Source organism: Marmoricola sp. RAF53, from assembly GCF_052114005.1.
Classification (GTDB): Bacteria; Actinomycetota; Actinomycetes; order Propionibacteriales; family Nocardioidaceae; genus Marmoricola.
Map to the genome: position 1 here is coordinate 165,180 of NZ_JBFRDX010000005.1, position 53,202 is coordinate 218,381.

General features: G+C 70.5%; 67 protein-coding genes (2 of these 67 running past the window's edge). 19 read left to right on the plus strand and 48 right to left on the minus strand.

Features of this window, described 5'->3' with window-relative positions:
- Positions 1 to 402 carry the 3' portion of a DUF559 domain-containing protein gene (locus AB4Y76_RS06235; RefSeq protein WP_441923240.1) on the plus strand. 501 nt of this gene lie to the left of the window's left edge, so only the last 402 of its 903 coding nucleotides appear in the window; its start codon lies off the left edge, out of view; the stop codon is at positions 400 to 402.
- 36 nt (positions 403 to 438) lie between these two features.
- On the opposite strand, the gene AB4Y76_RS06240 is transcribed toward AB4Y76_RS06235, so the two are convergent.
- Together AB4Y76_RS06240 and glmS are read right to left on the minus strand one after the other, a co-directional pair.
- Entirely contained in the window at positions 439 to 780 is a 342-nt protein-coding gene (locus AB4Y76_RS06240; RefSeq protein ID WP_441923242.1) for a holo-ACP synthase, read from the minus strand.
- 16 nt (positions 781 to 796) lie between these two features.
- Complete coding sequence (gene glmS / locus AB4Y76_RS06245; protein ID WP_441923244.1) at positions 797 to 2,641, minus strand: glutamine--fructose-6-phosphate transaminase (isomerizing); 1,845 nt, start codon at positions 2,639 to 2,641, stop codon at positions 797 to 799.
- 104 nt (positions 2,642 to 2,745) lie between these two features.
- Between glmS and coaA the strand changes: the two genes are divergently transcribed.
- Both coaA and AB4Y76_RS06255 read left to right on the plus strand, forming a co-directional pair.
- Positions 2,746 to 3,702, plus strand: a complete 957-nt coding sequence (gene coaA, locus AB4Y76_RS06250; protein WP_441923246.1) for a type I pantothenate kinase — start codon at positions 2,746 to 2,748, stop codon at positions 3,700 to 3,702.
- Positions 3,703 to 3,713: 11 nt separating this feature from the next.
- Positions 3,714 to 4,337 (plus strand): class I SAM-dependent methyltransferase, encoded by a 624-nt coding sequence (locus AB4Y76_RS06255; protein ID WP_441923248.1) that lies wholly within the window; start codon positions 3,714 to 3,716, stop codon positions 4,335 to 4,337.
- Here the strand turns inward: AB4Y76_RS06255 and AB4Y76_RS06260 are convergent.
- Positions 4,321 to 5,124, minus strand: a complete 804-nt coding sequence (locus AB4Y76_RS06260; protein WP_441923250.1) for an enoyl-CoA hydratase — start codon at positions 5,122 to 5,124, stop codon at positions 4,321 to 4,323. The genes AB4Y76_RS06255 and AB4Y76_RS06260 overlap by 17 nt on opposite strands.
- Before the next feature lie 58 nt (positions 5,125 to 5,182).
- Between AB4Y76_RS06260 and AB4Y76_RS06265 the strand changes: the two genes are divergently transcribed.
- The 5 genes from AB4Y76_RS06265 (at position 5,183) to AB4Y76_RS06285 (ending at position 9,668) form a co-directional block, all read left to right on the plus strand.
- Positions 5,183 to 5,878, plus strand: a complete 696-nt coding sequence (locus tag AB4Y76_RS06265) for a L,D-transpeptidase family protein (protein ID WP_441923251.1) — start codon at positions 5,183 to 5,185, stop codon at positions 5,876 to 5,878.
- Positions 5,879 to 5,959: 81 nt separating this feature from the next.
- On the plus strand, positions 5,960 to 8,089 hold the full coding sequence (locus AB4Y76_RS06270) for an MMPL family transporter (protein WP_441923253.1): 2,130 nt from the start codon (positions 5,960 to 5,962) through the stop codon (positions 8,087 to 8,089).
- A gap of 114 nt (positions 8,090 to 8,203) precedes the next feature.
- The gene (locus AB4Y76_RS06275) at positions 8,204 to 8,602 is read left to right on the plus strand and encodes a hypothetical protein (RefSeq protein WP_441923255.1); all 399 of its coding nucleotides are present in this window, start codon (positions 8,204 to 8,206) and stop codon (positions 8,600 to 8,602) included.
- Positions 8,603 to 8,637: 35 nt separating this feature from the next.
- Positions 8,638 to 9,255, plus strand: a complete 618-nt coding sequence (locus AB4Y76_RS06280; RefSeq protein ID WP_441923257.1) for a DUF6461 domain-containing protein — start codon at positions 8,638 to 8,640, stop codon at positions 9,253 to 9,255.
- Positions 9,252 to 9,668: a hypothetical protein gene (locus tag AB4Y76_RS06285; RefSeq protein ID WP_441923259.1), complete on the plus strand. Its 417-nt coding sequence runs from the start codon at positions 9,252 to 9,254 to the stop codon at positions 9,666 to 9,668. The genes AB4Y76_RS06280 and AB4Y76_RS06285 overlap by 4 nt, the downstream gene beginning before the upstream one ends.
- Positions 9,669 to 9,694: 26 nt before the next feature.
- Here AB4Y76_RS06285 and AB4Y76_RS06290 read toward each other — a convergent pair whose 3' ends face one another.
- The 4 genes from AB4Y76_RS06290 to rplM are packed head-to-tail and all read right to left on the minus strand — an operon-like array spanning position 9,695 to position 12,454.
- Positions 9,695 to 10,105 carry a hypothetical protein gene (locus AB4Y76_RS06290; RefSeq protein WP_441923261.1) on the minus strand — a complete coding sequence of 137 codons (411 nt, stop codon included), beginning with the start codon at positions 10,103 to 10,105 and terminating at the stop codon, positions 9,695 to 9,697.
- Between the two features lie 10 nt (positions 10,106 to 10,115).
- Complete coding sequence (gene glmM / locus AB4Y76_RS06295) at positions 10,116 to 11,462, minus strand: phosphoglucosamine mutase (protein WP_441923263.1); 1,347 nt, start codon at positions 11,460 to 11,462, stop codon at positions 10,116 to 10,118.
- A gap of 17 nt (positions 11,463 to 11,479) precedes the next feature.
- Entirely contained in the window at positions 11,480 to 11,989 is a 510-nt protein-coding gene (rpsI, locus tag AB4Y76_RS06300; protein ID WP_441923265.1) for a 30S ribosomal protein S9, read from the minus strand.
- Positions 11,990 to 12,010: 21 nt separating this feature from the next.
- A complete protein-coding gene (rplM, locus tag AB4Y76_RS06305; protein ID WP_441923267.1) occupies positions 12,011 to 12,454 on the minus strand; it encodes a 50S ribosomal protein L13 in 444 nt (147 codons plus the stop codon).
- A gap of 291 nt (positions 12,455 to 12,745) precedes the next feature.
- On the opposite strand from rplM, the gene AB4Y76_RS06310 reads away from it, so the two are divergent.
- Positions 12,746 to 14,056, plus strand: coding sequence for a citrate synthase (locus AB4Y76_RS06310; RefSeq protein ID WP_441923269.1), 1,311 nt, complete (start codon positions 12,746 to 12,748; stop codon positions 14,054 to 14,056).
- A 118-nt stretch (positions 14,057 to 14,174) separates the two neighbouring features.
- Positions 14,175 to 14,438: a hypothetical protein gene (locus tag AB4Y76_RS06315; protein WP_441923271.1), complete on the plus strand. Its 264-nt coding sequence runs from the start codon at positions 14,175 to 14,177 to the stop codon at positions 14,436 to 14,438.
- A 25-nt stretch (positions 14,439 to 14,463) separates the two neighbouring features.
- On the opposite strand, the gene AB4Y76_RS06320 is transcribed toward AB4Y76_RS06315, so the two are convergent.
- From AB4Y76_RS06320 to AB4Y76_RS06345, 6 genes are read right to left on the minus strand one after another with little or no spacing between them, the layout of a single operon-like run.
- Complete coding sequence (locus AB4Y76_RS06320; RefSeq protein WP_441923273.1) at positions 14,464 to 16,038, minus strand: long-chain-fatty-acid--CoA ligase; 1,575 nt, start codon at positions 16,036 to 16,038, stop codon at positions 14,464 to 14,466.
- A gap of 28 nt (positions 16,039 to 16,066) precedes the next feature.
- Positions 16,067 to 17,074 (minus strand): NAD-dependent epimerase/dehydratase family protein, encoded by a 1,008-nt coding sequence (locus AB4Y76_RS06325; RefSeq protein WP_441923275.1) that lies wholly within the window; start codon positions 17,072 to 17,074, stop codon positions 16,067 to 16,069.
- Between the two features lies 1 nt (position 17,075).
- Entirely contained in the window at positions 17,076 to 18,305 is a 1,230-nt protein-coding gene (locus tag AB4Y76_RS06330) for an MFS transporter (RefSeq protein ID WP_441923277.1), read from the minus strand.
- Complete coding sequence (locus AB4Y76_RS06335) at positions 18,302 to 20,014, minus strand: ABC-F family ATP-binding cassette domain-containing protein (protein WP_441923279.1); 1,713 nt, start codon at positions 20,012 to 20,014, stop codon at positions 18,302 to 18,304. The genes AB4Y76_RS06330 and AB4Y76_RS06335 overlap by 4 nt, the downstream gene beginning before the upstream one ends.
- Before the next feature lie 40 nt (positions 20,015 to 20,054).
- A complete protein-coding gene (locus tag AB4Y76_RS06340) occupies positions 20,055 to 21,365 on the minus strand; it encodes a lipopolysaccharide biosynthesis protein (RefSeq protein ID WP_441923281.1) in 1,311 nt (436 codons plus the stop codon).
- Positions 21,366 to 21,393: 28 nt separating this feature from the next.
- Positions 21,394 to 21,636 carry a phosphopantetheine-binding protein gene (locus AB4Y76_RS06345; RefSeq protein WP_441923283.1) on the minus strand — a complete coding sequence of 81 codons (243 nt, stop codon included), beginning with the start codon at positions 21,634 to 21,636 and terminating at the stop codon, positions 21,394 to 21,396.
- A 93-nt stretch (positions 21,637 to 21,729) separates the two neighbouring features.
- On the opposite strand from AB4Y76_RS06345, the gene AB4Y76_RS06350 reads away from it, so the two are divergent.
- Positions 21,730 to 22,407 carry a CatB-related O-acetyltransferase gene (locus AB4Y76_RS06350; RefSeq protein WP_441923285.1) on the plus strand — a complete coding sequence of 226 codons (678 nt, stop codon included), beginning with the start codon at positions 21,730 to 21,732 and terminating at the stop codon, positions 22,405 to 22,407.
- Positions 22,408 to 22,420: 13 nt separating this feature from the next.
- Here the strand turns inward: AB4Y76_RS06350 and ppdK are convergent, their stop codons facing one another.
- On the minus strand, positions 22,421 to 25,087 hold the full coding sequence (ppdK, locus tag AB4Y76_RS06355) for a pyruvate, phosphate dikinase (RefSeq protein ID WP_441923287.1): 2,667 nt from the start codon (positions 25,085 to 25,087) through the stop codon (positions 22,421 to 22,423).
- Positions 25,088 to 25,231: 144 nt separating this feature from the next.
- Between ppdK and AB4Y76_RS06360 the strand changes: the two genes are divergently transcribed.
- Together AB4Y76_RS06360 and AB4Y76_RS06365 are read left to right on the plus strand one after the other, a co-directional pair.
- Entirely contained in the window at positions 25,232 to 25,510 is a 279-nt protein-coding gene (locus tag AB4Y76_RS06360) for a hypothetical protein (RefSeq protein WP_441923289.1), read from the plus strand.
- Positions 25,507 to 26,436 carry an FAD:protein FMN transferase gene (locus AB4Y76_RS06365; protein WP_441923291.1) on the plus strand — a complete coding sequence of 310 codons (930 nt, stop codon included), beginning with the start codon at positions 25,507 to 25,509 and terminating at the stop codon, positions 26,434 to 26,436. The genes AB4Y76_RS06360 and AB4Y76_RS06365 overlap by 4 nt, the downstream gene beginning before the upstream one ends.
- Positions 26,437 to 26,445: 9 nt before the next feature.
- On the opposite strand, the gene AB4Y76_RS06370 is transcribed toward AB4Y76_RS06365, so the two are convergent.
- A complete protein-coding gene (locus tag AB4Y76_RS06370) occupies positions 26,446 to 27,051 on the minus strand; it encodes a class I SAM-dependent methyltransferase (RefSeq protein WP_441923293.1) in 606 nt (201 codons plus the stop codon).
- Between the two features lie 129 nt (positions 27,052 to 27,180).
- Here AB4Y76_RS06370 and AB4Y76_RS06375 point away from each other — a divergent pair, with 129 nt between their 5' ends.
- A complete protein-coding gene (locus AB4Y76_RS06375) occupies positions 27,181 to 28,854 on the plus strand; it encodes an FAD-dependent oxidoreductase (protein WP_441923295.1) in 1,674 nt (557 codons plus the stop codon).
- Positions 28,855 to 28,858: 4 nt separating this feature from the next.
- Here the strand turns inward: AB4Y76_RS06375 and mgrA are convergent, their stop codons facing one another.
- From mgrA to rpsJ, 33 genes are all read right to left on the minus strand, one after another.
- Positions 28,859 to 29,884, minus strand: coding sequence for an L-glyceraldehyde 3-phosphate reductase (gene mgrA / locus AB4Y76_RS06380; RefSeq protein ID WP_441923297.1), 1,026 nt, complete (start codon positions 29,882 to 29,884; stop codon positions 28,859 to 28,861).
- Positions 29,885 to 29,922: 38 nt separating this feature from the next.
- The gene (truA, locus tag AB4Y76_RS06385) at positions 29,923 to 30,753 is read right to left on the minus strand and encodes a tRNA pseudouridine(38-40) synthase TruA (RefSeq protein WP_441923299.1); all 831 of its coding nucleotides are present in this window, start codon (positions 30,751 to 30,753) and stop codon (positions 29,923 to 29,925) included.
- Positions 30,754 to 30,889: 136 nt separating this feature from the next.
- On the minus strand, positions 30,890 to 31,459 hold the full coding sequence (gene rplQ / locus AB4Y76_RS06390) for a 50S ribosomal protein L17 (RefSeq protein WP_441923301.1): 570 nt from the start codon (positions 31,457 to 31,459) through the stop codon (positions 30,890 to 30,892).
- Between the two features lie 101 nt (positions 31,460 to 31,560).
- On the minus strand, positions 31,561 to 32,574 hold the full coding sequence (locus AB4Y76_RS06395; RefSeq protein ID WP_441923303.1) for a DNA-directed RNA polymerase subunit alpha: 1,014 nt from the start codon (positions 32,572 to 32,574) through the stop codon (positions 31,561 to 31,563).
- Between the two features lie 62 nt (positions 32,575 to 32,636).
- Positions 32,637 to 33,245, minus strand: a complete 609-nt coding sequence (rpsD, locus tag AB4Y76_RS06400; RefSeq protein WP_441923305.1) for a 30S ribosomal protein S4 — start codon at positions 33,243 to 33,245, stop codon at positions 32,637 to 32,639.
- A gap of 27 nt (positions 33,246 to 33,272) precedes the next feature.
- Positions 33,273 to 33,680, minus strand: a complete 408-nt coding sequence (gene rpsK / locus AB4Y76_RS06405) for a 30S ribosomal protein S11 (protein ID WP_056862096.1) — start codon at positions 33,678 to 33,680, stop codon at positions 33,273 to 33,275.
- Between the two features lie 70 nt (positions 33,681 to 33,750).
- Complete coding sequence (gene rpsM, locus AB4Y76_RS06410) at positions 33,751 to 34,125, minus strand: 30S ribosomal protein S13 (RefSeq protein ID WP_056599771.1); 375 nt, start codon at positions 34,123 to 34,125, stop codon at positions 33,751 to 33,753.
- Between the two features lie 199 nt (positions 34,126 to 34,324).
- A complete protein-coding gene (rpmJ, locus tag AB4Y76_RS06415; RefSeq protein ID WP_004008316.1) occupies positions 34,325 to 34,438 on the minus strand; it encodes a 50S ribosomal protein L36 in 114 nt (37 codons plus the stop codon).
- Between the two features lie 30 nt (positions 34,439 to 34,468).
- Positions 34,469 to 34,690, minus strand: a complete 222-nt coding sequence (infA, locus tag AB4Y76_RS06420) for a translation initiation factor IF-1 (protein ID WP_027860491.1) — start codon at positions 34,688 to 34,690, stop codon at positions 34,469 to 34,471.
- A gap of 298 nt (positions 34,691 to 34,988) precedes the next feature.
- A complete protein-coding gene (gene map / locus AB4Y76_RS06425) occupies positions 34,989 to 35,807 on the minus strand; it encodes a type I methionyl aminopeptidase (protein WP_441923490.1) in 819 nt (272 codons plus the stop codon).
- Between the two features lie 14 nt (positions 35,808 to 35,821).
- A complete protein-coding gene (locus tag AB4Y76_RS06430) occupies positions 35,822 to 36,397 on the minus strand; it encodes an adenylate kinase (protein WP_441923311.1) in 576 nt (191 codons plus the stop codon).
- A complete protein-coding gene (gene secY / locus AB4Y76_RS06435) occupies positions 36,394 to 37,689 on the minus strand; it encodes a preprotein translocase subunit SecY (protein WP_441923313.1) in 1,296 nt (431 codons plus the stop codon). Before secY ends, AB4Y76_RS06430 begins: the two co-directional genes overlap by 4 nt.
- A gap of 244 nt (positions 37,690 to 37,933) precedes the next feature.
- The gene (gene rplO, locus AB4Y76_RS06440; RefSeq protein WP_441923315.1) at positions 37,934 to 38,377 is read right to left on the minus strand and encodes a 50S ribosomal protein L15; all 444 of its coding nucleotides are present in this window, start codon (positions 38,375 to 38,377) and stop codon (positions 37,934 to 37,936) included.
- Position 38,378: 1 nt separating this feature from the next.
- Positions 38,379 to 38,561 (minus strand): 50S ribosomal protein L30, encoded by a 183-nt coding sequence (gene rpmD / locus AB4Y76_RS06445; RefSeq protein ID WP_441923317.1) that lies wholly within the window; start codon positions 38,559 to 38,561, stop codon positions 38,379 to 38,381.
- A complete protein-coding gene (rpsE, locus tag AB4Y76_RS06450) occupies positions 38,561 to 39,181 on the minus strand; it encodes a 30S ribosomal protein S5 (RefSeq protein WP_441923318.1) in 621 nt (206 codons plus the stop codon). Before rpsE ends, rpmD begins: the two co-directional genes overlap by 1 nt.
- Before the next feature lie 28 nt (positions 39,182 to 39,209).
- Positions 39,210 to 39,593, minus strand: a complete 384-nt coding sequence (gene rplR, locus AB4Y76_RS06455) for a 50S ribosomal protein L18 (protein WP_441923320.1) — start codon at positions 39,591 to 39,593, stop codon at positions 39,210 to 39,212.
- Between the two features lie 2 nt (positions 39,594 to 39,595).
- Entirely contained in the window at positions 39,596 to 40,138 is a 543-nt protein-coding gene (rplF, locus tag AB4Y76_RS06460; protein WP_441923322.1) for a 50S ribosomal protein L6, read from the minus strand.
- 26 nt (positions 40,139 to 40,164) lie between these two features.
- Entirely contained in the window at positions 40,165 to 40,584 is a 420-nt protein-coding gene (gene rpsH / locus AB4Y76_RS06465) for a 30S ribosomal protein S8 (RefSeq protein ID WP_441923324.1), read from the minus strand.
- A gap of 82 nt (positions 40,585 to 40,666) precedes the next feature.
- Entirely contained in the window at positions 40,667 to 40,852 is a 186-nt protein-coding gene (locus tag AB4Y76_RS06470; RefSeq protein ID WP_114775663.1) for a type Z 30S ribosomal protein S14, read from the minus strand.
- A 1-nt stretch (position 40,853) separates the two neighbouring features.
- Positions 40,854 to 41,426, minus strand: coding sequence for a 50S ribosomal protein L5 (gene rplE, locus AB4Y76_RS06475; protein WP_441923327.1), 573 nt, complete (start codon positions 41,424 to 41,426; stop codon positions 40,854 to 40,856).
- A gap of 8 nt (positions 41,427 to 41,434) precedes the next feature.
- Positions 41,435 to 41,791 carry a 50S ribosomal protein L24 gene (gene rplX / locus AB4Y76_RS06480; RefSeq protein WP_441923329.1) on the minus strand — a complete coding sequence of 119 codons (357 nt, stop codon included), beginning with the start codon at positions 41,789 to 41,791 and terminating at the stop codon, positions 41,435 to 41,437.
- A 1-nt stretch (position 41,792) separates the two neighbouring features.
- Complete coding sequence (rplN, locus tag AB4Y76_RS06485; protein ID WP_441923331.1) at positions 41,793 to 42,161, minus strand: 50S ribosomal protein L14; 369 nt, start codon at positions 42,159 to 42,161, stop codon at positions 41,793 to 41,795.
- Positions 42,162 to 42,269: 108 nt separating this feature from the next.
- Positions 42,270 to 42,545, minus strand: a complete 276-nt coding sequence (gene rpsQ / locus AB4Y76_RS06490; RefSeq protein WP_441923333.1) for a 30S ribosomal protein S17 — start codon at positions 42,543 to 42,545, stop codon at positions 42,270 to 42,272.
- Positions 42,542 to 42,775, minus strand: coding sequence for a 50S ribosomal protein L29 (rpmC, locus tag AB4Y76_RS06495; protein ID WP_441923335.1), 234 nt, complete (start codon positions 42,773 to 42,775; stop codon positions 42,542 to 42,544). Before rpmC ends, rpsQ begins: the two co-directional genes overlap by 4 nt.
- A complete protein-coding gene (rplP, locus tag AB4Y76_RS06500) occupies positions 42,775 to 43,191 on the minus strand; it encodes a 50S ribosomal protein L16 (RefSeq protein ID WP_441923343.1) in 417 nt (138 codons plus the stop codon). Before rplP ends, rpmC begins: the two co-directional genes overlap by 1 nt.
- A 2-nt stretch (positions 43,192 to 43,193) precedes the next feature.
- Positions 43,194 to 44,042: a 30S ribosomal protein S3 gene (rpsC, locus tag AB4Y76_RS06505; protein WP_441923345.1), complete on the minus strand. Its 849-nt coding sequence runs from the start codon at positions 44,040 to 44,042 to the stop codon at positions 43,194 to 43,196.
- The gene (gene rplV, locus AB4Y76_RS06510) at positions 44,042 to 44,452 is read right to left on the minus strand and encodes a 50S ribosomal protein L22 (RefSeq protein WP_441923347.1); all 411 of its coding nucleotides are present in this window, start codon (positions 44,450 to 44,452) and stop codon (positions 44,042 to 44,044) included. Before rplV ends, rpsC begins: the two co-directional genes overlap by 1 nt.
- A 28-nt stretch (positions 44,453 to 44,480) precedes the next feature.
- On the minus strand, positions 44,481 to 44,762 hold the full coding sequence (gene rpsS, locus AB4Y76_RS06515; RefSeq protein ID WP_441923349.1) for a 30S ribosomal protein S19: 282 nt from the start codon (positions 44,760 to 44,762) through the stop codon (positions 44,481 to 44,483).
- A gap of 16 nt (positions 44,763 to 44,778) precedes the next feature.
- Positions 44,779 to 45,615 carry a 50S ribosomal protein L2 gene (rplB, locus tag AB4Y76_RS06520; RefSeq protein WP_441923351.1) on the minus strand — a complete coding sequence of 279 codons (837 nt, stop codon included), beginning with the start codon at positions 45,613 to 45,615 and terminating at the stop codon, positions 44,779 to 44,781.
- A gap of 28 nt (positions 45,616 to 45,643) precedes the next feature.
- Positions 45,644 to 45,949, minus strand: a complete 306-nt coding sequence (gene rplW, locus AB4Y76_RS06525; RefSeq protein WP_441923353.1) for a 50S ribosomal protein L23 — start codon at positions 45,947 to 45,949, stop codon at positions 45,644 to 45,646.
- Complete coding sequence (gene rplD, locus AB4Y76_RS06530) at positions 45,946 to 46,665, minus strand: 50S ribosomal protein L4, sunset domain variant (protein ID WP_441923355.1); 720 nt, start codon at positions 46,663 to 46,665, stop codon at positions 45,946 to 45,948. The genes rplW and rplD overlap by 4 nt, the downstream gene beginning before the upstream one ends.
- A gap of 2 nt (positions 46,666 to 46,667) precedes the next feature.
- On the minus strand, positions 46,668 to 47,327 hold the full coding sequence (rplC, locus tag AB4Y76_RS06535; RefSeq protein WP_441923357.1) for a 50S ribosomal protein L3: 660 nt from the start codon (positions 47,325 to 47,327) through the stop codon (positions 46,668 to 46,670).
- 11 nt (positions 47,328 to 47,338) lie between these two features.
- Positions 47,339 to 47,647, minus strand: a complete 309-nt coding sequence (gene rpsJ, locus AB4Y76_RS06540; protein WP_008360994.1) for a 30S ribosomal protein S10 — start codon at positions 47,645 to 47,647, stop codon at positions 47,339 to 47,341.
- A gap of 445 nt (positions 47,648 to 48,092) precedes the next feature.
- On the opposite strand from rpsJ, the gene AB4Y76_RS06545 reads away from it, so the two are divergent.
- The 5 genes in view from AB4Y76_RS06545 to AB4Y76_RS06565 are tightly spaced (at most 41 nt apart) and all read left to right on the plus strand, a layout consistent with a single transcriptional unit that may run on beyond the window.
- Complete coding sequence (locus AB4Y76_RS06545) at positions 48,093 to 49,265, plus strand: hypothetical protein (RefSeq protein ID WP_441923361.1); 1,173 nt, start codon at positions 48,093 to 48,095, stop codon at positions 49,263 to 49,265.
- A gap of 7 nt (positions 49,266 to 49,272) precedes the next feature.
- The gene (locus AB4Y76_RS06550; protein WP_441923363.1) at positions 49,273 to 49,923 is read left to right on the plus strand and encodes a DUF4129 domain-containing protein; all 651 of its coding nucleotides are present in this window, start codon (positions 49,273 to 49,275) and stop codon (positions 49,921 to 49,923) included.
- Complete coding sequence (locus AB4Y76_RS06555; protein ID WP_441923365.1) at positions 49,920 to 51,098, plus strand: DUF4350 domain-containing protein; 1,179 nt, start codon at positions 49,920 to 49,922, stop codon at positions 51,096 to 51,098. Before AB4Y76_RS06550 ends, AB4Y76_RS06555 begins: the two co-directional genes overlap by 4 nt.
- Before the next feature lie 41 nt (positions 51,099 to 51,139).
- Positions 51,140 to 52,090, plus strand: coding sequence for an AAA family ATPase (locus AB4Y76_RS06560; protein ID WP_441923367.1), 951 nt, complete (start codon positions 51,140 to 51,142; stop codon positions 52,088 to 52,090).
- Between the two features lie 16 nt (positions 52,091 to 52,106).
- A protein-coding gene (locus AB4Y76_RS06565) for a DUF58 domain-containing protein (protein WP_441923369.1) crosses the window boundary here: on the plus strand, positions 52,107 to 53,202 show its 5' portion. It continues 197 nt past the right edge of the window; 1,096 of the gene's 1,293 nt are visible here — the first part of the coding sequence; its start codon is at positions 52,107 to 52,109; its stop codon lies beyond the right edge, outside the window.

Below are 53,202 nucleotides of genomic sequence, written 5' to 3' on the forward strand. Positions count from 1 at the left end.
CTCCGCGAGCTCCGTGCGATGACGCCCCTGCGCCGCGCCCGGCTCTTCCGCCGAACCCTGATCGACATCGGTGGCGGCGCCGAGTCCCTGGCGGAGCTCGATCTCGGTCGGCTCTGCCGGCGAGCGGGGCTGCCCCCGCCGCGACGGCAGGCGAAGCGTCGTGACGCCACGGGTCGAGTTCGGTTCACGGATTGCGAATGGGCGCTCCGCGACGGACGGACCTTGATCCTGGAGATCGACGGCGCCTTCCACATGGAGGTCGAGCACTGGGAGGACGATCTCGCCCGCCAGCGGCACCTCTCCGGTCAGGGCCGGATCGTGATCCGTTGCACCGCCCGCGAACTCCGCGAACACCCCGAGACTGTTCTCTCGGACCTGCAAAGGCACGGGTTGTGTGCCTGAGGACGCGCCCCAGCGCGTCGAGAGGCACACGACCTGTCACTCAAGGACGACGAACGCCATCGCGACACCGGCGTCGTGGGACAGCGTCACCTGGGCCCGGCTCACCCCGAGCTCGGTGGCGCGGGCCAGGACGGTGCCGCGCAGCTCCAGGGTGGGCTGGCCGGAGGGCAGCGAGACCACCTCGGCGTCGTGCCAGCCCAGGTTGCCGGGAGCGCCGAGCGCCTTGGCGAGCGCCTCCTTGGCGGCGAACCTGGCCGCCAGCGACGCCACCGGCAGGTCCGCCTCGGCCGGGCAGAAGAGCTTGTCGCGCAGCGACGGGGTGCGCTCCAGGGACGCCTGGAAGCGGCCGATGTCGCAGACGTCGACGCCGATCAGCACGGGAGCTCCGCCCGGGTCACTCGACCGTGACGGACTTGGCGAGGTTGCGCGGCTGGTCGACGTCGTGGCCCATCAGGGTCGCGAGCTCGCAGCTGAACAGCTGCAGCGGGATCGTCGCGACCACCGGCTGGAGCAGCGTCGGCACCGTCGGCAGCGGGATCAGCACGTCCGCGTACGGCTTGACCTCGTCGTCGTCCTCCTCGGCCAGCACGATGGTGAGCGCGCCGCGGGCGCGGATCTCCTGGATCGCGCTGATCATCTTGTCGTGCAGCTGGTCGCGGCCGCGCGGCGGAACGACGCAGAAGACCGGCAGGCCCTCCTCGATCAGGGCGATCGGGCCGTGCTTGAGCTCGCCGGCGGCGAAACCCTCGGCGTGGATGTAGGCGAGCTCCTTGAGCTTGAGCGCACCCTCCAGGGCCACCGGGAAACCGGCGTGCCGGCCCAGGAACAGCACCGACTTCGCGTCCTTGAACCGCTCGGCCAGCGCGTAGATGGTGTCGGCGTCGGCCAGCACCTGCTCCACGTACGCCGGCATCTGGGCGAGCTCGCGGACGATCGCGGCGATCTCGTCGCCGAACTTCGTGCCGCGCACCTGGGCCAGGTAGAGGCCGAGCAGGTAGCAGGCGATCAGCTGGGTCAGGAAGCCCTTCGTGGACGCGACCCCGATCTCCGGACCGGCGTGGGTGTAGATGACCGCGTCGGACTCGCGGGGGATGGTCGAGCCGTTGGTGTTGCAGATCGCCAGCACCTTGGCCTTCTGGGTGACCGCGTGCCGGATCGCCATCAGCGTGTCGGCGGTCTCGCCGGACTGGCTGATCGCGACGACCAGGGTGTTGCGGGTCAGGATCGGGTCGCGGTAGCGGAACTCGTGGGCGAGCTCGACCTCGCACGGGATCCGGGTCCAGTGCTCGATGGCGTACTTGGCGACCATGCCCGCGTAGTTCGCGGTGCCGCAGCCGATGATGATGATCTTGTCGATGTCGCGCAGCTCGTCGTCGCTGATCCGGACCTCGTCGAGCTGGAGCTGGCCGTCCTCGTCGTGGCGGCCGAGCAGACCGTCGGCGACCGCGCGCGGCTGCTCGAAGATCTCCTTGCGCATGAACCAGTCGTAGCCGTCCTTCTCGGCGGCGGCGAGGTCCCAGTCGACGTGGTAGCGGCGGCCCTCGGCCGGGTTGCCGTCGTAGTCGGAGACAGCGACGCCTTCGCGGGTGATGGTCACGACCTGGTCCTGGCCGAGCTCGAGCGCCTCGCGGGTGTGCTCGATGAACGCGGCGACGTCGGAGCCGATGAAGTTCTCGCCCTCGCCGAGGCCGACGACCAGGGGCGAGTTCCGCCGGGCCGCGACCACCCGGGAGTTGTCCTGCCCGTCGATCGCGACGAGCGTGAAGGCGCCCTCGAGGCGGCGGCAGACGTTCTGCATCGCGGTGGTCAGGTCGGCGCCCGCGGCGACCTCGATCTCGAGCAGGTGCGCCGCGATCTCGGTGTCGGTCTCGGAGCGGAGCTCGTGGCCGGCCTGCTCCAGCTCGTCGCGCAGCCGGGCGAAGTTCTCGATGATGCCGTTGTGCACGACCGCGACCCGGCCCTGCTGGCCGAGGTGCGGGTGCGCGTTGACGTCGTTCGGCGCGCCGTGGGTGGCCCACCGGGTGTGGCCGATGCCGGTCGTCGCCGGCGGCAGCGGGTTCTCCCCGATCACCTTCTCCAGGTTCGCCAGCTTGCCGGCCCGCTTGTCCGAGGCGATCCGGCCGTCGGTGACGAGCGCGATGCCGGCCGAGTCGTAGCCGCGGTACTCCAGGCGGCGCAGCCCCTCGACCACGACGTCCCGGGCCTGCTGCTCACCGACGTATCCCACGATCCCACACATGCCGGGCAGTCTACGGGGCCGCTGGCGCGCTCCCGGACCGCCGAGCGGGGCGCGTGACCGGCCCCACGGCGACGCTCGGACCGCGGGCTGGAAGAATCCCCCGCATGGCGAACGGCACGCACCCGGGCGAGACGTCGCCGTACGTGGAGCTCGACCGGCTCGCCTGGGCGGAGCTGGGGGCCCACACCGACCAGCCGCTCTCCGAGCTGGAGATCGAGCGGGTGCGCGGCCTGGGCGAGCAGCTCGACATCGACGAGGTGCAGCAGGTCTACCTGCCGCTGTCCCGGCTGCTCAGCCTGTACGTCGAGTCGGCGGGCTCGCTGCACCGTGCCCAGGAGGACTTCCTCGACCGGCCGCACCCGCCGCGGACGCCGTTCGTGATCGGCCTGGCAGGGTCGGTGGCGGTCGGCAAGTCGACCACCGCCCGCGTCCTCCAGGAGATGCTCGCGCACTGGCCGGCGCACCCGAAGGTCGCGCTGGTGACCACCGACGGCTTCCTCTACCCCAACGACGAGCTGATCCGGCGCGGCATCCTGCACCGCAAGGGCTTCCCCGAGTCCTACGACCGCAAGCGGCTGCTCAAGTTCGTGATCGACATCAAGTCCGGCAAGGAAGAGGTCGAGGCGCCGGTCTACTCGCACCTCGTCTACGACGTCACCGACGAGAGGGTCGTGGTCTCCCGCCCCGACATCGTCATCGTCGAGGGCCTCAACGTGCTCCAGCCGCCGCAGGTCCGCGAGGACGGCCGGACCGGCCTGGCGGTGAGCGACTTCTTCGACTTCAGCATCTACGTCGACGCCGCCACCAACGACATCCGGCAGTGGTACACCGAGCGGTTCCTGCGGCTGCGGGAGACCGCGTTCCGCGACCCCGCGTCGTACTTCGCCAAGTACGCCGGCCTCTCCGGCGACGACGCGGTCGCGGAGGCCGGCCGGATCTGGGACGAGATCAACGGGCCGAACCTGGCGCACAACGTGGCGCCGACCCGGTCCCGTGCGACGCTGGTGCTGCGCAAGGACCGCGACCACTCGGTGCGCTGGGTGCGCCTGCGGAAGTTGTAGAGGAGATCGCCGTGACCGAGGTGCCCGAGACCCGGTGGGAGCAGTGGGGCCAGAGCGGTTACAAGGACGAGTTCACCCGCCTCATCGAGACCGGCGCCGACGTCGAGGGCGAGGCGCGTCTGGCGGACGTCCTGGTCGGCCGCGGCTCGCGGATCCTGGACGCCGGCGCCGGGATCGGTCGGATCGGCGGCGCCCTCGCCGCCCGGGGCCACGACGTGCTCGCCGTCGAGAAGGACCCCGACCTCATCGAGCGGGCGGCTCACCTGTTCCCGGACCTGCCGATGCTGGCGTCCGACCTCCTCGCCCTGTCGCGCGACCGACTCGCCGAGGCCGGGCACCGCGCCGACTTCGACCTGATCGTGCTGGTCGGGAACGTCATCGTGTTCGCCGCGCCCGACACCGAGCAGCAGATGCTGGCCACCCTGCGCGACCTGCTCGCGCCCGGGGGCCGGATCCTGGTCGGCTTCCACCCGCGCCGGATGCACGGGAACGCCCGGGACTACCCGTTCGAGGAGTTCGCCCGGGACGTCGACGCGGCCGGGCTGAGGGTCCAGCACCGGTTCGGCACCTACGAGCTCCACCCGCCGGCCGACGACTACTGCGTGGCGGTGCTGGCCGTCACCGGGAGTCGCTGAACCGCGGCGGGCGGCCTTCCTTGCGGGCCTGGGTGGCTTCCTCGAAGTTGTCGGTGAGGATCCGCAGGTAGAGCTGGCCGAGGCCCTCGGCGGCCATGTGGCCCTCCAGCGAGGACGCGTCCAGGCCGTTGACCAGGGTGCGCTTGGTCAGCTCGACGCCGGGTTGGGAGAACCCGGCGATCCGCCGGCCGATCTCGACGGCCCGGGCGACGACGTCCTCGGCGATCTCGCTGACCAGCCCGATCCGCTCGGCCTCCTCGGCCTGCACGTCGCGGCCGGTGAGCATGATCTCCGCTGCGCGCGACGAGCCGATCGCGCGCGGCAGCAGGTAGGAGAGGCCAAGCTCGCTCGCCGTCAGGCCGTTGTTGATGCCGGCGGCGCGGAAGTACGCGCCGGGCGCCGCGATCCGGATGTCGCAGGCCAGGCTCAGGCAGAGGCCGCCACCGATCGCGGCGCCGTTGATCGCGGCGATCACCGGCTGGTGCAGCTTGCGCAGCGTGTGGGTGATGTCGTCGAGCATCTCCATCGAGCGCAGCGCGTACGTCGGCCGGGTCAGGCCCTCGACGTACGGCGGCGTACCGGCGGACTCCTGGTCGGCGCCGGAGCAGAAGCCGCGCCCCGCCCCGGTGACGACGAGGGCGCGGATGCTGTTGTCGTGGCCGAGCTCCTTGAGCTGCTCGACGAACGGCACCATCACGTCGAACGCCATCGCGTTCATCCGCTCGGGACGGTTGAGTGTCACCACGGCGACCTCGGGTACGGGCCTGGAGACAAGCACGAAGTTCACAGCAGGCAACCTAGCGAGCCTGCTGGCCCCAGGTCTGCGGATGTGAGGAGATGAGGCGATGACGAGGCTCACCGTCCTGGCGCTCGCCCTGGCCTGCGTGGTGGCGCTGGCCTGGGTTCCGGCCACCGCCGCGGACCTCCGCCTCGACGGCGTCCTGGTCCGTCTTCCGGCCGGCTCGACCCAGGTGGTCACCGTGAACCGCACCTCCGGCACGCACGCGCGGGTCTCGTTCTGGGAGCGGCGCCCGGACGGCTGGAAGCGGCTGGCGCTGAGCCGGGCGGCACGGATCGGGTACGGCGGCCTGGTGAGCCCGACCCGGCGGCGGCAGGGGTCCGGCACCACTCCCCTGGGCACCTATCGGCTGCTCTCCAGCTTCGGTACCGGCGAGCGGCGCGCCTCCTGGGACCTGGGGTACGTCCGGATCCGGCCGGGCTACTACTGGGTGCAGGACAACGCCTCGCGGTTCTACAACCGGATGCGGGACAAGGCGCTCGGCGGCTTCCGCTGGTGGCTGGACCCGCGGACGGAGAACGGGTCCGAGCGGCTGGCGGCGTACCCGGTGGAGTACGCGATGTCGGTGGTCATCGGCTTCAACTACGCCCACCCGGTCCGGCACCGCGGCTCCGGCATCTTCCTGCACGTCAACGGCCGCGGGGCGACGGCCGGCTGCGTCTCGGCACCGCGGGCGTTCCTGGCTCGGACGATGACCCTCCTCGACCCCGTACGCCGCCCGGTGATCGCGATCGGGAGATGAGACAGAGCGTCTCGTCAATGTGATCAAGGGCATGTGCCCCGAGTTCGGCTGGACACCTGTCCAGCCACTACGCTTTGGCTCATGTTTGCTGCCCTCGGACGTTTCGTAACCCGTTTCCGCTGGCTCGTCGTCCTGTTCTGGGCCGTCGCCGCCGTCGCGTGCGCGATCTTCGCGCCGGCGCTGGAGTCGACCTCGAACAACGCCGAGTTCCTGCCCAAGCACTACGAGTCCATCCGGGCGCTCCAGGTCCAGAACGACAACTTCCCGGGACAGACGCAGCCGGGCGCGATCCTGGTCTTCACCCGCACCGACGGCGGCAAGCTGACCGACGCCGACGCCGCGAAGGTGACCGCGATCGTCACCGGGCTCAACCCGAAGCTCGACCGGAAGGTCTTCGCGGGCGCCGCGGCCCAGCCGCCGTCGGACAACCGGCTCGTCCAGCTCGGCGTCGTGGGCCTGGCGGACAAGGCCAGCGGTTTCGACCCGGCCGCGGTCGACGCCGCGAAGGATCTCCGCAAGGACCTCAAGCCCCTCGTCGAGGGCACCGATCTCCAGGTCCAGACCACCGGGGCCGCACCGCAGCAGCTCGACAGCCAGGAGTCCGGCGACAAGGCGCTGCTCATCGTCGGCATCGCGACCGCGGTGCTGATCGTCGTCCTGCTCGCCTTCATCTTCCGCAGCGTGCTGATCTGCGTGCTGCCGCTGATCGTCGTCGGCGCCTTCATGATCCCGGTCGCCACCGGCCTGATCGGCTGGGCCAACAAGGCCTTCGACCTGAAGGCCGACTCGTCGGTCTCCCAGATCCTCATCGTCGTGCTCTTCGGCATCGGCACCGACTACATGCTGTTCCTGCTGTTCCGGTACCGCGAACAGCTCCGGACCGGCGCGGACATCAAGGACTCGGTCGTGCACGCGATGGAGCGCGCCGGTGAGGCGATCGCCTCCGCCGGTGGCGCGGTCATCGTCGCCTTCATGGCGCTGGTCCTCTCCTCGCTGAGCATCTTCAAGTCGATCGGCCCGGCGCTGGCGATCGCGGTCGCGGTCACCCTGGTCGCCGCGCTGACCCTGGTGCCGGCGCTGATGACGATCTTCGGCAAGGCGCTGTTCTGGCCGTCGAAGAACTGGGCCAAGGACCCCGAGGCCGCCCGGTTCGGCGCGGTCGGCAAGAGCCTGGGTCGCCGCCCCGGCGTGTACGCCCTGGTCTCCGGCGGCACGCTCGCCGTGCTCGCCTGCTTCGCCCTCGGGTTCAACCCGACGTTCGACTTCAACTCCAGCCTGCCGAAGGGCGCCGAGTCGACCGAGGCCCTGACCACGCTGCAGAAGGGCCTGCCGCCGGGCGCGACCGACCCGTCGTACGTGATGCTCAAGGCGAAGGACGGCCAGCTCACGGCCGCGCAGGTCAACGAGTTCCACAACGACTTCAAGACGGTCAAGGGCGTCGCCTTCGCGGCCCCGGGCGAGATCTCCGAGAACGGCAAGGCGGCCTCGTTCACCTTCCTGCTCAAGGACGACCCGGGTTCGGACGCCGCGATCGCCAACGTCCGCGGCCCGATCCGCTCCGCCGTGCAGGCCGCCGCGCCGGAAGGCACCGTGGCGTACGTCGGCGGCACCACGTCGGTGTTCGTGGACATGGACAAGGCGATGATCCGCGACTACAAGGTGGTCTTCTCGGTCGCCGCGATCCTGATCATGATCATCCTGGCGCTGCTGCTCCGCTCGCTGGTCGCACCGCTCTACCTGATGGCCTCGGTGGCGCTCGGCTTCGGCGCGACGCTCGGTGCGACCGTGATCGCGATCCAGCACTTCAAGGGAGACCCGGGCCTGATCTTCCTGCTGCCGATCTACATCTACCTGTTCGTCGTGGCCCTCGGGACCGACTACAACATCTTGATGATCGCCCGGCTCCGCGAGGAGGCCCGGGCCGGGAAGACCAGCCGCGACGCGGCCGCCGAGGCGCTCAAGCACGCCGGCCCGACGATCGCGGCCGCCGGTGTCATCCTCTCGGGCACCTTCGCCTCGCTGATGCTCGGCGGAAACTCGCTGATCGTGTCGATGGGCTTCGCGCTCTCCTTCGGCATCTTCGTCGCTGCCTTCGTGATGGCGATGTTCTTCACCCCGGCGATCACCACCCTGATGGGCCACACCGCTTGGTGGCCCGGCCACGGCGACGAGACCGCCGAGGAGCACGAGGCCCGGGTCGGCCACCACTGACCCGAGCCGGACCGCAGCAAGCGCCCCCCGGAGCTTTCCAGGGGGCGCTTCGCGTTCCGGCATGAGTACCCGTACGGATGTGGCTGGTACGCCGCCTCGGCGATGCTCGACGGCATGAGCAACGACACCGCGAACCGCATCCTCTGGCTCGTCCTGGTTCCGACGGCCTTCGCCGTGCTCACCTGGGTGCTGCTGTTCGTCGTCGGCGAATGGACGGCGGATCGGCTCAACCTGGCCGCGCTTGTCCCGCTGGCCTGCCTGGCTCCGGCGCCGGCGTACCGGTGGCTGTCGAAGGACCCGATCCCGCTCTGGCCGTTCCTCGTGCTCGCCCTCGCGATCGGTGGCTACACCGCGGCGACGCTCGACCTGGCGGCGGCCGTGGCCGTCGAGCCGGACGGCAACTTCATCCCCGTCGTCACCGTCGTCGGAGGGTTCTTCCTGCCCGCGATCACCGCGGCCTGCGGGATGCTCAGCACCGCCCTGGCGGGGCGCCACGTGGCCCGGTACCCGTGAGGAGCGACCACGCTCGGCCCGGTTAGGGTGCGCCCATGACTGCGACCCCCGAGTATTACGACCAGGTCCTCGACGCCTTCGGGGACACCGAGTCCCTGACGGTCCTGATCGTGGCGGGGAGGACCATTCCCGAGGTCGCAGCCGCCGTAGGAGCTGACCTCGGCCGCGCGGTGCGCGGGGAGGACGCGTTCGAGGACGACCGCGCGACGGTCTGGTCGTTCACCGAGGTGCCGGGCGGCGTACTCGCCGCCGAGCCGAGCGGGTACGGCGACCCGAGCCTGGACGCGCTCCGCGCTCTCTCCGCCGGCGGCGGTGCGGCGGCAACCGTCCGCAACAACGTCCAGGGCCACTTTCGCTTCGGTTGCGCTCGAGACGGGGAGGTGCACTTCGACGAGGACGAGTTCATGTACATCGAGGACCCGGAGGTCGTGCCCGCCGAGCTCCGTCCGCTCTTCGACCTGGTCTGGGACGACCTCGAGGACGAGATCGACGAGGACGACGATGCCCCCACGGGATGGTCCGTGGGCCTGGCGATGGCCGAGGTCGCCACGGGGATCCGGGTGACGAAGGAGGAGGCCGCTCGCCTCAGCGACGCCACGCTGCACCCGGCGCCGCAGATGCTGTACGTCCTGGCGTTCGAGCTCGAGGAGTGAGCGGACGGAGCCACGTCCTCGTCCTGCTGGCACTGAGCCTGCTCGCCGCCGGCTGCGGCGGCGCGGACCTGCCCGAGTCGGGCAACGTCCTGCAACGCCTCCTGGTCGCCCCCTCCCAGAAGGTCACCGGCGCCGAGCGCGCGGTCTGCCAGGAGGCGATCCCCGACGCGCTGGCGCCCGAGGGACGGCCGCCGGTGCTCGCGACCGACAGAGCGGCCTACCGCGAGGTCATCGAGGCGATGAAGTCCGACGCCGGTTCCGCCGTCGTGAAGACCGTGCCGCGACTCCCGCGGGACGCAGAGGTGACGCTCTGCCTGGTGGACACGAGCGACATGCCGGCGGCACCCACGCCCAGGACGGTCTTCGCGGTCTCCGGGAAGTCCAGCTGGATGGCGGCCATCCAGCCGGAGTGACCCGGGCCGGTTGCCTGGGCGTCAGATCAGAGACCGAGCCGGGCACCCGCGGCATCGGCCTGCGGCTCCGGGACGGCCCACACGACGGGACCCCTGGTGGTCTGCAGAGCGAAGGCGCGGGCCTCGATGTCGAAGAGGAACGCGGGCCGGCGTACCCATGCGATGGATGGCTCCTCCAGCGGCGCAACATCTTCGACCGAGATCACGTCGAGCCGGTGGTTGCCCACGATGATCGTGCGCCCCTCGAAACGGGTCGCGCCGCGACGCCAGGGTCCGACCCGCTTCCCCGAGGCGTCGAGCTGACGGAACGCGCTCGTGATCACGCCCCGGTCGAACCGGCGCCTTCGACGCCGGCTCTCGAAAACGCTCCGCGTCAAGATTCCGGCGGCGACGGCCAGCGCGATGACGAGGGTCCCGCCGAGGTCGGAGAAGTTCATCCCGTACGCGCTACAGCGCGAGCCGTTCGCGGACCACGTCCGCGAGCCGGTCGGCGACGCCCTGGGCCTGGTCGGCGGTGACGGCCTCGACCATCACCCGGACCAGCGGCTCGGTGCCGGACGGGCGGAGCAGGACGCGGCCGGCGGCGCCGAGCTCGGAGACGGCCTCGTGGACGGCGGCGAGGAGGGCCTCGTCGCTGTCGGCGCGGGCCTTGTCGACGCCGGGCACGTTCACGAGGACCTGCGGCAGCCGGGTCATCACCGAGGCCAGTGCGGCGATCGGCAGGCCGGTGACGGCCATCCGCTTGAGCACCTGGAGCGCCGTGAGGACACCGTCGCCGGTGGTCGCGTGGGCACTCATGATCACGTGGCCGGACTGCTCGCCGCCGAGGCTGTAGCCGCCGGTCTTCATGTCCTCCAGGACGTACCGGTCGCCCACGGCGGTCTGCCGTACGACGATCCCGGCCGCCTGCATCGCCTGCACGAACCCGAGGTTCGACATCACGGTGGCGACGACGGTGTCGGCGGCGAGGCGGCCCTCCTCGCGCAGCGAGAGAGCGAGGATCGCGAGGATCTGGTCGCCGTCGACGACGTGGCCCTGCGCATCGACCGCGAGGCAGCGGTCGGCGTCCCCGTCGAGCGCGAACCCGACGTCGGCGCCGTGGGCGACCACGGTCCGCTGGAGCACCTCCAGGTGCGTCGAGCCGCAGCCGTCGTTGATGTTGAGCCCGTCGGGCTCGGCGCAGATGGCGATCACCTCGGCGCCGGCGTCGGCCAGCGCCTTCGGACCGGCCACAGAGGCGGCGCCGTGGGCGCAGTCGAGGACGACCTTGATGCCGGCGAGCGGGCGGCCGACGGTGCCGACCAGGTGGGCGGCGTACTCCTCGATCGCGGTCGGGTGGGCGGTGACCCGGCCGACGTCACCGCCGACGGGCCGCTCCCAGGGCTCCTCCATCCGCGCCTCGATGGCCTCCTCGATGGCGTCGTCGAGCTTGACGCCGCCGCGGGAGAGGAACTTGATGCCGTTGTCCGGCATCGCGTTGTGCGAGGCGGAGAGCATCACGCCGAGGTCGGCGTCCAGCGCCCCGGTCAGGTAGGCGACGCCGGGGGTGGGCAGCTCGCCGAGGAGCAGCACGTCCACCCCGGCGGACGCCAGGCCGGCGACCACCGCGGCCTCCAGGAACTGCCCGGAGATGCGGGTGTCGCGGCCCACGACCGCCAGCGGACGGCGCCCGTCGAAGGAGCCGCTCTCGACGAGCACGTGCGCAGCGGAAACGGAGAGGTCCAGGGCCAGCTCTGCGGTCAGATGACCGTTCGCCAGACCCCGGACCCCGTCCGTGCCGAAAAGCTTCGCCATAAAGGGCAGGAAGCCGATCAGCGCTTGCTGAACTGCGGCGCCTTGCGGGCCTTCTTGAGACCAGCCTTCTTGCGCTCGATGACGCGGGCGTCACGGGTGAGCAGGCCGGCCTTCTTCAGCGTCGGGCGGTTGGCCTCGACGTCGATCGAGTTCAGGCAGCGGGCCAGGCCCAGGCGCAGCGCGCCCGCCTGACCGGTGATGCCACCGCCGTGGATGCGGGCGATGACGTCGAAACGGCCCTCGAGCTGAAGCTCGGTGAAGGGCTCGTTCACGACCTGCTGGTGCAGCTTGTTCGGGAAGTAGTTCTCCAGGGTCCGGCCGTTGACCGTCCACTGGCCGGTGCCCGGGACGATCCGGACGCGGGCGACGGCTTCCTTGCGGCGGCCGGTGGCGCCGGCCGGCGCGATGGTCGCCGGGCGGGCCGGGGTCTCCAGGCTCGGGGAGCTCTCGGAGGAGTAGGCGATGCCTTCCTCGTTGACCTCGTAGGTCTCCTCGACCTCGGCGGTCTCGTTCACGTTCTCGCTCACTTCAAGTCCTCTTCGCGGTGCTTACTGGGAGATCTGAGTGATCTCGAACGGCGTGGCCTTCTGGGCCGCGTGCGGGTGCTCCGGGCCGGAGTAGACCTTGAGCTTCTTCAGCATCTGGCGGCCGAGACGGTTCTTGGGGAGCATGCCCCAGACAGCCTTCTCGATGGCCTTGCGCGCGTCCTTCTCCAGGAGCTCACCGATCGGGGTGGAGCTCAGGCCGCCCGGGTAACCCGAGTGGCGGTAGGACAGCTTCTTGGTCGCCTTGTCGCCGGAGAGCGCCACCTTGGAGGCGTTCACGATGATCACGAAGTCACCGGTGTCGACGTGGGGGGCGAAGATCGTCTTGTGCTTGCCGCGGAGCAGGTTCGCGGTCTGAACCGCGAGCCGGCCGAGGACGACGTCGGTGGCGTCGATGACGTGCCACTCGCGCGTGATGTCCGCGGGCTTGGGGCTGTACGTACGCACGTTTGTAGCCTTTTCCTTGTTCGTGGCCGCCGGGGAAGCCCCCCGTACGGCGGTACTGCTGCGGCTTCTGACGAACACTGCCCGGCTTGACGTCATCCGGGTCTGCACCACCACCCCGTGCGGGGGCGTGGCGCGGCAGGAGTCGCGACCGGTAAGACTACCGGCGGAACCGGTGGGGGGTCAAAACGAGACGGGTTGGTGCCTGAGTCTCGGGAGGGAATAGGTTTACCTCGGGATCTGCGCTCGCCGGCACCCCGGACGAGCGCCACGACCGAGTGCGAAGGAGCCCTTGTGTCTGACGACGCCACCAAGGACAACAACACCTTGACGGTCCGGGACAACCGGACCGGCAAGGAGTACGACATCCCGATCGCCGACGGCACCATCAAGGCCGCGGACCTGGGACAGATCAAGCTGAACGACGACGAACCGGGTCTGGCGACCTACGACCCCGGTTTCGTGAACACCGCTTCCTGCAAGAGCGCGGTCACCTTCATCGACGGTGACAAGGGGATCCTGGAGTACCGGGGCTACCCGATCGAGCAGCTCGCGGAGAAGTCGAACTTCCTCGAGGTCGCCTACCTGCTGATCCACGGCGAGCTGCCCACCAAGGCGCAGTACGACGCCTGGGTGCACGAGATCACCTACCACACGTTCGTCCACGAGAACGTGAAGGGCTTCATGCAGGGCTTCCGGTACGACGCCCACCCGATGGGCATGCTGATGGCCTCGGTCGGCGCGCTGTCGACCTTCTACCCGGAGTCCGGCAACATCTCGGACCCGGACAACCGGCACATGCAGATCGTCCGGATGATCGCGAAGATGCCGACCCTCGGCGCCTGGGCCTTCCGGCACGCGCAGGGCAAGCCGTACGTGTACCCGGACAACGAGCTCAGCTACACCGAGAACTTCCTCTCGATGCTGTTCAAGATGTCCGAGCACCGGTTCGAGGCCGACGAGCGCCTGGTGAAGGCCCTCGACGTGCTGTTCATCCTGCACGCCGACCACGAGCAGAACTGCTCGACCAACGCGGTCCGCTCGGTCGGCTCCTCGCAGGTCGACCCGTACTCGGCCGTCGCGGCCGGTGTCGGCGCGCTCTACGGCCCGCTGCACGGCGGAGCCAACGAGGCCGTCCTGCGGATGCTCCGCCGGATCGGCTCGATGGAGAACATCCCCGCGTTCATCGAGGGCGTGAAGAACGGCAACGAGCGGCTGATGGGCTTCGGCCACCGGGTCTACAAGAACTACGACCCACGGGCGAAGATCATCAAGAAGGCCTGCGACGACGTCTTCGAGGTCACCGGGGTCAACCCGCTCCTCAAGATCGCCCAGGAGCTGGAGAAGATCGCGCTCGAGGACGAGTACTTCGTCAAGCGGCGCCTCTACCCGAACGTGGACTTCTACTCCGGCCTGATCTACGAGGCCTTCCAGTTCCCGCCGGAGATGTTCACCGTGCTGTTCGCGATCGGCCGCACCCCGGGCTGGCTGGCCCAGTGGCTCGAGCTGACCACGGACAAGGAACAGAAGATCGCCCGGCCGAAGCAGATCTACACCGGCGACCGGTCCCTGGACTTCGTCCCGGCCTCCGAGCGCTGGAAGTGACCCGGACCGGATGACTTCCTGACGGTCGACCCGTGAGTACGGCCGACGTCCCCGCCACTTGCGCGGCGACGTCGGCCGTTCCGGTCTCCCCCACCGGCGGCAGGGCTACGCTCGGAGGGTGCCCACCCAGGAGGACGTCCCGGACGGGCCGGAGCCCGACATCGAGCTGATCCGGCCCGAGGACTTCCTGCCGTCGAACCGGTACCCGCACGACGCCCGCCGGATGGGGATCGACCACTACACCGGCCTGGACGGCGCCTGGATCGGCCTCGCCTCCGCCCTGGACAGCCGCAAGCCTTCGCACCGGCTGCTGGCCGTGGTGCTGCTGATCCTCTTCATCGGCTCGTTCGCGCTCGCCCTCTGGGGGCAGTGGCACTACTGAGACCGGGTCGGCGTGCCGGACGGACTCAGACGACCGCCCGGTCGTGCCCGTCCCAGTACGGCGCCCGCAGGTCGCGCTTGAGGATCTTGCCGGTCGGGTTCCGCGGCAGCGCCCCGATCAGGTCGACGGACTTCGGGCACTTGTAGTGCGCAAGCCGCTCCCGGCACCAGGCGATCAGCTCGTCCTCGGTCGCGGTCGTCCCGGCGTTCAGGCTCACCACCGCCTTCACGCTCTCGCCCCAGGTGTCGTCCGGGACGCCGATGACGGCCACCTCCATGACGGCCGGGTGCTCGGCGAGGACGCGCTCGATCTCGGGGCTGTAGATGTTCTCGCCGCCGGAGATGATCATGTCCTTGAGCCGGTCCTGCACGTAGACGAAGCCGTCGGCGTCGACTTTGCCCATGTCGCCGGTGCGGAACCAGCCGTCCGCGGTGATCACCTCCTCGGTCGCCTCCGGCTTGTTGAGGAAGCCCTTCATCAGCTGCGGCGTACGGAACCAGAGCTCGCCGTGCTCCCCGACCGGGACCTCGGCCAGGGTGCCCGGGTCGACGACCTTCACCTCGCAACCGGGGATCACCGTGCCGGCACTGACCAGCCGTTCGGGGTGCTCGGTGTCGCGGTGCGCCTCGGGCATCAGGTGGGTGATCACGCCGCAGACCTCGGTGAGCCCGTAGACCTGGATGAAGTCGGTCGTCGGCCACGCCTCCATCGCCGCGCGCAGCAGCGGGAGCGGCATCGGGGCGGCGCCGTAGCAGTAGGTCTTGAGAGCGCCGAACAGCTCGATCGCGTCCGGCCCGCTCTGCAGCACCTGGGCCAGCACCGCGGGCACCAGGAAGGTCCGGTTGGCGCCCTGCAGGATCGCCCCGGCCAGCGACGCCCCGTCCGGCTCCCGGGTCAGCACCGTCGGGACGCCCTCGTGGATGCCCTGCTGGATGTAGGAGGTCCCGCCGACGTGGAAGAGGGGCATCGCGACCAGGTTCTTGTCCCCGTCGTCGAAGGACCAGCCGTCCAGGGCGTTGACGGTGTGCGCGATCAGGTTGCGCTGGCGGAGCATCACGCCCTTGGGGCGCCCGGTGGTCCCGGAGCTGTACATCACCAGGCAGACGTCCTCGGGGTCGACGTCGTCGCCGCGGCCGACCGGCTCGACGGCCGCGAGCAGCGCCTCGTACTCGTCCCCGGCGGCCCCGTCCGGGGTCACCTCGATCACCCGCTCGACCTTCGGCAGCCCGGCGCGGACCCTCTCGACCAGGGGCACCAGCTCGGTCCCGACGAGGAGCAGCCGGGCACCGGAGTCGTTGACCGCGTAGTCGATCTCGTCGCCGGCCAGCCGCCAGTTGAAGATCGCGGTCGCGGCGCCGATCGAGGCGGCGGCCAGGGTCAGCTCGACGGTGGCCGGGTGGTTCTTGTCGAGGCAGCCGACGACGTCGCCGCGCCCGATCCCGAGACCGCGCAGCGCGCCCGCGAGGCGGCGTACCCGGTCCTCCCACTCCCGCCAGGTCCAGGTACGCCCGAGGTAGGTCAGGCACTCGCCGTCGGGGTTGGTCGCGGCCCAGTGGGCCAGCCGGTCGTCGAGGAACATCGGGGTCGTCAGCGCAGCCATGGCGGAACTGTGACACACGACACAAGGATCAGGCGCGACGTTCGACGACGTCGAGCAACCGCTCCTCCTGCTCGGAGCTCAGGCCGATCTCGCCGGCGCGGTGCGACGGCGGCTCGGGCCAGCCCTCGCGCTGGAGCCACGCCCAGGTGTCGGCCACGGTGTCGGCGACCGGACGGCAGTGCAGCCCGGCCGCGCGGGCAGCCGAGGTGTCCGCGTCGTGGAGGCCGGCGAGCTCCCCGGTCGGCGGCACCCAGACCGGCAGGTCGGTCCAGCCGCTCACCTCCGCCGCCTCGACCTGCGCCGGGGTGAGCCAGACGAGCTCGGCGTCGGCGCCGGTGGCGGCCAGGCAGGCGTCGAGCAGCGCACCGATCGTGGTGTGCCCGGGGGCGCTGACCGCGTTGAACACCCCGGTCGTCCCGGCCTCGCCGGCGGCCAGCATCCAGCCGACCAGGTCGCGCGCGTCGACGTACTGCAGCGGCCGCTCACGTGGCCCCGGGGCGGCGACCCGGCCGCCGCGCGCGATCCGCCCGAGCCACCACGGCAGCCGGCCGACCACCTCGTACGGGCCGAGGATCAACCCGGCCCGGGCGATCAGGCTGCGGTCGGGGAACGACTCCAGCACGGCGACCTCGCCGCCGCGCTTGTCGGCCGCGTAGTCGCCGGGTTCGGTCCCGGCCGGGTCGCCGTCGACCACGGGTGCGGACTCGTCCGCGCCGGACGGGAACGGCCACGTGTACACCGAGCGGCTGGAGACGTAGCCGTAGTGGCGGGCGCGGTCGGCGAGCAGCCGGGCGCTCTCCCGCACCACGGCCGGCTCAAAGGACCAGGTGTCCAGGACCGCGTCCCAGGTGTCCGTGCCGAGGGCGGCGGCCAGCGCTCCCGGCGTACGACGGTCGGCGGTGCGCGCGTCGACGCCGGGAGCCGGGGGCCGTGCCCGGCCGCGGTTCACCGTGGTGACCTCGTCCCCGCGCGCCAGCGCCGCCTCCACCGCCGCCCGGCCGACGTGGTGGGTCCCTCCGAGGATCAGCAGGCGCATCTCAGGACCTCCGTACCAGGTGCCGCACATCCTTCGACAAGAGTGCCAGCAGGCTCGAGCCGGCCATCACGCACGCGACGACGACCAACCAGGTGTCGTACCCGACCGCGGTCGCGATCGGTCCGGTCAGCGCGAGCCCGAGCGGACGGGCCACGAACGAGCCGACGACGTCGAAGGAGAACACCCGGGCGAGCTTGTCCTCGGGCACGTTCTGGACGATCGAGATCTCCCAGTTCTGGTCGAAGACCTCCAGGCCGAAGCCGTGCAGGCCGGCGCCGAGCAGGATCACCCAGAGCTGGTCGGAGAGCGCCATCGCGAGCGGGAAGAACGCCGTGAACGAGAGGAAGAAGGTGCCGACGAGCAGGCCGTGCCGCGGACGCCAGCGCAGGTTCAGCAGGCCGCCGAGCATGAAGCCGCCCATCAGCGCGCCGAGTGCCCAGCCCCACGCCGCCATGCCGAGGGAGTCCTTCACCACGATCGGCCCGAGCACGCCCTGGGCGCCCCCGTAGAAGAGGTGGTAGAGCAGCGCCTGACCGATCAGCAGCCAGAGCCAGGTGTGCCGGAAGACCTCCGCGGCACCTTCCTTCATCTCGGCGAGGATCGGCGCGCGTACGCCGGTCCCGGTCACGCGCGGCACGTCGATGAAGTGGTAGCAGAGCGCGGCCGCCGCGAACGTGAGCGCGTCGATCCCGATCGCCCAGCCGGACCCGAACCCGGCGACCAGCGCACCGGCGAACGCGAACCCGAGGACCTGGGATCCGTTCTGCAGCAGCCGGCGTAGGGCGACCGCGGACGACAGCTCCTCGGCCGGCACGGTCTGCGGCGTCAGCGCCGAGGACGACGGCCCGCTGAGCGCCCCGAGGACCCCGTTGACCATGCCGACCGCCGCCAGCAGCGGGATCGACGACCAGCCGCCGATCAGGCTGGCCGCGATCAGCGCCTGGGTGAGCGCGGCACCGGCGGCCGAGCCCTGCATCATCAGGTTGCGCGGGACCCGGTCGCCGAGGACGCCACCGAACAGCGTCGTCACGACCTCGGCGAGCGCGAAGGACGCCACGACCAGGCCGAGCTCGGTCGCGGACCCGCCGAGGTCGAGGACCGCGAACGCCAGCGCGACCGGCGTGATCGCGTTGCCGAGCGCGCTCACCGCCGCGCCGGTGGCGAGCAGGCGGAAGTTCCGGTGCCGCAGGACCGCCCGAGCGCCGCTGCCCGCCGTGGTCGTGGTGCTCATCGGGCGCGCTGCACCCGGCCCTCGTCCCACACCGGGACGTCGGACTCGTAGACCGAGCCGTCCGAGCCGAAGACCAGGTACCGGTCGAACCCACGGGCGAACCAGCGGTCGTGGGTGACCGCGAGCACCGTCCCCTCGAAGCGCTCCAGGCCCTCCTCCAGCGCCTCGGCGGACTCGACGTCGAGGTTGTCGGTCGGCTCGTCGAGCAGCAGCAGCGTCGCACCGGAGAGCTCGAGCAGCAGGATCTGGAAGCGGGCCTGCTGACCACCCGAGAGCGACTCGAAGCGCTGCTCGGAGGCGTGCGCGAGCTCGTAGCGGTCCAGCGCCCGGGCGGCCTGCTCCCGGCCCATCCCGTCGCGCCCGATGCCGCTGGGCCCGGTCTCGCCGCGGTGCAGGATCTCCAGCAGGGTGCGGCCGACCAGCTCGGGGTGCTCGTGGGTCTGCACGAACCAGCCGGGGCGGACACGGGCACCGAGCTTGACCTTGCCGGTGTGCCGGACCGGCGCGATCACGGCGTCGCCGACCGGCCGGTGCTCGACGTCGGGGTCGCTGCCGCCGGCGGCGAGCAGGCGCAGGAAGTGCGACTTCCCGGACCCGTTGGAGCCGAGCACGGCCACGCGCTCGCCGTACCAGACCTCGAGGTCGAACGGCTTCATCAGCCCGGTCAGCTCGAGCTCCTCGGCCACGACCGCACGCTTGCCGGTGCGACCGCCCTGGAGCCGCATCGTCACCTGCTGCTCGCGCGGGATCGCCTGCGGCGGCCCGGCCTCCTCGAACTTGCGCAACCGGGTCTGCGCGGACTTGTACTGCGCGGCCAGGCCGTCGTTGTACTCGGCCTTGATCTTGTAGCGCAGCACCAGCGCCTTCAGCTTGGCGTGCTCCTCGTCCCAGCGCCGCTGCAGCTCCTCGAAGCGCAGGAACCGGTCCCGCCGTGCCTCGTGGTACGACGCGAACCCGCCGGGGTGCGTCCAGGTCGTGTTCCCCGCGCTGTGCCCGCCCTGGGCCAGCTCGACCGTGATCACCCGGGTCGCGGTGTTCGCCAGCAGCTCGCGGTCGTGGCTGATGAACAGGATCGTCTTGGCGGAGTCGCGGATCCGCTGCTCCAGCCAGAGCTTGCCGGGGACGTCGAGGTAGTTGTCCGGCTCGTCGAGCAGGAGCACCTGATCCGGCCCGGCGAGCAGGTACTCCAGCACCAGCCGCTTCTGCTCGCCGCCGCTGAGGGTGCGCAGCGACCGGTACTTCGCCTTCGCGTAGCCGACCCCGAGCGCAGTGGTGCAGCAGGTGTCCCAGACGACCTCGATGTCGTAGCCGCCGGCGTCGGCGAAGTCCGAGAGCGCCGTGGCGTAGCGCATCTGGGTGGCCTCGTCGTCGACCTCCATCAGCAGCACCTCGAGGCGGTCCACCTCGGCCGCGGCGGCGCGCACCGGCTCGGGCGAGACCGAGAGCAGCAGGTCCGCGACCGACGGGTCCTCCCCGAGCCCCTGGCCGACGGCCTGGCGCATCACGCCGAGCCCCCCGGTCCGGGTCACCGACCCGGCGTGCGGCGCGAGCTCCCCGGTGACGATCCGGAGCAGGGTGGTCTTGCCGGCGCCGTTGGCCCCGACGAGCGCGGCCTTGGCGCCCTCGCCGACGCGGAAGGCGACCTCGTCCAGGAGCACCCGGCCATCCGGGAGCTCGTAGCGCACCCCAGCGACCTCGACATGACCCACGGGCGCATTCTCACCCGGCGCGTTCCCGGGGCCAAACGGTTTAGGCGACCGGGACGGTCGGCACGGTCTCGACCTCGGCGGGCTCGTCGGTCCGCACGTGGAGCCGGTCGAAGACGATCGCGGGCAGCGTGCCGACGAGGAACCCGACGGCAGCCGTCGCGAACAGCGGTCCGGAGGCGCCCATCTTCTCGGCGAGGAAGATCGAGACGACCACGTTGAGCGGGGCCGAGATCAGCATCAGCGCCGCCATCACGCGGGCGCCGGCGGGGTACATCAGCCGCATCGTCATCGGGTAGCTCAGGCCCGCGACGACCAGGCAGAGGCCCGAGGCGAGGAGCACGTCGGTTCCCGCGTCGACCTTGCCGTCGGAGATGAGGTCGACCACGAAGGGGGTCAGGACCGCCAGGAAGAGCGAGATCGCCGCCCCGACGCCGGCCATGCCGAGCAGGACCAGGGAGAGCGGCGGGCCGGACCGGCCCTCCGCCCGGGCCTTGGTCCACATCGGCCACAGCGGCTGGGACAGCGCCGCGATGATGCCCAGGCCCGGGGCCCAGATCGGCACCACCACGCTGTAGGTGGCCAGGTCGCCGGCCGTGGAGACGTGGCTCAGCACGAACCGGTCGGCGGCGAGCGAGAACGGCATCGCGAGCTGGGTGATGAGGACCGGGCCGGACAGCGACCAGATCTTGCCGCCCGGGAACCGGGAGCGGAACGGCGCCTGCCGGAGCAGGCGGATCCAGCCGACCGCCAGGTGCGGGCGGGCGAGGAAGGCCAGGACGAGCACGAGCAGGACGCCGGCGATCGCCGGGACGACCGGCACCAGCCCGGACGGCCCCGCCACCCAGACCAGCACGACCATGAGCAGCAAGGTCATCGGGTAGTTGAGGCTCTGGACGATCACCACGAGGTGGTTCTTGTTCGACCCCAGGAGCACGTTCACGGCGAGACCGGGCACGAAGGCGACCGCGAACAGGAGCATCGCCGCCAGGCACGCCCAGTCCGTCGGCGAACCCTTGCCGAGGAGGTCACCCCACCAGCCGCCGGCGGTGATGACGAGCGCGGCCAGGGCTGTGCCCAGCGCCGAGAGCAGCAGCACCCGGACGGAGCTGCGCAGCGCCGCGACCGTGTCCGGACCGTCCGGGCCGGACACGGCGTAGCGGTCGGTCACGCTGGCCCCGACGCCGAGCGAGCTCACCGGCAGCGTCACGAGCAGGGTCAGGATCAGGGAGTAGCCGTTGAACGCGTTGATGCCGTACTCCCCGATGATCAACCGGGTGAGCACGATCGCGGCGACCGCGGTCGGGACGATGGTCGCGAGCCGCGAGATGCCGCTGAGGAGGACTAGGCGCACGGGCCTGTTCCGAGAGAGGAGATCGGGATCAGCTGGCGAGCTGGTCGTAGTAGGCGAAGATCTGGCCCACGGTCTCGGCGAACTCGCCGGCGCTGAACGGGTCCGAGCCGAACTCGTCCTCGAGCACCGCGGACAGCTCGGCGGTCTCCAGGGAGTCCAGCGCAAGACCGTCGGCGAAGAGCGGGGTGGCGTCGTCGAACTCGGTGAGCTTGTTGGCCCGACCGAGGAACGCCCGGATCGCTTCGTTGACCTCGGACCGCTTGTCGCTCATGGGGAACTACCTTCTTCAGTGCTGACGGGGAGGTGTCCTGGCCGTCGGACCAAGGACAATTGGCCCCGAGACTAGCGTGTGTATGCTCCGCGCATGGCGAGGTCCGGCAAAGACGTCAGGAAGCCAGGTCTGGCGAAAAGGCTCAAGACCTCGGTGCAGCGCAAGGTCGTCGCCTGGGTCGGCGGACCGGGAGTCCTGTACCACACCGACGAGCGCCAGCGGATCGTCAGCGGCGGCCCGTTCCCGCCCTGGTTCCGCACCTTCGAGGTCGAACCCGACGAGGGCGAGCCCATCCGCGTCGGCCGCTACTCGGCCATCCAGTCCACGGCGATCTTCATGCACGGCGGCGAGCACTACAACGACTGGGTCAGCCAGTTCCACGGCCACCTCGACCACGAGGGCCGCTGGGTGCGCGCCGAGGGCACGCCGTTCAGCCGCGGCCCGATCGTGGTGGGCAGCGACGTCTGGATCGGCTTCGAAGCCCTGATCACCTCCGGCGTCACCATCGGCGACGGTGCGGTGGTGGGTGCCCGCACGGTGCTGCGCCGCGACGTGCAGCCGTTCGAGATCGTCGCCGGGAACCCGGCACGGCACACCGGCTTCCGGTTCGAGGAGCCGGTCCGCGAGGCGCTCCTCCGGATCCGCTGGTGGGACTGGTCGGACGAGAAGGTCCGGCTGCACGCCGACCAGATCCACTCCGCCGACGTCGCGGGATTCATCGCCGGGCACGACCCGGAGCTGGGCGCGCCGTCGTGCCCGCTGTGTTCCTGACCGGGTTCCTGACCTACTCGCCCAGAGCCGCGCGGCCGGCCTCCAGCCGCGCCACCGGCACCCGGTACGGCGAGCACGACACGTAGTCCAGCCCGACCTCGGCGAAGAAGTGGATCGACGCCGGATCGCCGCCGTGCTCGCCGCAGACCCCGACGTGCAGGTCGGGCCGGGTCGCCCGGCCGCGCTCGGTGCCGATCTTGACCAGGGCGCCCACGCCGAGGGTGTCCAGGGACTCGAACGGCGAGACGTCGAAGATGCCGTTGTCGAGGTAGGTCGCGAAGAACGAGGCCTCGACGTCGTCTCGGGAGAAGCCCCAGGTCATCTGGGTCAGGTCGTTGGTGCCGAAGGAGAAGAACTCCGCCGAGCGGGCGATCCGGTCGGCGAGCACGGCCGCCCGCGGGAGCTCGATCATGGTGCCGAGCCGGTAGCCCACCTCCCCGCGTTCCGCGGTCACCTCCTCGGCCACGGTCAGGATGTGACGCTGCACCATCTCGAACTCGCGGACGCTGGCGACCAGCGGGATCATGATCTCCGGCTGCGGGTCGCCGCCCGCGTCGCGGCGGTCGGCGGCCGCCTCCAGGATCGCCCGGGCCTGCATCTCGAACAGACCGGGGATCAGGATGCCCAGTCGGACTCCGCGCAGACCGAGCATCGGGTTCTGCTCGTGCAGCCGGCGCACGTGGTCGAGGAGGACCCGGTCGTGCTCGTCGACAGCGCCACGGGACTCGGCCAGCGCCACCTTCACCGAGAGCTCGGTGAGGTTGGGGAGGAACTCGTGCAACGGCGGGTCGATCAGCCGGATGGTGACCGGGAACCCGTCCATCGCCTCCAGGATCTCGGTGAAGTCCTGGCGCTGGAGCGGCAGCAGCGCCTCCAGCGCCGCCTGCTGGCCCGCGGTGCTCTCGGCGACGATCAGGTCCTCCACCAGCTGCCGGCGGTCGCCCAGGAACATGTGCTCGGTGCGGCACAGGCCGATGCCCTCGGCCCCGAAGCGGCGCGCCCGGGCCGCGTCCTCCGCGGTGTCGGCGTTGGCGCGCACCCGCATCCGTCGCGCCGCGTCGGCCCGGGTCATCGCCTCCGAGACCGCGGCCACGAGGTTGTCGGCGTCGGCCGGCAGCTCGCCCTCGAAGTGGCGCACGATCAGCGACGGACTCACCTCGACCGCGCCGAGGAACACCTCCCCGGTCGTGCCGTCGACGGAGATCAGGTCCCCCTCGTGCACCGTCCGGCCGTCACGGACGGTGAACTGGCGGGCCGACGCATCCACGTCCAGCGCCTCGGCCCCGCAGACGCAGGTGCGCCCCATGCCTCGGGCGACCACCGCCGCGTGCGAGGTCTTGCCGCCGTGGCTGGTCAGGATGCCGGCGGCTGCGACCATGCCGTGCAGGTCGTCGGGGTTGGTCTCCTTGCGGACCAGGACCACGTCCTCGCCGCGTGCCGCCCACGCCACCGCGGTGGCGGAGTCGAAGACCGCCTTCCCGACCGCGGCACCCGGGGAGGCCCCCATCCCGGTGGTCAGCAGGTCGTGCACGCCGGCGGCGTCGAACCGCGGGAACATCAGCTGCGCGAGCTGGGCGCCGGTGACCCGCTGCAGTGCCTCGTCGGCGTCGATCACGCCCTGCTCGACCAGCGTGCGGGCGATCCGGAAGGCCGCCTCCGGGGTGCGCTTGCCGACCCGGGTCTGCAGCATCCAGAGCTTGCCGCGCTCGATGGTGAACTCGATGTCGCACATGTCCCGGTAGTGCTCCTCGAGCACCGCCATGATCCGCAGCAGCTCGGCGTACGAGGTCGGGTCGAGGCGTTCCAGATCGGCCAGCGGCAGCGTGTTGCGGATGCCGGCGACGACATCCTCGCCCTGCGCGTTCTCCAGGTAGTCGCCGTACACGCCGTGGGCGCCGGTCGCCGGGTCGCGGGTGAAGGCGACCCCGGTCCCGGACCCGGCACCGCAGTTGCCGAAGACCATCGCGATCACGGTGACCGCGGTGCCGAGGTCGTCGGGGATCCGGTCCTGGCGGCGGTACAGGCGGGCACGGTCGGTGTTCCAGGAGTCGAAGACCGCCGCGACTGCGCGGTCGAGCTGTTCGCGCGGGTCCTGCGGGAAGGGCTGGCCGGAGTGCTGCTCGACCAGCTCCTGGAAGGCGGCGACCAGCTCCCGCAGGTCAGCGGTCGTGAGGTCGGTGTCGACGTGCGCCCCGCGGTCGGCCTTGAGCCCGTCGAGCACCTTGCCGAAGACCGCCGAGTCGATGCCGAGCACCGTCGAACCGAACATCTGCAGCAGCCGCCGGTAGGAGTCCCAGGCGAACCGCTCGTCACCCGAGCTGGCGGCCAGCCCGTGCACCGAGTCGTCGTTGAGGCCGACGTTGAGCACCGTCTCCATCATCCCGGGCATCGAGAACTTCGCGCCGGAGCGGACCGCGACCAGCAGCGGGTCGTCGGGATCGCCCAGCCGCTTGCCCATCCGTTGCTCAAGGGCGGCCAGGTGCACCCCGATCTCCTCGGCGAGCCCGGCGGGCACCGTCCCGACGGACAGGTAGGCCCGGCAGGCTTCGGTGTCGATGATGAAGCCGGGCGGCACCGGCAGCCCGAGGTTGGTCATCTCCGCAAGGTTCGCGCCCTTGCCGCCGAGCAGGTCCTTCTGGTCCTTGTCCCCGTCGGCGAAGTCGTGGACGAAAGCCGTCATGCTCGTGATCATGCCCGGGTCCACGGCTCAGCGCGAGGGGCCGGAGGGCCCGACTCCGGACCGGACTACGGGCCTGTCAGGGTCGGCGGCAGATCCTCGGCTCGCTCCCAGGGTGCTCACAGGAACCGCGCGCAGGCTCGAAGCATGGACAGGGAGCAGCAGGTACAGCGGATCCGGCGAGTACGCCGGGCGGTCGTGTCGGGCTCGGTCACGGGGGCACTCGCCCTCGCCGGATACCTCGGCATCGCCGCCCACACCGACGCGTCGACCGGAACCAGCAGCGGCAGCGGCACCAGCACCAGCACCAGCGTGTACGACGCCACCACCGACCGGTCGGGCAACGGGTTCGACACCTCCGGCCTCGACACCGGAAGCCTGAGCGCCGGCAGCGGGTCGGCCCACGCGACGACGAGCGGGTCATGACCGCCCTGATGCCCGGGCCGGTCCGGCACCCGGAGACGGCGACCAGCAGCTGGCGGCTGTGGAGCACCGACGCCCGCCTGGTCGTGACCGCCCCGGACCGGCTGCGCGAGGCCCGCGAGCTCTGCGACGGGATCCTGGCCGGCATCGGCCGGGTCGCGGACCGGTTCGACCCGCGCAGCGAGCTCAGCAGGTTGTCCGGCGACGGCCACCCGCAGGTGCTGTCGCCGCTGCTGTCGGACCTGGTCGCCGAGGCCCTGACCGCCGCCTCGCTGACCGACGGCGCCTTCGACCCGACCGTCGGCGCCGCGCTCGTCGACCTCGGCTACGACCGCGACATCGACCTGATCCAGCACCGCGGCGCGCTGAGCGCCCGGGTCCGCCGGGTACGCGGCTGGCAGACCGTCCGCCTCGACCGCGACGTCCTGTCGATGCCGCCCGGGGTCCGGCTCGACCTCGGCGCGAGCGCGAAGGCCAGTGCCGCCGACCGCTGCGCGCGTGCGGTCGCGGCGGCCACCGGCGCCGGTGCCCTGGTGTCGCTGGGCGGCGACATCGCCACCGCGGGGCTCGCCCCGGAGGGCGGCTGGCAGGTCGGCGTCCAGGACCTGCCGTCGGACCTGCCGGCCCGGATCACGCTCCCGGCGGGCTGGGCCGTCAGCACCTCGAGCACCCGGCGCCGCACCTGGCGGCAGGGCGACGAGGTCCGCCACCACATCGTCGACCCGGCGACCTCGCTCCCCGTCGCGGACACCTGGGCGGCGGTCTGCGTGGTCGCCCGGACGTGCCTGGCCGCCAACGCGGCGAGCACCGCGACCGTCGTGAAGGGGCACGCCGGGCTCGACTGGCTGGACGCGATCGGGCTGCCGGCGCGGCTGCTCGACGGCGCCGGCCGGGTGCACCGGCTCGGCGGCTGGCCGGAGCAGTCCTGAACGCGCGGCTCAGCCGCGCCTCACCTCGAGCACCCGGAACCCCTTGGCGCTGGCCACCTTCGCCGTCGGGAACCCCCGCTCGGTCAGCCACCCCGCCAGCGAGTCCGAGCCCAGGTTCTTGCCGACGACCAGCCGGGCGCGGCCGTCCGGCTCGAGCCTCGGCAGCCACGTCAGGAGGAGGTCGTGGAGGGCTTCCTTGCCGATCCGGATCGGCGGGTTCGACCAGATCTCGTCGTACGTCGCGTCGGGGTCGACCTGGTCCGGGAGCGACGCGGTGAACCGGTCCGCGACGCCGACCGCGGCGGCGTTCTCGTTGGCCAGCAGCAGGGCGCGCTCGTTGACGTCGACCGCGGTGACCACGCACTCCGGCACCGCGACGGCGACGGCCAGGCCGATCACGCCGTACCCGCAGCCGAGGTCGAGCACGCGCCGCGCGGACTCCGGCGGTGACTGCTCGCGGAGCAGCACGCCGGTGCCGATGTCGAGCCGGCCCTGCGCGAAGACGCCGGATCCGGTGGTCAGCTCGAGCCAGTGCCCCCAGACGTCTGCGCGCACCGGAACCCGCTTGAAGGGCGCCTTCGGGTCCGCGGTGAAGTAGTGCTCCTCGTCGGCCACGAGTCGAGGTTATCGAGTGCCCGAGCTTGCTCGTGGCCGAGTGGCCGAGAACTCGTTGACGAGCGGAGCGAGGATCATGGCCCCATCTTGCCGGGTCCCTCCCCCGGGACAGGCCCTAGGGTTGACGAGGTGAGCCCCGCCACGACCCCGCTGCCGATGATCGTCCTGTGCGCCCCGGACCACGCCGACGTGCTCCGCGAGCAGTTCGCCCGCTACGAGCGGGAGTACGACCTCCGGGTGACGGCAGGCTCGGGCGAGACCGCCGATCTGCTCGCGGGCGCCCGCGCCGGCGGCGTCCCGGTCGCGCTGGTGGTGACCGAGTCGCGGCTGCCCGACAGCGAGGTCCATCCCGCGCTGCACGTCTGGCGCACTGCACTGCCGACCGCGCGCCGGGTCGTGGCAGCCCACTGGGACCACTTCATGGCCGACGCGGACCTGCTCCGCTCGGGTCTCGCGACCGGGAAGTACGACGCGTACCTGCTGATGCCGCGGGGTCTGCGCGACGAGGAGTTCCACACCGCGATCACCGAGCTCCTCTCCGACTGGGGCTCGACGGTGGCGGTGCCCGAGGTCGCCGCGGCGGAGATCGTCAGCCCGGGCAGCGACCCGGTGGTGACCTCGATCCGGGACTACCTGGACCGGATGGGGATGCCGAGCGCGGTCGTGCACCCGGACTCGCAGCGCGGCCAGGAGCTCCTCGCCGGGTACGACGGACCCCTGGAGTTCCCGATCTTCAGCCGGTTGGGCCGGCCGCCCTTCGTGGCTCGCTCGGTGCGCGACGTGGCCTCGTTGATCTACGGGACGCCGGCCGACATCGAGGTCGACACCGTCGTCGACCTCGTCGTGCTGGGCGCCGGGCCGGCCGGTCTCGCGACGGCGGTGTACGGGTCCTCCGAGGGATTGTCGACCGTGGTGATCGAGTCCGAGGCGATCGGCGGCCAGGCGGGCACGAGCTCGATGATCCGCAACTACCTCGGCTTCCCGCGCGGCATCTCCGGCATGCGGCTGGCGCAGCGGGCCCGGAACCAGGCGATCCGGTTCGGCACCCGGTTCTTCACCGGCTGGCCGGTCACCGCGCTGGAACCCGGTGCCGACGGAGCCCCGCACGTCGTTCGCACCGAGGGTGGCGACGTCCACGCCCGGTCGGTGGTGATCTCGACCGGGGTCGACTACCGCCGGCTCGGCATCACCACGCTGGAGGAGCTGGTGGGCAACGGCGTCCACTACGGCGCCGCGGTCAGCGCGGCCCGCGAGCTGGAGGGCTACGACGTGGTCGTGGTCGGCGGCGGCAACTCCGCCGGGCAGGCCGCGATCCACCTCGCGCGGTTCGCGCGCTCGGTGACCATCATGATCCGGCGTCCCGACCTGAGCGCGACGATGTCGGACTACCTGATCCGCGAGATCGACTACAACCCCGCGATCCGGGTCCTGCCCTGCGCGCAGGTCGTCGACGGGGGCGGCGACGAGCGCCTGCAGTGGATCACGGTGCGCGACCTCAACACCGGCGAGGAGTCCCGCCGCGAGATCGGCGGCCTCTTCCTCCTGCTCGGCGCCGACCCCGGCTGCGGCTGGCTGCCCGACGACATCTGCCGCGACGAGCGCGGCTTCGTCCTCACCGGTCGTGACATCCCGAAGCACTTGTGGAAGGGCGGCACTCCCCCGGCGAACCTGGAGACCGCCGTCCCGGGCATCTTCGCCGCCGGCGACGTCCGTGGCGGCTCGATGAAGCGGGTCGCCGCGGCGAGCGGCGAGGGCGCCTCGGTAGTCCCCCTGGTGCACGCCTACCTCGACGCGGGCGCGTAGTCGCTCAGTCCTCGGTCTGCTTGGCCCAGAGATTGATCCCGGAGTCCACCGCGTGGCGGTCGATCTCGGCGAGCTCGGCGTCGGTCAGCGGCGGTCCGTGGAGGGCGTCCAGGTTGGTGTCGAGCTGCTCGACGGAGGAGGCGCCGATCACCGCGGAGGTGATCCGGGCGTCGCGCAAGCACCACTGCAGCGCGAGCTGCGCCAGCTTCTGCCCGCGCGCCACCGCGATCGCGTTCAGCGCGCGGACCCGCTCCAGGACGTCGTCGGAGAGCCCGGCCAGCGTCGAGTCCGCCCGCGCCGCGCGCGAGTCCGCCGGCACCCCGTCGAGGTAGCGGTCGGTGAGCAGCCCCTGGGCCAGCGCCGTGAACACGATGCAGCCCATCCCCTGGTCCTCCAGCTCGTCAAGCAGGTCGGTCTCGATCCAGCGGTTCAGCATCGAGTACGACGGCTGGTGGATGAGCAGCGGCGTGCCCAGGTCGCGAGCGATCGCCGCCGCCTCCGAGGTCTTCGCCGCCGAGTACGACGAGATGCCGGCGTACAGGGCCTTGCCGGAGCGGACCGCCCGGTCGAGCGCCATCATCGTCTCCTCGACCGGCGTCTCCGGGTCGAAGCGGTGGCTGTAGAAGATGTCGACGTACTCCAGGCCCATCCGGCGCAGCGACTGGTCCAGCGAGGCCAGCACGTACTTCCGCGACCCGCCGCCCTGGCCGTACGGCCCGGGCCACATGTCCCAGCCGGCCTTGGTCGAGATGATCAGCTCGTCGCGGTACGGCGCGAAGTCGTCGCGCAGGTAGCGGCCGAAGTTCTCCTCCGCCCGCCCGTACGGCGGCCCGTAGTTGTTCGCCAGGTCGAAGTGCGTCACGCCGCGGTCGAAGGCCCGTCGCAGGATCGCCCGCTGGGTCTCCTCGGACCGGTCGGTGCCGAAGTTCTGCCAGAGTCCGAGCGAGAGTGCCGGCAGCTTCAGCCCGCTCCGCCCGGTGGATCGGTACTCCATGTCGTCGTAGCGGCCCGGCGCGGCGTCGTAGCTCATCCCCCCACCCTGCCTCACTGAACCCGGAGGAGGCGAGGTCACCCGTCCTCGGTACGCCGGGCCCGGGTCGTCCCGGCCCGCGCCGCGAGTTCCTGGTCGGCGGGGTAGCCGACCTCCTCCAGGGTGAGCCCGTGCGGGTGCACCACGGTGACCGCGCCGTCGCGGGCCTTCGCGGCGAGGACGTCGGCGGCCCAGCCCGGCTCGCGGCGTCCCTCACCGACGGCGAGCATGCAGCCGACGAGCGAGCGCACCATGTTGTGGCAGAACGCGTCGGCGCGGACGGTCGCCGTGGCGATCCCGCCGACCCGCTCCCAGTGCAGCTCGGTCAGCACCCGGATCGTGGTGGCGCCCTCACGGCGCTTGCAGAAGGACGCGAAGTCGTGGTGCCCGACCAGCGCGGCCGCGGCGGCGTTCATCGCGTCCAGGTCGAGCTCGCGCGGCCAGGCGAGCACGTGACCGCGGGTGAGCGGGTCGACGAGCCCGGGCCGGTCGGCGACCCGGTAGGCGTAGCGCCGCCACAGCGGGCTGAACCGGGCATCGAACCCGTCCGGCGCGACCGAGACCCGGTGCAGCCGCACGTCGGGGTCCAGGACGCCGTTGACCCGGCGCAGCAACGCGCCGCACGGGTCCTCGGCATCCCGACCCGCCGCCGCGAGCAGGACCTGCTCGTCGACGTCGAGGTGGGCGACCTGCCCGCGGGCGTGCACCCCGGTGTCGGTGCGCCCCGCGACGGTGAGCTGGTTGCCGCCGGCCCGGAGCACGGTGTCGAGCGCCTGCTCGATCTCCCCCTGGACCGTGCGGAGCGTCGGTTGCCGGGCCCATCCGTGGAAGGCGGTCCCGTCGTAGGCGAGGTCGATCCGGAGGCGCACGGCGCCAGTCTGTCAGGTCCGTCCGGCCGGTTGGCCGCGCGGGCGCTGCGCCTCGACGTCCACCAGGAACGGCACGAGCCCGCCACCCCAGCGGGGTGACGGGCTCGCGTCAGCGTGTCCGTGAAGGACCGGGGGCTCAGGCCTCCGGCTTCTCCTCGGCGTCGGCCTCGGCAGCGGGCTCCTCGGCGGCAGCCTCCTCGGCGACCTCCTCGGTGACCTCGGCCTCGGCGGCCTCGGGGGCCTCCTCGACGGTCTCGTCGGCGACGGTCTCCTCGACCGGAGCCTCCTCAGCCTTCGGAGCAGCCGGAGCGGCCTTCTCCTTCTTCGGCTTCGCCGGGGCCGGGGTGTAGGCCTCGGTGACGAGCTCGATCACGGCCATCGGCGCGTTGTCGCCCTTGCGGGGACCGATCTTGGTGATCCGGGTGTAGCCACCGGGACGCTCCGCGAAGGTCGGGGCGATCTCGGTGAACAGGACGTGCACGACCGACTTGTCGCGGACGGTCTTGAGGACCTCGCGACGGTTGTGCAGGTCGCCCTTCTTCGCCTTGGTGATCAGCTTCTCGGCGAGCGGCCGCAGCGTGCGGGCCTTCGCCTCGGTGGTGGTGATCCGACCGTGCTCGAACAGGGCGGTGGCCAGGTTCGACAGGATCAGGCGCTGGTGGGCCGGGCTGCCGCCGAGGCGGGCGCCCTTCTTGGGAGTAGGCATTCTGCTTCTCTCGATTCTCCCGAGCCGTATCAGGTACTCGGATAGATGGAACTGGTGGAGGTCCCGCCCGCCGGCTCAGCCGACGGGCGCGACCACCGATGTCAGTACTGCTCGTCCTCGACGAACGAGTCGTCGTCGTCCTCGTACGCCGCCAGCGCAGCGGTCGGGTCGAAGCCGGGCGCGCTGTCCTTGAGGGCCAGGCCCATCTCGACCAGCTTGGCCTTGACCTCGTCGATCGACTTCGCACCGAAGTTGCGGATGTCGAGCAGGTCCTGCTCCGAGCGCGCCACGAGCTCGCCCACGGTGTGGATGCCCTCGCGCTTGAGGCAGTTGTAGGACCGGACGGTCAGGCTCAGGTCCTCGACCGGCATGGCCAGGTCCTGGGCCAGCTGCTCGTCCACCGGGGACGGGCCGATGTCGATGCCCTCGGCCTCGACGTTGAGCTCACGGGCCAGGCCGAAGAGCTCGACCAGGGTCTTGCCGGCCGACGCGATCGCGTCGCGCGGCCGGATCGAGGCCTTGGTCTCGACGTCGATGACCAGCTTGTCGAAGTCCGTGCGCTGCTCGACACGGGTCGCCTCGACCTTGTAGGTCACCTTGAGCACGGGCGAGTAGATCGAGTCGACCGGCATCCGGCCGATCTCGTTGTCCGCACCCTTGTTCTGGACCGCGCTGACGTAACCGCGACCGCGCTCGACGACCAGCTCCATCTCGAGCTTGCCCTTGTCGTTCAGGGTGGCGATCTTCAGGTCCGGGTTGTGCACCTCGACACCGGCCGGGGGCGCGATGTCGGCGGCGGTGACGTCACCGGCGCCCTGCTTGCGCAGGTACATGGTGACCGGCTCGTCGTGCTCCGAGGAGACGACGAGGCCCTTGAGGTTGAGGATGATCTCCGTGACGTCTTCCTTGACGCCCTCGATCGTGGAGAACTCGTGCAGAGCCGTGTCCACCTTGATGCTCGTGACCGAGGCACCGGGAATCGAGGAGAGCAGGGTCCGCCGCAGCGAGTTGCCGAGCGTGTAGCCGAAGCCGGGCTCCAGCGGTTCGATCACGAACCGCGAGCGGAACTCGTCGACGACCTCTTCCGACAGGGTCGGGCGCTGTGCGATGAGCACTGGTGATTTCCTTTCCGAGCCCACCCTCTATTTGACGGGCTCGAACTCACTGTGGGGCGGGATTACTTCTTGGAGTAGTACTCGACGATGAGCTGTTCCTGAACGGGCAGCTCGATCTGGGCGCGCACCGGGATGGAGTGCACCAGGATCCGCATCCGACTCGGGATGGCCTCGAGCCACGCCGGGACGATCCGCTCGCCGTGGGTCTCGCGAGCCACGATGAACGGGGTCATCTCCAGGCTCTTCTCCCGGACGTCGATGACGTCGTGGGCCGAGACCTGGTACGACGGGATGTCGACCTTGATGCCGTTGACCCGGAAGTGGCCGTGGACGACCAGCTGGCGGGCGTGGCGACGGGTGCGGGCGAAGCCGGCCCGGTAGACCACGTTGTCGAGGCGGCACTCGAGCAGCTGCAGCAGGTTGTCACCCGTCTTGCCAGCGCGGCGCGAGGCCTCCTTGTAGTAGTTGTGGAACTGCTTCTCCATCACGCCGTAGGTGAAGCGGGCCTTCTGCTTCTCCTGCAGCTGGTTGCGGTACTCGCTCTCCTTGACGCGGGCGCGACCGTGCTGGCCGGGCGCGTAGGGGCGCTTCTCGAACGCGGCGTCACCGCCGACGAGGTCGACACCGAGACGGCGCGACTTCTTGGTCATGGGACCGGTGTAGCGGGCCATGTTTCAGAACTCCTTCAGGTCTCGGGGTCAGACGCGCCGGCGCTTGGGCGGGCGGCAACCGTTGTGGGGGGTGGGGGTGACGTCCTGGATGGTGCCGACCTCGAGGCCGATGGCACCGAGCGAACGGATCGCGGTCTCACGACCGGAACCCGGGCCCTTGACGAAGACGTCGATCTTCTTCATGCCGTGGTCCATCGCACGACGACCGGCGGCCTCGGCGGCCATCTGGGCGGCGTACGGGGTGGACTTGCGCGAGCCCTTGAAGCCGACGGTGCCGGCAGAGGCCCACGAGATCACCGCACCGGTCGGGTCGGTGATCGTGACGATGGTGTTGTTGAACGTGCTCTTGATGTGGGCTTCGCCCTGAGCGACGTTCTTCTTCTCCTTGCGACGCACCTTCTTGGCGCCGGCCGCTGCGCGGCTCTTGGGAGGCATTCAGTACTCCTGTGTTTGCTGGAAGCTGGTGATCGAGCGAAGAAAGCAGTGACGCGTCGTCAGACGCAGGTCACTTGGCCTTCTTCTTGCCGGCGACGGTCCGCTTCGGGCCCTTGCGGGTACGAGCGTTGGTCTTGGTGCGCTGACCGCGGACCGGGAGGCCCATGCGGTGGCGGCGACCCTGGTAGCTGCCGATCTCGATCTTCCGGCGGATGTCGGCCTGGACCTCGCGACGGAGGTCACCCTCGATCTTGAAGTTGGCTTCGATCTCGTCACGGAGCTTGACCAGCTCCTCGTCACCCAGCGTGTGGACGCGCGCGTTCGGGTCGACCCCGGTGGCGGCGAGCAGCTGCTGAGCGCGGGTACGGCCGATGCCGTAGATGTAGGTAAGTGCGATCTCGATGCGCTTGTCGCGCGGGAGGTCAACACCAACAAGGCGTGCCATTTCAGGCCCTCTCTGTGAAGGACGGGTGCCCTTCGGTTGGTTCACGGTGGTCTGGTCGTGTCGCGTCCGGGGTGAGCGTCCCCAGCTCCGGCCATCCGTTCCGGAGGTGGTTCACCGCCTGCGGCGGCTAAGCGATCACGTTGTCTTGGTATTCAGTTGTTCCACGCTGGTCGAGGTGCGAGGCACGAGCCTCGAAACCTCAGCCCTGGCGCTGCTTGTGGCGCGGGTTCTCGCAGATCACCATGACGCGGCCGTGGCGACGGATCACCTTGCACTTGTCACAGATCGGCTTGACGCTCGGGTTGACCTTCATGTCAGCCCTTTCGTTGCTAGTTCGGCTGGGTCACTTGTACCGGTAGACGATCCGACCCCGCGTGAGGTCGTACGGCGAGAGCTCCACCACCACGCGGTCCTCGGGGAGGATCCGGATGTAGTGCTGACGCATCTTGCCGCTGATGTGGGCGAGCACCTTGTGTCCGTTGGTCAGCTCGACCCGGAACATGGCGTTCGGCAGGGCCTCCACGACGGAGCCCTCCATTTCGATCACGCCTTCTTTCTTCGGCATGTCCTCCACAATCTGTTGGATCGATGTCTACCGTTGGCCCGGGAACCGCCCGGGCGCCCCGCGAGGGACGACCGGTGGACCTCACGGATCTGCTGCATGGCCCTCATTTCCCCGCACAGACGCGCGCGCGAAAGGATCGCGGGAGCAGATGTCCGGGCAGCCGTCAGGCACCACAAAACAGACCCGTGTTGGGCCGACTCGCAAGTCTACGGACCGGGCGCTGAAATCACCAATCGAGGGCGGGTCGCCCAGGTGTGAAACGGGTCATTGCCGACGAAACGGGATCTGTCGCCCTGTTTCAGTGGCCGCCGTACGGGACGCCGAGCTCCTCGAGCCTGGCCTTGCCGCCGTCGATCGCGGTGAGGATCCACGGGCCGTCCGGGGTGAGCGTGAAGGTGTGCTCGAAGTGCGCGGCCCAGCTGGCGTCGGTGGTGACGATCGTCCAGTCGTCCTCCGCCACCAGGGTGTGCTTGCTGCCGAGGGTGACCATCGGCTCGACGGCGAGCGCCATCCCCCGGACCAGCTTCTCGCCGCGGCCGGGGCGGCCGTAGTTCGGCACGTTCGGCGCCATGTGCATCTCGGTGCCGATGCCGTGGCCGGTGTAGTCCTCGAGGATGCCGTAATCGCCGTGCGCGCGGACGTGCTGCTCGACGGCGTGGGAGATGTCGGTGACCCTGCCACCGAGGCGTGCGGCCGCGAAGCCGGCCCAGAGCGCGCCCTCGGTGACGTCCATCAGCGTCTGCACCTCGGGGCGGATCTCGCCGACCGCGACGGTGATCGCGGCGTCGCCGTGCCAGCCGTCGACGATCGCGCCGCAGTCGATGGAGATGACGTCGCCCTCGGCGAGCACCCGGTCCCCCGGGATCCCGTGGACGACCTCGTCGTTCACCGAGGCGCAGATGGTGGCCGGGAACGGCGGGTGGCCGTAGCCCAGGAACGACGGCACGCCGCCGCCGGCCCGGATGTTCTGCTCCGCGATCGCGTCCAGCTCCCCCGTGCTGATGCCCGGGCGCACCGAGGCGCGCAGCAGCTCGAGCGTCTCGCCGACCAGCAGGCCGGCGACCCGCATCCTGTCGATCTGCTCGGGCGTCTTGATCTCGACACCGCGGCCGAAGATGCCCATGAGGTGCGTCAGCTCTGCTCGACGGAGGACAGCGCGGAGAAGATCCGCTCCGTGACCTCCTCGATCTCACCGAGGCCATCGACCTCGACGAGCAGACCGCGGTCCCGGTAGACCTCGATCAGGGGCTCGGTCTGCTCGGCGTAGACCTCCTGGCGCCGGCGGATCACGTCTTCGGTGTCGTCCGCCCGGCCCTCGACCTTCGCGCGCTGCAGCAGCCGCTCGACCAGCTCGTCCTGGTTCACGGTGAGCACCACGACCGCGTCGAGCTTGTGGCCGGTGAACGAGATCATCCCGTCCAGCTCCTCGACCTGCGCGAGCGTGCGCGGGTAGCCGTCGAGCAGGAAGCCGGGGGCCGCGTCGTCCTCGTCGATCCGGTTGCGGACCATGTGGTTGGTGACCTCGTCGGGCACGTACTCGCCGGCGTCCATGTAGCGCTTCGCCTCGACACCGAGCTCGGTGCCCTGCGAGACGTTCTCCCGGAAGATGTCCCCGGTCGAGATCGCGGGGATGCCGAACTTGGCGGCGACGTACTTCGCCTGGGTGCCCTTGCCGGCACCCGGGGGGCCCATCAGGATCATTCTCATCGCAGGAAGCCTTCGTAGTTGCGCTGCTGCAACTGGCTCTCGATCTGCTTCACCGTGTCGAGCGCGACGCCGACCATGATGAGCAGGGAGGTGCCCCCGAACGGGAAGTTCTGGTTGGCGTTGACCAGGACCAGCGCGACCAGCGGGATCAGTGCGATCGCGGTCAGGTAGAGCGCGCCGGGCAGCGTGATGCGGGACAGGACGTAGTTGAGGTATTCCTCAGTCGGCTTGCCTGCCCGGATCCCGGGGATGAAGCCTCCGTACTGCTTCATGTTGTCGGCGACCTCTTGCGGGTTGAAGGTGATCGCGACGTAGAAGTACGTGAAGAAGATGATGAGCAGGGCGTACAGCGCCATGTAGAGCGGGTGGTCGCCCTTGACCAGGTGGTTGGAGACCCAGCCCAGGATCTCGGAGTTGGAGTTCTGGTTGAACTGGACCGCCATCGCCGGCAGGTAGAGCAGGCTGGAGGCGAAGATGACCGGGATGACGCCGGCCTGGTTCACCTTGAGCGGGATGTAGGTCGAGGAGCCGCCGAACATCTTGCGGCCGACCATGCGGCGGGCGTACTGCACCGGGATCCGGCGTTGCGCCTGTTCGATGAAGACGACCGCGGCGACGACCACCAGGCCCATCAGGATGACGCCGGCGAAGACCCACGGGCCGCGAGCCTTCTGGACGTTCCAGAGCGCGACCGGGAAGGTCGCCACGACCTGGGTGAAGATCAGGATCGACATGCCGTTGCCGATGCCGCGGTCGGTCACGAGCTCGCCGAGCCACATGATCACCGCGGTGCCGGCGGTCATGGTGATCACCATGATCGCGGCGGTCTGGAAGTCGTTGTCGTAGAGCAGCGGGTCGTTGCAGCCCTGGAGGAGCTTGCCCGACCGGGCCAGCGCCACGATGCCGGTTGCCTGCAGGATCGCCAGCGCCAGGGTGACGTACCGGGTGTACTGGGTGATCTTCGCCTGGCCGGACTGTCCCTCCTTCTTGAGGGTCTCCAGCCGCGGGATCACGACCACGAGCAGCTGCAGGATGATGCTCGCCGTGATGTACGGCATGATCCCGAGCGCGAAGATGGTCAGCTGGAGCAGCGCACCGCCGGAGAAGAGGTTGATCAGACCGTAGATGCTGTTGTTGCTGAGCTGGTCGAAGCAGCCCTGCACGTTCGCCACGTTCACGCCCGGCGCGGGGATCTGCGACCCCAGCCGGAAGAGGGCAATGATCAGCAGCACAAACAGCAGCTTCTTGCGCAGGTCCGGCGTCCGGAACGCGTTGGCGAAGGCGCCTAGCACGTGAAACCTCTTCTCGATCTGATCATCGGGGACGGCCCGCAGCGAGTGCCGCACGAACGGCAGCACTCGGGAGCCTCCGGAAGCCTAACAGGGCTGGGGAGCGCCGCGAGACGTTCCCCCAGGTCCCTGGGCCGGAACCTTCGGTGACGTGCGGGATTCGCCGCACGTCGGTCGTGCCAGGAAGCAGATCAGGGCAGTGGGACCACCGTGACGGTGGCCCACTGCCCTGATCGGAGCGTTCTGCTCAGAGCTCGGTCGCGGTGCCGCCGGCAGCCGCGATCTTCTCCTTGGCCGAGGCCGAGAACTTGTCGACCGTGACCTGGACGGCGACGGAGATGTCACCCTCGCCCAGGACCTTGACCGGCTGGCCCTTGCGAACCGCGCCCTTGGCGACGAGGTCCGCGACCGTGATCTCGCCACCGTCGGGGAAGAGCTTCCCGATGCGGTCGAGGTTCACGACCTGGAACTCCACCTTGAACGGGTTCCGGAAGCCCTTGAGCTTCGGGAGCCGCATGTGGATCGGCATCTGGCCACCCTCGAAGGCGACCGGAACCTGGTAGCGAGCCTTGGTTCCCTTGGTACCACGGCCCGCGGTCTTGCCCTTGGAGCCCTCACCACGACCCACGCGGGTCTTGGCGGTCTTGGCACCGGGGGCCGGACGCAGGTGGTGCAGCTTCAGCGCGCCCATGTCAGTCAACCTCCTCGACCGTCACCAGGTGACGGACGGTGTGGACCATGCCCCGGAACTCCGGGCGGTCCTCCTTGATGACCACATCGTTGATCCGCTTGAGACCCAGCGAGCGCAGGGTGTCGCGCTGGTTCTGCTTGAGACCGATGAGGCCCTTGTTCTGCGTGACCTTGAGGTGACCCATCAGACCGTCACCTCCGCGGCGGCGGCGATGCCCTCGGCACGCGCCCGCAGCAGGGCAGCCGGGGCGACGTCCTCGACGGCCAGACCACGACGGGCGGCCACGGCCTCGGGCTCCTCCAGCATCTTCAGCGCCTCGACGGTCGCGTGAACGATGTTGATCTGGTTCGACGAGCCGAGCGACTTGCTCAGGACGTCGTGGATGCCCGCGCACTCGAGAACCGCACGCACCGGGCCACCGGCGATGACACCGGTACCGGGGGCAGCCGGACGCAGCAGCACGACGCCGGCGGCCTTCTCGCCCTGGACCGGGTGCGGGATCGTGCCCTGGACGCGCGGGACGCGGAAGAAGTGCTTCTTCGCCTCCTCGACGCCCTTGGCGATCGCCGCGGGAACTTCCTTGGCCTTGCCGTAGCCGACGCCGACCAGACCGTCGCCGTCGCCCACGATCACCAGGGCGGTGAAGCTGAAGCGACGACCACCCTTGACGACCTTGGCGACACGGTTGATCGCGACGACCCGCTCGATGTAGGCGGTCTTGTCGGCGTTGTCACGGCCACCGCGATTGTCGCGGCCTCCACGACGGTCGCCGCCGGCGCGCTGTCCGCGCTGGGCTCCGCTCATGAGATCTACCTCTTCCTTGTCTTCGCGATCAGAAGGTCAGTCCACCCTCGCGGGCAGCGTCCGCGAGGGCCGCGACGCGACCGTGGTACTTGTTGCCGGCGCGGTCGAAGACCACACCCTCGACACCCGCGGCCTTGGCACGCTCGGCGACGAGCTCGCCGACGCGCTTCGCCTTGGCCGTCTTGTCGCCGTCGAACGTGCGCAGGTCGGCCTCCATGGTGGAGGCGTAGGCCAGCGTCTTGCCGGCCAGGTCGTCGACGACCTGGACGGTGATGTGCTTCGACGAGCGGGTCACGACCAGGCGCGGACGCTCGGTGGTGCCGTGGATCCTCTTGCGGCCACGCATCTGGCGACGCAGGCGCGACGCCGTCCGACCGGCGGTGTGCTTGTTGTGCTTCAGGGAGATCGCCATGATCACTTACCGGCCTTTCCGACCTTGCGGCGAATGTGCTCGCCCGCGTAGCGGACGCCCTTGCCCTTGTAGGGCTCCGGCTTCCGCAGCTTGCGGATGTTCGCGGCGACCTCGCCGACCAGCTGCTTGTCGATGCCCTGGACACCCAGCTTGGTCTGGGACTCGACGGCGAAGGTGATGCCCTCGGGCGCCTTGAAGATGATCGGGTGCGAGTAGCCGAGCTGGAACTCGAGCTCGGTCGGGCCCTTCGACAGGACGCGGTAACCGACGCCCACGATCTCGAGCTTCTTCTCGTAGCCGTCGGTGACGCCGACCACCATGTTGTTGATGAGCGTGCGGGTCAGGCCGTGGAGGGCCTTGCTCTTGCGCTCGTCGTTGGGACGCTGGACGTCGAGAGTGCCGTCCTCGGCCTTGGCGACCGTGATCGGCGCCGCGACCGTGTGGGACAGGGTGCCCTTCGGGCCCTTGACCGTGACGACGCTCGCGTCGAGCGTGATGTCCACCCCGGACGGAACCGGGACGGGAAGCTTGCCAATGCGCGACATTGCTTAGTCCTTCTCCTGTTCCGGGTTCACCAGACGTAGGCGAGGACTTCCCCACCCACGCCCTTCTTGTTGGCCTGACGGTCGGTCAGCAGGCCCTGGCTCGTCGAGATGATCGCGACGCCGAGGCCACCGAGGACCTTGGGCAGGCCGGTGCTCTTGGCGTACACGCGCAGGCCCGGCTTGCTGATCCGGCGGACGCCGGCGATCGAGCGCTCGCGGCTGCGGCCGTACTTGAGCTCGATGGTCAGGCTCTTGCCGACAGCCGGCTCGCCCTTCTCGTCGGTGTTGTCGGCGACCTTCCAGGAGGTGATGTAGCCCTCCTGCTGCAGGATCTCCGCGACACCAGCCTTCAGCTTGCTGTACGGCATGGTCACCGAGTCGTGGTACGCCTGGTTGGCGTTGCGCAGACGGGTCAGCATGTCTGCGATCGGGTCAGTCATTGTCATGGCCGGTTCGGCCCTTTCTCGTTGTGGTTTCCAGCCGCCTGGAGCGGCTGGACCTTCAGCGTCTTCGTTGGAAGTGGTCGGATTACCAGGAGCTCTTGGTCACGCCGGGCAGCTCGCCCCGGTGCGCCATCTCGCGCAGGCAGATCCGGCACAGGCCGAACTTGCGGTAGACGGCCTTCGGGCGACCGCAGCGCTGGCAGCGGGTGTACGCCCGCACCTTGAACTTCGGCGTCTTCGCGGCCTTGACCTTCAGTCCAGTCTTCGCCATGTCAGTTCTCCTTGAACGGGAAGCCGAGGCGCTTGAGCAGCGCGCGACCCTCGTCGTCGTTGGTGGCGGTGGTCACGATGGTGATGTCCATGCCTCGCGACCGGTCGATCTTGTCCTGGTCGATCTCGTGGAACATGACCTGCTCGGTGAGACCGAAGGTGTAGTTGCCGCGACCGTCGAACTGGTTGCCGTTCAGACCGCGGAAGTCACGGATGCGCGGGAGGGCGAGCGCCAGCAGGCGGTCGAGGAACTCCCACATCCGGTCGCCGCGCAGCGTCACGTGGGCGCCGATCGGCATGCCCTCGCGGAGCTTGAACTGGGCGATGGACTTGCGAGCCTTGGTGACCTGCGGCTTCTGGCCGGTGATCGCGGTGAGGTCCTTGACCGCACCCTCGATCAGCTTCGAGTCACGCGCGGCCTCGCCGACGCCCATGTTGACCACGATCTTGGTCAGGCCCGGGACCATCATGACGTTGCTGTAGCCGAACTCCTCGCGCAGGGCCGGGAGGATCTCCTCGCGGTACCGCACCTTCATCCGGGGCATGCCTGCCGGGTTGTTAGCAGTCTCAGTCATCTCAGTCATCAGATCTCGTCTCCGGACTTCCGCGAGACGCGGACGCTCCGGGTGGCCTTGTACGTCGAACCGTCGGGGCGGCGCTTGGAAACCTCCACGCGCTTGAAGCCCACGCGGGTGGTGCCCTTGCCGTCGACCAGCATCACGTTCGAGACGTGGATGGGGGCCTCGGTGGTGACGATGCCGCCGGTGTTGCCCGCGCGGCCACCCTGGTTGATCACCTTGGTGTGCTTCTTGACGCGGTTGACACCCTCGACGATCACCCGCTGCTCCTCGCGGAGCACCTGGATGACCTTGCCCTCGGCGCCCTTGTCCTTGCCGGCGATGACGCGGACGGTGTCGCCCTTCTTGATGTTGACACTCATCTCAGAGCACCTCCGGAGCCAGCGAAATGATCTTCATGAACTTCTTCTCGCGCAGCTCCCGGCCCACGGGGCCGAAGATGCGGGTCCCTCGGGGCTCGCCATCGCCCTTGAGGATCACGGCGGCGTTCTCGTCGAAGCGGATGTAGGAACCGTCGGCACGACGGCGCTCCTTCACGGTCCGCACGATCACGGCCTTGACGACGTCACCCTTCTTGACGTTGCCGCCCGGGATCGCGTCCTTGACGGTGGCAACGATGACGTCGCCGATGCCGGCGTAGCGCCGACCCGAGCCGCCGAGGACACGGATGCAGAGGATCTCCTTCGCACCGGTGTTGTCGGCGACCTTGAGTCGCGACTCCTGCTGGATCATCGGTTTTATCTCCTGGTTGTCGTGCCGGTTCTCGGCCGCTCACGGCGGTCGAGCCTTGCCGAACTCATCTGTTGGTGGGGGCCTGGACTGTCGCCCGGACCCCCGGGATCACTTGGCCTTCTCGAGGATCTCGACGACGCGCCAGCGCTTGGTGGCGGACAGCGGGCGGGTCTCCATCAGGAGGACCCGGTCGCCGATGCCGCACTCGTTGTTCTCGTCGTGCGCCTTGAGCTTCGACGAGCGACGCATGACCTTGCCGTAGAGCGCGTGCTTCACGCGGTCCTCGACGGTCACGACGACGGTCTTGTCCATCTTGTCGCTGACCACGAGGCCCTCGCGGACCTTGCGTCGCGTGCGGTCCTGCGTCACAGCTTCCTCACTCATGCGGCACCATCCTTAGCGGCGCCCGGCGCGGTCCGGATGCCGAGCTCGCGCTCACGCACCACGGTGTAGATCCGGGCGATGTCCTTCTTGACCGAGCGGAGCCGGCCGTGGTTCTCGAGCTGGCCGGTCGCGGACTGGAAGCGCAGGTTGAACAGCTCTTCCTTCGCCTCGCGCAGCTTGCTCTCCAGGTCGACGTCGTTCAGGTCGTCGAGCTCGTGTGCGGTCGCCATCAGAATTCCCCCTCACGGGTGACGAACCGGGTCTTCATGGGGAGCTTGTGCATCGCGCGTCGCATGGCCTCGCGAGCAATGTCCTCCGAAACACCGGAAAGTTCGAACATGACGCGGCCGGGCTTGACGTTCGCCACCCACCACTCCGGGGAACCCTTACCGGAACCCATGCGGGTCTCAGCAGGCTTCTTGGTCAGCGGACGGTCCGGGTAGATGTTGATCCACACCTTTCCGCCTCGCTTGATGTGACGAGTCATCGCGATACGCGCGGACTCGATCTGACGGTTGGTCACGTAGTGGCCCTCGACCGCCTGGATGCCGAAGTCGCCGAAGGCGAGCTTCGTGCCACCCTTCGCAGCACCCGTCCGCTTCGGGTGGTGCTGCTTGCGGTGCTTGACCCTGCGGGGCATCAACATGGTCAGGCCTCCGGGGTGGTTGCGGCGGGAGCCTCGGTCGCCACGGCAGCCTCGGCCACGGGGGCCTCGACAGCGGCGGGAGCCTCGGCACGGTCAGCGCGCGTCGGCCGGTCGCCGCGCGAGCCACGGTTGGGACGGTCGCCACCACGGGCGCCGCCGCGAGCGTCACGGCCTCGGCCCGGGGCGCCGGCACGAGCAGCGGCCTGGGCCTCACGCTCGGCGCGGGTGCCCGCGACCTCGCCCTTGTAGATCCAGACCTTCACGCCGATGCGGCCGAAGGTGGTCCGGGCCTCGTAGAAGCCGTAGTCGATGTCGGCGCGCAGGGTGTGCAGCGGCACGCGACCCTCGCGGTAGAACTCCGACCGCGACATCTCGGCGCCGTTGAGACGACCCGAGCACTGGATCCGGATGCCCTTGGCACCGGACCGCATCGAGGTCTGCATGGCCTTCTTCATCGCGCGGCGGAACTGCACGCGGCCGGACAGCTGCTCGGCCACGCCCTGGGCGACGAGCTGAGCATCGATCTCGGGGTTCTTGACCTCGAGGATGTTCAGCTGGACCTGCTTGCCGGTGAGCTTCTCCAGCTCGGTCCGCAGGCGGTCGGCCTCGGCGCCGCGGCGACCGATGACGATGCCCGGGCGAGCGGTGTGGATGTCGACGCGGACCCGGTCACGGGTGCGCTCGATCTCGACCTTGGAGATCCCGGCCCGCTCCATGCCCTTGGAGAGCAGCTTGCGGATCGCGACGTCCTCGCCGACGTAGGACTTGTACAGCTTGTCGGCGTACCAGCGCGACTTGTGGTCGGTGGAGATGCCGAGGCGGAAGCCGTTCGGGTTGATCTTCTGGCCCATTACTTCTGACCCTTCTCTGCAGCAGGCTGGACCACGAGGGTGATGTGGCTGGTGCGCTTGTTGATCCGGGTGGCCCGGCCCTGCGCACGCGGACGCCAACGCTTCATCGTGGGACCCTCATCGACGGTCGCCTTGCTGACCACGAGAGTGCCGCGGTCGAGGCCCTCGGTGGTCTCGGCGTTCGCGATGGCGGACTCCAGGACCTTGTAGACGGTCTCGCTGGCCGACTGCGGTGCGAACTGCAGCAGGGCGAGGGCGTCGTCCACCGGAAGTCCGCGGACCATGTCGACGACACGGCGGGCCTTCATCGGCGTGATCCGGACGAAGCGCGCGCTGGCGAACGCGCCAGCCTCGTCGCCGAGCAGCGAGTCACGGCGGGCGCTGGTGCGCCGACGCTCAGTAACACTCATTGTCTCTGTCTCTCCTTGGCGCCCCGCGTCAGCGGCGACGGCTCTTCCGGTCGTCCTTGACGTGCCCGCGGTAGGTGCGGGTCGGGGCGAACTCGCCCAACTTGTGGCCGACCATCGAGTCGGTCACGAAGACGGGGACGTGCTTGCGACCGTCGTGCACGGCGAGCGTGTGACCGATCATGTTCGGCACGATCATCGAGCGACGCGACCACGTCTTGATCACGTTGTGGGTACCGGCTTCGTTCTGCGCGTCCACCTTCTTGGCGAGGTGGTCGTCGACGAACGGACCCTTCTTCAGGCTGCGAGGCATCTCAGCTCTTCCCTACTCAGCGCTTGTTCTTGCCGGACTTGCGGCGTCGGACGATCATGGCGTCGCTGGCCTTGCGCTTGCGCGTACGGCCCTCGGGCTTGCCCCACGGGGACACCGGGTGGCGGCCACCGGAGGTCTTACCCTCACCACCACCGTGCGGGTGGTCGACCGGGTTCATGACGACACCACGGACGGTCGGGCGCTTGCCCTTCCAGCGCATGCGGCCGGCCTTGCCCCAGTTGATGTTGGACTGCTCGGCGTTGCCGACCTCGCCGATGGTGGCGCGGCAGCGGACGTCGACGTACCGCATCTCGCCGGACGGCATGCGCAGCTGGGCGCGCGAGCCCTCCTTGGCGACGAGCTGGGCGCTGTTGCCGGCCGAACGGGCGATCTTCGCACCGCCGCCGGGGCGGAGCTCGATGCAGTGGATCGTCGTACCGACCGGGATGTTGCGCAGCGGCAGGTTGTTGCCCGGCTTGATGTCAGCACCGACACCCGACTCGATCGGGGTGCCCTGCACGACGCCGACCGGCGCGACGATGTAGCGCTTCTCGCCGTCCGCGTAGTGCAGCAGCGCGATGCGCGCGGTGCGGTTCGGGTCGTACTCGATGTGCGCGACCTTCGCGGGGACGCCGTCCTTGTCGTAGCGACGGAAGTCGATGATCCGGTACGCACGCTTGTGACCGCCACCCTGGTGACGGGTGGTGATCCGGCCCTGGTTGTTGCGACCGCCCTTCTTGGGCAGCGGACGCGTCAGGGACTTCTCCGGCGTGGTCCGGGTGATCTCGGCGAAGTCAGCGACCGACGAGCCACGACGGCCCGGGGTGGTCGGCTTGTACTTGCGGATAGCCATTAGTCAGATTCCTCGTTCCTCAGCCCGGTCAGGAGACCGGACCCCCGAAGATGTCGATGCGGTGACCCTCGGCCAGGCTGACGATCGCGCGCTTGGTGTCCTTGCGGCGACCGATGCCACGCGCCGTACGGCGCGCCTTGCCCTGCCGGTTGAGGGTGTTGACGGAGGTGACCTTGACGTTGAACACCTTCTCGACCGCGATCTTGATCTCGGTCTTGTTCGCGTCCGGGTGGACGACGAAGGTGTACTTGTTGTTGTCGAGCAGGCCGTAGCTCTTCTCGCTCACGACCGGCGCGATCAGAACGTCGCGGTGGTCCTTGTGCAGGGTGCTCATTCGGCAGCCTCCTCGGTGGTCTCAGCCTCGGCAGCCGGCTCCTCGACCTTGGCGGTCTTCTTGGCGGCGGCCTTCTTCGCGGGCTTCGCGGCCGGCTCCTCGGCGACGTCGGCACCGACGAACGCGTCGTACGCGCCCTTGGTGAAGACGACGTCGTCGGAGAGCAGCACGTCGTAGGTGTTCAGCTGGTCGACGGCGAGCAGGTGCACGGACGGCACGTTGCGCAGCGACAGCCAGGTCAGCGCGTCGTCGCGCTGGAGCACGACGAGCTGGCGACGACCCTCGGTCAGTCCGTCGAGGAGGGCCACGGCGGCCTTGGTCGACGGCTTGTCACCGGCGGCCAGCGCCTCGACGACGTGGATGCGGCCGGCGCGGGCCCGGTCGGAGAGGGCGCCCTTGAGAGCGGCGGCCTTCATCTTCTTCGGGGTGCGCTGGCTGTAGTCACGCGGCTGCGGGCCGTGGACGACGCCACCGCCGGCGAACTGCGGCGCCCGGGTCGAACCCTGGCGGGCGCGGCCGGTGCCCTTCTGCTTGTAGGGCTTGCGGCCACCGCCGCGGACCTCGCCGCGGGTCTTGGTGGCGTGCGTGCCCTGGCGCGCGGCTGCCTGCTGGGCCACCACGACCTGGTGGATCAGCGGGACGTTGGTCTCGACGTCGAAGATCTCGGCCGGCAGTGCGACCTTGACGACCTTGGCGCTTGCGGTCTTGGTAGCCATGCTCAGGCCTCCTGTCCGGACTTGGCGGCGGACCGGATCATGATCAGGCCACCCTTGGGGCCGGGAACGGCACCCTTGAGCAGGATCACGCCCTTCTCGACGTCCACCGCGTGCACGGTGATGTTCTGGGTGGTGACGGTGTCGGTACCCATGCGGCCCGACATCCGGGTGCCCTTGAAGACGCGACCCGGCGTGGCGCAGGCGCCGATCGAGCCCGGCTTGCGGTGGTTGCGGTGGGCACCGTGGGAGGCGCCGACACCGGCGAAGCCGTGACGCTTCATCGTGCCCGCGAAGCCCTTGCCCTTGCTGGTGCCGGTCACGTCGACGTCGTCGCCGGCGGTGAACAGCTCGGGGCTGAGCTCCTGGCCGACCTCGTACGACGCGGCGTCAGCGGTGCGGATCTCCGCGAGGTGGCGACGCGGGGTCACGCCGGCCTTCTCGAAGTGCCCGCCCTCGGGCTTGGTGACCTTGCGGCCCTCGATCTCGCCGTACCCGACCTGGATGGCGTTGTAGCCGTCCTTCTCGGGGGTGCGGACCTGGGTGACCACGTTGGTGGCGGCCGCGACGACGGTCACGGGGACCACGCGGTTGTTCTCGTCCCAGAGCTGGGTCATGCCGAGCTTGGTGCCCAGCAGGCCCTTCACATTGCGTTCGAAAGTCATCTCAACCAACCTCAGAGCTTGATCTCGATGTCGACACCGGCAGGCAGGTCGAGGCGCATCAGCGAGTCGACCGTCTTCGGCGTGGGGTCAATGATGTCGATGAGGCGCTTGTGCGTGCGCATCTCGAAGTGCTCGCGCGAGTCCTTGTACTTGTGCGGCGAGCGAATGACGCAGTAGACGTTCTTCTCCGTCGGCAGCGGCACCGGGCCAGCCACCTTCGCGCCCGTCCGGGTCACGGTGTCCACGATCTTCCGCGCCGAGGTGTCGATCACCTCGTGGTCATAGGCCTTGAGCCTGATGCGGATCTTCTGTCCCGCCATCACGCGTCCTTCACTTCTCGTCTCACGACTGTCTCGTCCCACCTCGGTGAGGTGGTCCGCCCTGCTCCCCCCAGCCTTCGACCCGGCGGTTTCCCGCGTGGATCTCCGACCCACGCGGTCGGGCGTGTCGCGCGTTTGAGACGCAATACGGCCCGATTTCCGGTGCTGTCTGGGGTTGTGCCCGACGGGGGTCGGGCGGAACAGGATCCCCAGGTGCGGCACAGACACGCAACCACAGCGCTTCCGAGTCCGGAAGCCAGGAGAACCTGTTCAGTAGTCAAATGTCCGCGCCCTGGCGATCCCGCCGGAGCAACCGGACTATCTTGGCAGAGATCCCGCGCAGCACCAAATTGAGCCGGTGTGACCTCCGACCGGCCCCCGGGACCGGGTCCGGGCTGACAGGATCTACCGTGACGACGACCACGGAGAGCAGGGAGGCACCACCGTGACCGACGGCACCAGCGCACCGGGCCAACCCGCCCCGGAACAGCGCCCGCCCGGGTGGGCTCCGCCGCCGCCCCCGCCGCCGTCGTACGCGGCGCCGACGTACGCCGCGCCGGCGCCGTACGCGCCCTACGGGGCCCCGCCGCCCGCCGCCCCGTACGGCGCACCGCCGCCGTACGGTCACCCCGGCTTCCCACCGCTGCACCAGACGCGCCCGGTCTACAAGCCCGGGACGATCCCGCTCAAACCGCTCGGACTCGGCGACATGTTCAGCGGCGCGATCGAGACCATCCGCCGCAACCCCAAGGCAACCCTCGGCCTGTCGGCCGTCGTGCTCACCGGGTTCCTGCTGATCCCCACCCTGGCCACACTGGTCTGGGGCTGGCTCGCCGGCTTCGGCAGCGAGCTCGCCACCTCGGGCACCGGAGCGGACTTCGCCCCGCAGGACGTCGGGATGACCGTGACCGCGCTCAGCGGTGCCGTGCTCAGCGCGCTCGCGACGATCGTCGTCACCGGGATGATCGTCCACGTCGTCGAGAACGGCGCCCGCGGGCAGAAGCTGAGCGCGGGAGCGGCCTGGCGCCTCACCCGGCGGCGGGTGTGGCGGCTGCTCGGTCTCGCCATCGTCTCGTTCCTCTTCCCGCTCCTCGTGGTCTGGGTCCCGGTCGGCCTGCTCGTCGCCGCGGCGTTCGTGCTCTCCACCACCGCCGGGTGGATCGCCGTCGTCGTCGGCGTCCCCGCAGGGATGGCCACGATGGTGTTCCTCTACATCCGGACGGTCCCGCTCGCCCCCGCCGTCCTCGTGCTGGAGGGCCGCGGCGTCTTCGCGTCGCTCGCCCGGTCCTGGGAGCTCACCCGCCGCCAGTTCTGGCGCACGTTCGGGATCGTGCTGCTGACCCAGCTGCTCGTCGCCGTCGCCGGGCAGATCCTCAGCTTCCCGTTCGGGATCCTCCAGGTGGTGGCCCTGCTCGTCTGGCCGGACACCAACCTCGGGATCATGGTGGCGCTGCTCGCGAGCAACCTGGCGCTGGTCGTCGCCGGTTCGCTCACCACGCCGTTCTCGGCCGGGGTCGCCGCGTTCCAGTACCTCGACCAGCGGATCCGCAAGGAGGGCTACGACATCGAGCTCATCTCGCAGCTCGCCGTCCCCGCAGCCCCCTCCGGGACGCGGTGACCTCTCGGTGATCCCTGTCGTCCCCTTCGCGCTGCGCCCGGACCCCGGTACCGCGCAGGACTGGGTGCGCGCCGAGCTCGCCGAGAAGCCGTACCAGCCGAGCCTGCTGGAACGGATCAGCGGCTGGTTCTGGGACCTGCTCGACCGCATCGTCGGCGCCGCGCAGGGCGTCGGGCGGCTCGGCCCGCTGGCGGCACTCGCCATCCTCGTCGTGCTGCTGACCGGCCTCGCCCTGGTGCTGGCCCGGCTGCGCAGCTCCCCGCGCCGGCATACGCCCGCAGGCGCAGTCCACGAGGACGACGCGGCCCGCGCCGACGACTACCGCCGACGTGCCGCCCGGGCCCGGTCCGAGGGACGCTGGGACGACGCCGTCGTCGAGGGCATGCGCGCGATCGCGCGCGGGCTGGTGGAGCGCGCCCTGGTCGACGACCTGCCCGCGGCCACCGCCCGCGAGGTCGCCGCCGGCGGCGCCCGCGCGTTCCCGGGCCACGCCGACCGCCTGCTCGCGGCCGCGAACCTGTTCGACGGCGTCCGGTACGGCGACCGGCACGCCACCCGCGGACCGGCCGAGGACCTGCTCGCACTCGAGGAGGCGCTGCGCCACGAGCGTCCCGCCGCCGACCCGGCCGACCTGCCGGCCCTGGTGGTGCCGCGATGAGCACGGCGAGCGACGTCCGGGACACCACGCGGGCCACCGGCTTCGTCCGGCGCAACCGGGTCTCCCTCGGGATCGGACTCGGCATCGTGCTGGCCCTGCTCCTCGTCACCTGGCTCGGACGCGGCGGGGCCACCGGCGATGGCCGGCTGGACCCGGAGAACCCCGGTCAGGACGGCGCCCGCGCGCTGGCCCAGGTCCTCGGCGACCACGGGGTCGAGGTGGCCGTCGTACGCGGACGCTCCGAGTTCGACGACGCCCGCATCGACGCCGACACCACCGTCGTGGTGACGAACCCGAACTCCCTCGGGGCCGGCACCTGGGACGAGCTGGACCGCCGGGTGCGCGACGCGTCCGGCGCGGTGCTGGTGGTCGCCGGGCTCGGACCGTTCGTCGCCGACGGGCTCGGCCTGGGGCCCGAGGACGTCGTCGAGGCGACCACGGACCGGGTCACGGAGGCGGCCTGCGACCCCGTCCAGCCGCTGATGGAAGGCCTCCGCCTCACCACCGACGCCGTCGCCGCGGTCCGCGGGGACGGCTGCTTCGGCGACAGCGCCGGCCGTCTGCTGCTCGTCGACCGCGACGCCCACCGGTGGGTGCTCACCACCGGCGCCCCGCTCTCCAACGCCGACATCGACGTCGACGACAACGCGGCCGTCGCGATCCGCCTCCTCGGCCAGCGCGGCCGCGTCGTCTGGTACGTCGCGGACCCCGCCGACACCGCGATCGGCGACGGGGTCGACCTCTCCCGGCTGCTGCCGGACTGGCTCGTCCCGACCGCCTGGCTCCTCGGCGTCGCCGCGCTCGCCCTGCTGATCCAGCGCGGCCGCCGGCTCGGCCCGCTGGTGGTCGAGCCCGTCCCGGTGACGATCCGGGCGCTGGAGTCCACCGCGTCGCTCGGCCGGCTCTACGAGAAGGCCCGCGACCGGTCCCACGCGGCCGCACTCCTCGTCGAGGGCACCGCCGAACGCCTGGCCGCGCGGCTGGGCACCGCCCCGACCGCGACCCGGGCCGAACTCGTCCGCGCCGTGGCCGCCCGCACCGGCCGCCCGGTCGCCCGCGTCGCCGAGCTCCTGCCCGAACCCGCCGACATCCCCGCGCACGTGCGCAGCGACACCGACCTGGTGGCGCTGGCCCAGGACCTGCACCAGCTGGAAGAAGAGGTACGCACCCCATGACGACTGCTCCCGACAGCACCGTTGGCAGTGACACCCCCCGGATGAGTCCCGAGGAGGCGCGCAGCGCGCTGCTCGCCGTCCGCACCGAGGTGTCCAAGGTGGTGGTCGGGCAGGACGCCGCGGTCTCCGCCCTGCTCGTCGCCGTCCTCGCCCGCGGCCACGTCCTGATGGAAGGCGTGCCCGGCGTCGCCAAGACGCTGCTGGTCCGCTCGCTGGCGGCCGCGCTCGGCGTCGAGACCCGTCGGGTGCAGTTCACCCCCGACCTGATGCCCGGCGACATCACCGGCTCGATGGTCGTCGAGGGCGGCGTGTTCGAGTTCCGGCCCGGCCCGGTCTTCACCAACCTGCTGCTCGCCGACGAGATCAACCGCACGCCTCCCAAGACGCAGTCGGCTCTGCTGGAGGCGATGGAGGAGGGCCAGGTCTCGGTCGACGGCGTCTCCCGCCCGCTGCCCGAGCCGTTCCTCGTCGCCGCGACCCAGAACCCGGTCGAGTACGAAGGCACCTACCCGCTCCCGGAGGCGCAGCTGGACCGGTTCCTGCTCAAGGTCACCCTGCCGCTGCCCCCGCGCGAGGAGGAGCTGGCCATCGTCCGCCGGCACGCGGACGGGTTCGACCCGCACCACCTCGCCGCGACCGGGATCACCGCAGTCGCCGGCCCGGCGCACCTGGCCAGCGCCTCCGCCGCCGTCACCGGGGTGCGGGTCTCGGACGAGGTGGCGGCGTACGTCGTCGACATCGCCCGCGCCACCCGGAACGCCCCGTCGTTGAGCCTGGGCGTCAGCCCGCGCGGTGCGACGGCGCTGCTGCGCACCAGCCGCGCCTGGGCCTGGCTCTCCGGCCGGGACTACGTCTCCCCCGACGACGTGAAGGCGCTCGCGCACGCCACCCTGGTGCACCGGCTCGGCCTGCGACCGGAGGCGCAGCTCGAAGGTGTCGACGTGGCCCAGGTGCTCGCCTCCGCCCTCGGCTCGGTCCCGGTCCCGCGCTGAGCAGGACGGATCGGCGATGGCCCTGACCTGGCGCACCCCGGCACTGCTGCTGCTCGCGGTGGCGGTGGTGCTGGTGCGCCCGGAACCGTCGACGGTGTGGGCCGTCGTCGGGGTGGTGCTGGCCCTGGTCACCGTGGACCGGCTGGCCGCTCCGCGCGTCACCGACCTGCGGGTCACCCGCGCGGGACCCGGCCCGACCCGCCTCGGCGAGCCGACCGAGACGGTCCTGACCGTCGCCAACGACGGCCGGCGCCGCGTCACCGGCCTGCTCCGGGACGCCTGGCAGCCCAGCGCCGGCGCCACCGGCAACCGGCACCGGCTCCGGCTCCCGGCCGGAGAACGAGTCCGGCTGACCACCCCCCTGCTCCCGGCCAGGCGCGGCGACCTCGTCACGGACCGGATCACCGTCCGCCTGGTCGGACCGCTCGGGCTGGCCGCCCGGCAGGCCGCGGTCGTGGTCCCGGGCGCGGTCCGGGTCACGCCCGCGTTCCCGTCGCGGCGGCACCTGCCGTCCCGGCTGGCCCGGCTGCGCGAGCTCGACGGCCGCGCCGCGGTCCGGATCCGCGGCCAGGGGACCGAGTTCGACTCCCTGCGCGAGTACGTCCGTGGCGACGACGTCCGCAGCATCGACTGGCGTGCCTCGGCGCGCAGCCGCAACGTGGTAGTCCGCACCTGGCAGCCCGAGCGGGACCGCCGGGTCGTGCTGGTCCTGGACACGTCCCGCACCTCCGCCGGCCGGGTCGGCGACGTGCCACGGCTCGACTCCGCGATGGACGCGGCCCTGCTGCTCACCGCGCTGGCCTCACGCGCCGGTGACCGGGTCGACTTCCTCGCCGGTGACCGGGTGGTCCGCGCGCGGGTCCGGTCCGGTCACCGCGGCGACGCGGTCGCGGCCGTCCAGGAGGCGATGGTCGCCCTCGAGCCGCAGCTGGTCGAGGCCGACTGGCGGCGGCTCGTCGGCGCGGTCGACACCCTCGGCCGGTCCCGCGCCCTCGTCGTGCTGCTCACGCCACTGGAACCCGCCGCGGTCGAGCACGGCCTGCTCCCGCTGATCGGCCACCTCAGCGCCCGCCACCGGGTCGTGGTCGCGTCCGTCCGCGACCCGGGCCTCG

Bases quoted from the DNA above. Each gene is read 5' to 3' on its own strand.
- glmS (WP_441923244.1), bottom strand. From the start codon at position 2,641: ATGTGTGGGATCGTGGGATACGTCGGTGAGCAGCAGGCCCGGGACGTC.
- coaA (WP_441923246.1), top strand. From the start codon at position 2,746: ATGGCGAACGGCACGCACCCGGGCGAGACGTCGCCGTACGTGGAGCTC.
- AB4Y76_RS06265 (WP_441923251.1), top strand. From the start codon at position 5,183: ATGACGAGGCTCACCGTCCTGGCGCTCGCCCTGGCCTGCGTGGTGGCG.
- AB4Y76_RS06270 (WP_441923253.1), top strand. From the start codon at position 5,960: ATGTTTGCTGCCCTCGGACGTTTCGTAACCCGTTTCCGCTGGCTCGTC.
- AB4Y76_RS06275 (WP_441923255.1), top strand. From the start codon at position 8,204: ATGAGCAACGACACCGCGAACCGCATCCTCTGGCTCGTCCTGGTTCCG.
- AB4Y76_RS06280 (WP_441923257.1), top strand. From the start codon at position 8,638: ATGACTGCGACCCCCGAGTATTACGACCAGGTCCTCGACGCCTTCGGG.
- AB4Y76_RS06290 (WP_441923261.1), bottom strand. From the start codon at position 10,105: ATGAACTTCTCCGACCTCGGCGGGACCCTCGTCATCGCGCTGGCCGTC.
- glmM (WP_441923263.1), bottom strand. From the start codon at position 11,462: ATGGCGAAGCTTTTCGGCACGGACGGGGTCCGGGGTCTGGCGAACGGT.
- AB4Y76_RS06320 (WP_441923273.1), bottom strand. From the start codon at position 16,038: ATGGCTGCGCTGACGACCCCGATGTTCCTCGACGACCGGCTGGCCCAC.
- AB4Y76_RS06325 (WP_441923275.1), bottom strand. From the start codon at position 17,074: ATGCGCCTGCTGATCCTCGGAGGGACCCACCACGTCGGCCGGGCGGCG.
- AB4Y76_RS06330 (WP_441923277.1), bottom strand. From the start codon at position 18,305: ATGAGCACCACGACCACGGCGGGCAGCGGCGCTCGGGCGGTCCTGCGG.
- AB4Y76_RS06345 (WP_441923283.1), bottom strand. From the start codon at position 21,636: ATGAGCGACAAGCGGTCCGAGGTCAACGAAGCGATCCGGGCGTTCCTC.
- AB4Y76_RS06350 (WP_441923285.1), top strand. From the start codon at position 21,730: ATGGCGAGGTCCGGCAAAGACGTCAGGAAGCCAGGTCTGGCGAAAAGG.
- ppdK (WP_441923287.1), bottom strand. From the start codon at position 25,087: ATGACGGCTTTCGTCCACGACTTCGCCGACGGGGACAAGGACCAGAAG.
- AB4Y76_RS06360 (WP_441923289.1), top strand. From the start codon at position 25,232: ATGGACAGGGAGCAGCAGGTACAGCGGATCCGGCGAGTACGCCGGGCG.
- AB4Y76_RS06365 (WP_441923291.1), top strand. From the start codon at position 25,507: ATGACCGCCCTGATGCCCGGGCCGGTCCGGCACCCGGAGACGGCGACC.
- mgrA (WP_441923297.1), bottom strand. From the start codon at position 29,884: ATGAGCTACGACGCCGCGCCGGGCCGCTACGACGACATGGAGTACCGA.
- rplQ (WP_441923301.1), bottom strand. From the start codon at position 31,459: ATGCCTACTCCCAAGAAGGGCGCCCGCCTCGGCGGCAGCCCGGCCCAC.
- rpsD (WP_441923305.1), bottom strand. From the start codon at position 33,245: ATGGCCCGCTACACCGGTCCCATGACCAAGAAGTCGCGCCGTCTCGGT.
- rpsK (WP_056862096.1), bottom strand. From the start codon at position 33,680: ATGCCTCCCAAGAGCCGCGCAGCGGCCGGCGCCAAGAAGGTGCGTCGC.
- rpsM (WP_056599771.1), bottom strand. From the start codon at position 34,125: ATGGCACGCCTTGTTGGTGTTGACCTCCCGCGCGACAAGCGCATCGAG.
- rpmJ (WP_004008316.1), bottom strand. From the start codon at position 34,438: ATGAAGGTCAACCCGAGCGTCAAGCCGATCTGTGACAAGTGCAAGGTG.
- infA (WP_027860491.1), bottom strand. From the start codon at position 34,690: ATGCCGAAGAAAGAAGGCGTGATCGAAATGGAGGGCTCCGTCGTGGAG.
- AB4Y76_RS06430 (WP_441923311.1), bottom strand. From the start codon at position 36,397: ATGAGAATGATCCTGATGGGCCCCCCGGGTGCCGGCAAGGGCACCCAG.
- rplO (WP_441923315.1), bottom strand. From the start codon at position 38,377: ATGGGCGCGCTGAAGCTGCACCACCTGCGTCCGGCCCCCGGTGCCAAG.
- rpmD (WP_441923317.1), bottom strand. From the start codon at position 38,561: ATGGGTCACCTCAAGGTCACGCAGAACAAGGGCCTCATCGGTCTCAAG.
- rpsE (WP_441923318.1), bottom strand. From the start codon at position 39,181: ATGAGCGGAGCCCAGCGCGGACAGCGCGCCGGCGGCGACCGTCGTGGA.
- rplR (WP_441923320.1), bottom strand. From the start codon at position 39,593: ATGGCGATCTCCCTGAAGCACAACAAGCACACCGCCGGTCGGACGGCG.
- rplF (WP_441923322.1), bottom strand. From the start codon at position 40,138: ATGTCGCGCATTGGCAAGCTTCCCGTCCCGGTTCCGTCCGGGGTGGAC.
- rpsH (WP_441923324.1), bottom strand. From the start codon at position 40,584: ATGACAATGACTGACCCGATCGCAGACATGCTGACCCGTCTGCGCAAC.
- AB4Y76_RS06470 (WP_114775663.1), bottom strand. From the start codon at position 40,852: ATGGCGAAGACTGGACTGAAGGTCAAGGCCGCGAAGACGCCGAAGTTC.
- rplE (WP_441923327.1), bottom strand. From the start codon at position 41,426: ATGACTGAGACTGCTAACAACCCGGCAGGCATGCCCCGGATGAAGGTG.
- rplX (WP_441923329.1), bottom strand. From the start codon at position 41,791: ATGAGTGTCAACATCAAGAAGGGCGACACCGTCCGCGTCATCGCCGGC.
- rplN (WP_441923331.1), bottom strand. From the start codon at position 42,161: ATGATCCAGCAGGAGTCGCGACTCAAGGTCGCCGACAACACCGGTGCG.
- rpsQ (WP_441923333.1), bottom strand. From the start codon at position 42,545: ATGAGTGAGGAAGCTGTGACGCAGGACCGCACGCGACGCAAGGTCCGC.
- rpmC (WP_441923335.1), bottom strand. From the start codon at position 42,775: ATGGCGACCGCACACGAGCTCGACGACCTGAACGACGTCGACCTGGAG.
- rplP (WP_441923343.1), bottom strand. From the start codon at position 43,191: ATGTTGATGCCCCGCAGGGTCAAGCACCGCAAGCAGCACCACCCGAAG.
- rpsC (WP_441923345.1), bottom strand. From the start codon at position 44,042: ATGGGCCAGAAGATCAACCCGAACGGCTTCCGCCTCGGCATCTCCACC.
- rplV (WP_441923347.1), bottom strand. From the start codon at position 44,452: ATGAGTGTTACTGAGCGTCGGCGCACCAGCGCCCGCCGTGACTCGCTG.
- rpsS (WP_441923349.1), bottom strand. From the start codon at position 44,762: ATGCCTCGCAGCCTGAAGAAGGGTCCGTTCGTCGACGACCACCTCGCC.
- rplB (WP_441923351.1), bottom strand. From the start codon at position 45,615: ATGGCTATCCGCAAGTACAAGCCGACCACCCCGGGCCGTCGTGGCTCG.
- rplW (WP_441923353.1), bottom strand. From the start codon at position 45,949: ATGAGCACCCTGCACAAGGACCACCGCGACGTTCTGATCGCGCCGGTC.
- rplD (WP_441923355.1), bottom strand. From the start codon at position 46,665: ATGGCTACCAAGACCGCAAGCGCCAAGGTCGTCAAGGTCGCACTGCCG.
- rplC (WP_441923357.1), bottom strand. From the start codon at position 47,327: ATGACTTTCGAACGCAATGTGAAGGGCCTGCTGGGCACCAAGCTCGGC.
- rpsJ (WP_008360994.1), bottom strand. From the start codon at position 47,647: ATGGCGGGACAGAAGATCCGCATCAGGCTCAAGGCCTATGACCACGAG.
- AB4Y76_RS06555 (WP_441923365.1), top strand. From the start codon at position 49,920: ATGAGCACGGCGAGCGACGTCCGGGACACCACGCGGGCCACCGGCTTC.
- AB4Y76_RS06560 (WP_441923367.1), top strand. From the start codon at position 51,140: ATGAGTCCCGAGGAGGCGCGCAGCGCGCTGCTCGCCGTCCGCACCGAG.